The sequence below is a fragment of the Polaromonas sp. P1_H6 genome, from assembly GCF_056405195.1.
This window is the reverse complement of the sequence record NZ_JBFUCN010000004.1, coordinates 110,169-165,205: the sequence shown is the minus strand read 5'-3', so window position 1 is coordinate 165,205 and position 55,037 is coordinate 110,169. Positions and strand designations below refer to the sequence as shown.

Sequence of the window (55,037 nt, the reverse complement as noted above, 5' to 3'; positions counted from 1 at the left end):
CGTTCGCGCGCTGCCTGGCTGATGGCCATGGCCTTTGCGGCGTATTCGGGACAGTGGCTCGCGGTGGTCGGTTTCCTGCCGTCCATCTATGCGCAGGCCGGTGTGGCCGCCAACTGGGCGGGGCCGCTGACGGCGCTGGCCGCCGCCGTCAACATCATCGGCAACGTCGCCGCCGGGCGCTTGCTGGGCCGCGGCCTGCCGCCGCTGGCTTTGCTGGGCGCGGGCTTCCTGGCGATGGGGGGCGGCGCCTTGCTGGCTTTTTCGGGCGTGTCGCCCGCGCTGCAATACGCGGCCATCCTCGGTTTCTCCATGGTCGGCGGCTTGATTCCCGCGACCCTGTTCAGCCTGGCCGTCCGCCTGGCCCCCACTGCCGACACGGTATCCACCACGGTGGGCTGGATGCAGCAATGGTCGGCGCTGGGCCAGTTCGCGGGCCCTCCCTTGGTGGCCTGGGTGGCTGCGGTAGCAGGGGGCTGGCAATGGACGGGCTGGGTCACCGCAGCCAGTTCGGCGCTTGGCCTGCTGCTGGCGTTGCAACTGCACCGCTTGCCGGCTTTGCGCACGCCGGCGCAATAGGGGAAACCGTCATCAATATCTAGATGACAGCGCATAGGCTTATGACGTGTCGGCATTTCCCCGCTGTCTTTTCGCCTTCGCACGGATTACGCTTGAGGTCTGCGCACAATTCGTGACATTTCTTTGGAACAGTAAGCGCATGCTGTATGCAGGCATCAAACCTGCTTTGGCTATTCCCGTATCTCAAAAGGTGTTGTCATGGGTTTCAATCGGCGTCAGTTAATTCTCGGTGGTATGTCGGCAGGCGCTGTGGTGGCAAGTCCCGCGCTGTGGGCGCAAAGCAAGGCCGCGCGAAAAATCGTCATCGGGCAATCCGTGCCGCTCACCGGCGCCGCCGACCAGATCGGCCTGGCCTACCTGAACGGCGCCAAGATTTACTTCGACGCGATCAACGCCAAGAACGGCGCGGGCGGCTACAAGATTGAAGTCAAGGCCCTGGACGACGGCTATACCCCCGCCAAAGCCGCCGCCAATGCCAAGCAATTGATCGACGAAGGTGTGGACGCACTCTTCGGCTTCACGGGCACCGCCAGCAGCGACGCGGCCTTCGCCGCAGCCAAAGCCTCAGGCACGCTGTTCTTCGCGCCCTTTGCCGCGTCCGACGCGCTGCACGATCCCGCGCTCACCAATGTCTTCCATGTGCGTCCCGCGCTGGCCGACGAGGCTTACAAGATCGCGCGCCATTGCGCCACGCTGAACCAGGACCGCATCGCGGTGTTTGCCGAAGACGATGCCATGGGGCGCGGCGGCCTGGCCGCAGTCAACCAGGCGCTCATAGATCTGAAGCGGCCGGCCATCGTCGGTAGCGCCCTGTCGCCGGTCAACAGCGACAAGGTCGACGCGGCCGTGGCAACGCTGATGAAGGCGCAGCCCCAGGCCGTCATCCAGGTCAGCCTGTTCAATTCATCGGCGGCCTTTATCCGCAAGATGCGCCAGGCCGGCTACGGCGGGCAGTTCCTGAATTTTTCCGTCGTCGGCATCGATCCGCTGTTCAGCGCCCTCGGCAAGGAAATCGGTGGTGTGGTGATTTCGCAGGTCGTGCCTTCGCCGCGCAGCACCGGCACGCCCATCATCAAGGAATACCTTGATGTGCTGAACCAGACCGACCAGACCCCCAGCTATGAAAGCGTGGAAGGCTACATCGCCGCCCGCACCTTCGCCGAAGGCGTGCGCCGCAGCGCGGCAGGCAGCGGCAAGCCGGACCGGGCCGGCCTCCAAAAGGCCTTTGAGGCTATGACTGACTACGATGTCGGCGGCTTTCGCGTCAACCTGCGCCCGAAGAAATACGAGTCGGTGCGCGCGATCGACCTGGTCACCATCACACCCGACGGCAAGGTCGTCCGCTAAACGCAGCGGCTTTTGCGGACCGCACGCCCCGGCGCCTTGAGGGTGCAAAAATCAGGGTCAGGTTCCAATATCATGGTGCAAACTCCAGGCATTGCATTCCATGGCCCGTCTTCCGCGTCTGACCCTTCCCGGCTACCCCCACCACATCATCCAGCGGGGCAATAACCGCCAGGCCATCTTTTCCTCCGCCGCCGACCGCCAGATGCTGCTGGGGTTGCTCGACGAAAGCGCCCGAAAGTCCGGCGTTGCCCTGCACGCCTATGTACTGATGGACAACCATCTCCACCTGCTGGCCACGCCCAGCACGGCGGAGGGCCTGCCGCAGATGATGCAGGCCGCGGGGCGGCGTTATGTGCGCTACTTCAACGACAGCCAGGGGCGCTCCGGCACTCTGTGGGAAGGGCGTTACCGCGCCACCGTGATCGAGGCCGAGCGCTACCTGCTGGCCTGCATGGCCTATATGGACCTGAATCCGGTCCGCGCGGGCCTGGTGGCCGAAGCCAGAGACTATCCGTGGTCCAGCCACGGCCATTACGCGGGCCTGCGGGTCGACAGCCTGCTGACGCCGCATCCGCTGGTCTGGGCGCTGGGCAACACGCCTTTTGCCCGCGAGGCGGCTTACGCCGAACTGGTGCGCGCCGGCATCACGTTGGAGCAGCAGGACGTGCTGACCCGCGCGGCCCTCAGCGGCTGGGCATTGGGCGGGGCTGATTTTCTGGCGGAGCTGCAAAAGCGCACGGAGCGCCGGGTGACCAAAAACCAGGCAGGGCGCCCGCCTGCGACGCCAAAGGATGTGCCGGCCTCCTGAGCAAACCTCCTCAGGGGGTTCCGCAGCGGAATTTTATATGTCCCCAATTAAATTCCGATTAATTTAATCGATCTTTAATTGGTATCTGACCCCGTTTAAAGTGCTTGGCATTGTTGTTGCACTGCACTATGCTCCCATTCCCTGCGAAAAATTATGAACCTTGCGGATGGAAGCGTTGCCGGCCTTTTTTCGAGGCCACCCCTGCATCGCCGCCATTCTCAACCGACGAGGAATTGCCATGACCACGGCTGCTGAAATCAAGCATTTTGAAGAAAACGGTTTGTACTCCGGAGCCAACGAGCACGATGCCTGCGGCGTCGGTTTCGTGGCGCACATCAAGGGGCACAAAAGCCATGCCATCGTCCAGCAAGGCCTGAAAATCCTCGAAAACCTCGACCACCGGGGCGCAGTGGGTGCTGACAAGCTCATGGGCGACGGCGCCGGCATATTGATCCAACTGCCCGACGCGCTCTACCGCGAAGAAATGGCGACGCAGGGCGTGCAATTGCCGCCGCCCGGCGAATACGGCGTCGGCATGGTCTTCCTGCCGAAAGAGCACGCTTCCCGACTGGCCTGCGAACAGGCGCTGGAGCGCGCGGTCAAGGCCGAAGGCCAGGTGCTGCTGGGCTGGCGCGACGTGCCGGTCAACCGCGACATGCCCATGTCGCCCACCGTGCGCGAAAAAGAACCCATCCTGCGGCAGATCTTCATCGGCCGCGGCAATGACGTGATCGTCCAGGACGCACTGGAGCGCAAGCTCTACGTCATCCGCAAGACCGCCAGCGCCGCCATCCAGAACCTGCGCCTGACACACAGCAAAGAGTATTACGTTCCCAGCATGTCCAGCCGCACGGTGGTCTACAAAGGCCTGCTGCTGGCCGACCAAGTGGGCACCTACTATCGCGACCTGACCGACACGCGCTGCGTTTCCGCGCTCGGCCTGGTGCACCAGCGCTTTTCCACCAACACCTTCCCCGAGTGGCCGCTGGCCCACCCTTACCGTTACGTCGCGCACAACGGCGAGATCAACACCGTCAAGGGCAACTACAACTGGATGAAGGCGCGCGAAGGCGTGATGTCTTCACCGGTGCTGGGCGCCGACCTGCAAAAGCTCTACCCGATCAGCTTTGCCAGCCAGTCCGACACCGCCACCTTCGACAACTGCCTGGAATTGCTGACCATGGCCGGCTACCCCATCAGCCAGGCCGTGATGATGATGATTCCCGAGCCCTGGGAACAGCACACCACCATGGACGAGCGCCGCAAGGCCTTCTACGAATACCACGCCGCCATGCTCGAGCCCTGGGACGGCCCGGCCTCCATCGTCTTCACCGACGGTCGCCAGATCGGCGCCACGCTGGACCGCAACGGCCTGCGCCCCTCGCGCTACTGCGTGACCGACGACGACCTGGTCATCATGGCCTCGGAATCGGGCGTGCTGCCGATTCCCGAACACAAGATCGTGCGCAAATGGCGTTTGCAACCCGGCAAGATGTTCCTGATCGACCTGGAACAGGGCCGCATGATCGACGACGAGGAAATCAAGGCCACGCTGGCGCACAGCAAGCCCTACAAGCAGTGGATCGAAAACCTGCGTATCAAGCTGGACGACGTGGCCGGCAAGGCCGCAAAGGCCGCTCCGGTGACCGTGCCCGCCGTTTCCGACATTCCTCTGCTCGACCGCCAGCAGGCCTTCGGCTACACGCAGGAAGACATCAAGTTCCTGATGTCCCCCATGGCCGCCAATGGCGAGGAAGCCACCGGCTCCATGGGCAACGACAGCCCGTTGGCCGTGCTCTCGAACAAGAACAAGCCGCTGTACAACTACTTCAAGCAGCTGTTCGCGCAGGTGACCAACCCGCCCATCGACCCGATCCGCGAAGCCATCGTGATGTCGCTGGTGTCCTTCATCGGCCCCAAGCCCAACCTGCTGGACATCAACCAGGTCAACCCGCCGATGCGGCTCGAAGTGAGCCAGCCGGTGCTCAACGTCGCCGACATGCAGAAGTTGCGCGACATCGAGGCGCATACCCAAGGCAAGTTCAAGAGCTACACCCTGGACATCACCTACCCGCTGGCCTGGGGCCACGAAGGCGTCGAGGCCAAGCTGGCTTCACTGTGCGCCGAGGCGGTCGACGCGATCAAGGACGGCAAGAACATCCTGATCGTCAGCGACCGCGGCATCAGCGCCACGCAGGTCGCCATCCCGGCGCTGCTGGCCTTGTCGGCCATCCACCAGCACCTGGTCAAGGAAGGCCTGCGCACCACGGCCGGACTGGTGGTCGAAACCGGTTCGGCCCGCGAAGTGCACCACTTCGCGGTGTTGGCCGGTTACGGCGCCGAAGCCGTGCACCCTTACCTCGCCATGGAAACCCTGGGCGAGCTGTCCAAGGGCCTGCCGGGTGATCTCAGCACCGAGAAAGCCGTCTACAACTACACCAAGGCCATCGGCAAGGGCCTGTCCAAGATCATGTCCAAGATGGGCGTGTCTACTTATATGAGCTACTGCGGCGCGCAACTGTTTGAGGCCATCGGCCTGAACCGCGACGCCGTGGCCAAGTTCTTCACCGGCACCGCCAGCCAGGTCGAAGGCATGGGCGTGTTCGAGATCGCCGAGGAAGCGCTGCGCATGCACCGCGCGGCCTTCAGCGACGACCCGGTGCTGGCCAACATGCTGGACGCCGGCGGCGAATACGCCTGGCGCGTGCGCGGCGAAGACCACATGTGGACGCCCGACGCGATCGCCAAGCTGCAGCATTCCACGCGCTCCAACAACTGGAACACCTACAAGGAATACGCCCAGCTGATCAACGACCAGAATCGCCGCCACATGACCTTGCGCGGCCTGTTCGAGTTCAAGATCGACCCCTCCAAGGCCATCCCGATCGATGAGGTCGAGCCGGCGAAGGACATCGTCAAGCGCTTCGCCACCGGTGCCATGTCGCTGGGCTCCATCAGCACCGAGGCCCATGCCACGCTGGCCGTGGCCATGAACCGCATCGGCGGCAAGAGCAACACGGGCGAGGGCGGAGAAGACCCGAACCGTTACCGCCAGGAGCTCAAGGGCATCCCGATCAAGAAGGGTGAAACGCTCAAAAGCGTGATCGGCCCGAAACAGGTCGAGGTCGACCTGCCGCTGCAGGACGGCGACTCGCTGCGCTCGCGCATCAAGCAGGTCGCGTCGGGACGCTTCGGCGTCACGGCCGAATACCTGGTGTCGGCCGACCAGATCCAGATCAAGATGGCCCAGGGCGCCAAGCCCGGTGAGGGCGGCCAGTTGCCCGGCGGCAAGGTCAGCGAATATATCGGCGCCTTGCGCTACTCGGTTCCCGGCGTGGGCCTGATTTCGCCGCCGCCGCACCACGACATTTATTCGATCGAGGACCTGGCCCAGCTGATCCACGACCTGAAGAACGTCAACCCGCGCGCCAGCATCAGCGTCAAGCTGGTCAGCGAAGTCGGTGTCGGCACCATCGCGGCGGGTGTGGCCAAGGCCAAGTCCGACCACGTGGTGATCGCCGGCCATGACGGCGGCACGGGCGCCTCGCCCTGGTCGTCCATCAAGCATGCCGGCTCGCCCTGGGAAATCGGCCTGGCCGAAACCCAGCAGACCCTGGTGCTCAACCGCCTGCGCGGACGTATCCGCGTGCAGGCCGACGGACAGATGAAAACCGGCCGCGACGTCATCATTGGCGCGCTGCTGGGCGCCGACGAATTCGGCTTCGCCACCGCGCCGCTGGTGGTCGAAGGCTGCATCATGATGCGCAAGTGCCACCTCAACACCTGCCCCGTCGGCGTGGCGACGCAGGACCCGGTGCTGCGCCAGAAGTTCAGCGGCAAGCCCGAGCACGTCGTCAACTACTTCTTCTTCGTCGCCGAAGAGGCGCGCCAGCTCATGGCACAGCTCGGCGTGCGCAAGTTCGACGACCTGATCGGCCGCGCCGACCTGCTCGATACGCAAAAAGGCATCGAGCACTGGAAGGCCAGCGGCCTGGATTTCAGCCGCCTGTTCTACCAGCCCAACGTGCCGGCCGATGTGCCGCGCCTGCATGTCATGGAGCAGGACCATGCGCTCGGCAAGGCGCTGGATGTGCGCCTGATCGAAAAATCGAAAGCCGCGATTGAAAAGGGCGAAAAAGTCCAGTTCATCGAAGTGGCGCGCAACGTCAACCGCACCGTCGGCGCCATGCTGTCGGGCGAACTGACGCGCCACCATCCGCAGGGCCTGCCCGACGACACCCTGCGCATCCAGCTCGAAGGCACGGGCGGCCAGTCCTTCGGCGCCTTCCTGGCCAAGGGCATCACCATGTACCTGATAGGCGACGCTAACGATTACACCGGCAAGGGCCTGTCCGGCGGCCGCATCGTGGTGCGCCCCAGCATCGACTTCCGCGGCGACGCGGTGAAGAACACCATCGTCGGCAACACCGTGCTTTACGGCGCGACCACCGGCGAGGCCTTCTTCAGCGGCGTGGCCGGCGAGCGTTTTGCCGTGCGGCTCTCGGGCGCCACGGCGGTGGTTGAAGGCACCGGCGACCACGGCTGCGAATACATGACGGGTGGCACCGTCGCGGTGCTGGGCAAAACCGGCCGCAACTTCGCCGCCGGCATGAGCGGCGGCGTGGCCTATGTGTACGACGAGGACGGCCTGTTCGCCACGCGCTGCAACACCTCCATGGTCTCCATGGACCGCATCGTCACCACGGCCGAGCAGCACACCCATGACAAGGCCGACTGGCACGCGGGCGAAAGCGATGAGGAGCTGCTCAAGCGCCTGCTGCAGGACCACAACCGCTGGACCGGCAGCAAGCGCGCGCGCGAACTGCTGGACAACTGGAGCGAGTCGCGCCTGAAGTTCGTCAAGGTCTTCCCGAACGAGTACAAGCGGGCCCTGATCGAGCGCAAGGAGCGCCGCCTGGAAGCCGCGACGGAGACCACCCGGGCCCAGGTCGCCACCAACCAGGAGGCGGTGGCCGCCAAGTAGGCCGCCGGCCTCCACGCTTGCATTGAACCGAAACTGCCCGCGCCCATGATGCATGGGCCGGCAGCCGGAAAAGCTTAAAGAAGAATTGCACAGGACCTCATCATGGGAAAAATCACCGGCTTCATGGAATACGAGCGCGTCGAGGAGGGCTACAAGCCCGTGCCGGAGCGCCTGAAGAACTACCGCGAATTCGTCATCGGGCTGGACGACGCGCAGGCCAACAAGCAGGCCGCGCGCTGCATGGACTGCGGCACGCCTTTTTGCAACAACGGCTGCCCGGTCAACAACATCATTCCCGACTTCAATGACATGGTGTTCCGCGCCGACTGGAAAAATGCCATCGACACGCTGCACAGCACCAACAACTTCCCTGAATTCACCGGCCGCATCTGCCCGGCGCCCTGCGAGGCCGCCTGCACGCTGAACGTGAACGACGACGCCGTCGGCATCAAGTCCATCGAGCATGCCATCATCGACCGCGCCTGGTCCGAAGGCTGGGTCAAGCCGGTGATGCCCAAACACAAGACCGGCAAGAAAGTCGCCGTCGTCGGCTCCGGCCCCGCCGGCATGGCCGCGGCCCAGCAGCTGGCGCGCGCCGGCCACGAGGTGACCCTGTTCGAAAAGAACGACCGCATCGGCGGCCTGCTGCGCTACGGCATCCCCGACTTCAAGATGGAAAAAGTCCACATCGACCGCCGCGTTGAGCAGATGAAGGCCGAAGGCGTGAACTTCCGCACCGGTGTGATGGTTGGCAGCCCCAAAGACCCGTTGGGCAAGGACTCCAAAGTCACCAACTGGGCCAAGGAAAGCATCAGCCCCGAGCAGCTGCAAAAGGACTTTGACGCCGTGATCCTGACCGGCGGCGCCGAGCAATCGCGCGACCTTCCCGTGCCTGGCCGCGACCTGGACGGCGTGCACTTCGCCATGGAGTTCCTGCCCCAGCAGAACAAGGTCAACGCCGGCGACAAGGTCAAGGGCCAGCTGTCTGCCTCCGGCAAGCACGTCATCGTGATCGGCGGCGGCGACACCGGCTCCGACTGCGTGGGCACCAGCAACCGCCACGGCGCCGTCAGCGTCACCCAGTTTGAGTTGATGCCCCAGCCGCCCGAAGAAGAAAACCGCCCCATGACCTGGCCTTACTGGCCGATCAAACTGCGCACCTCCTCGTCGCACGAAGAGGGCTGCGAGCGCGAATTCGCGATCTCCACCAAGGAACTGATGGGCGAAAAGGGCAAAGTTACCGGCCTGAAGACCGTTCGCGTCGAGTGGAAAGACGGCAAGATGGTCGAAGTGCCCGGCTCCGAGCAGACCCTGAAAGCCGACCTGGTGCTGCTGGCCATGGGCTTTGTCTCGCCGGTGGCTTCCGTGCTGGAGGCCTTCGGCATTGAAAAAGACAACCGCGGCAACGCCAAGGCGAGCACCGACTTCACCGGCGGTTATGCCACCAATGTGCCCAAGGTGTTCGCCGCCGGCGATATCCGCCGTGGCCAGAGCCTGGTGGTGTGGGCGATTCGCGAAGGCCGCCAGGCTGCGCGCGCTGTTGATGAGTTCCTGATGGGTTATAGCGACTTGCCTCGCTAAACGCCCTGTTGAACGCAATATCCGGCGGTTAAGGGAATCCAGGCGTTTGCCTGGATGCGCGATGGCCTGCACCGCAAGGTGAGCAGGGCGGAGACCCCACGGTATTACCGGCGGGTATTACTTCCCGGGATGGGTCGGGCCAAACCCCGTATCATTAGGGCATTCCCTTAGCATCCGCCGGCGCCTTCGTCGGCTTTCCTTTTGCCCCATGGCCGACATCTCCGCTTCATCACTGGTTGAATTCAAGGATGTGACCTTCTCCTACCCGGGTTCGGCTGGCGATCGTGTCATCCTCGATAAAGTCACCCTGTCCGTGCCGCGGGGCAAGGTCACCGCGCTGATGGGGGCATCGGGCGGCGGCAAGACCACCGTGCTGCGGCTCATAGGCGGCCAGCAAAAGGCCACCGGCGGCGCCGTGCTGTTTGACGGCAAGGACGTCGGCCAGCTGGTACAGGAAGAACTCTACCTCGCCCGCCGGCGCATGGGCATGCTGTTCCAGTTCGGCGCGCTGTTCACCGATTTGAGCGTGTTCGACAACGTGGCCTTCCCGCTGCGCGAGCACACCGCGCTGGGCGAGCGCCTGATCCGCGACATCGTGCTGATGAAGCTCAACGCCGTGGGCCTGCGCGGCGCGCGCGACCTGATGCCCAGCGAAATCTCCGGCGGCATGGCCAGGCGCGTGGCGCTGGCGCGCGCCATCGTGCTGGACCCCGAACTCATCATGTATGACGAGCCTTTCTCGGGGCTGGACCCGATCTCGCTGGGCACCGCCGCACAGCTCATACGCCAACTCAACGACACCCTGGGCATCACCAGCATCATCGTCTCGCACGACCTGGAAGAAACCTTCCGTATCGCCGACAAGGTCATCATCCTGGCCAACGGCGGCATCGCGGCGCAGGGAACGCCCGACGAGGTCAGGCATTCCACGGACCCGCTGGTGCACCAGTTCGTCAATGCCGAGAGCGAGGGCCCCGTGAAATTCCATTACCCGGGGCCGGGCGTGGAGGCCGACTTCGGCAACGCGGAAGCAGTCAAAAAGGAGCGCGCATGAGCCGCTACAGTCCCGTCGGCCTGGTGTCCGGCCTCGGTTTTGCGGTGCGCAGGCAACTGGTCGACCTGGGTTATGCCGCTCGGCTGATGTCGCGGCTGGTGGCCCTGACCGGGCCGGCGCTGGCCCGCTTTGGTCTGGTGCGCGACCAGATCTTCTTTTTGGGCAACTATTCACTGGCCATCATCGCGGTGTCCGGCCTGTTTGTCGGTTTTGTACTGGGCCTGCAGGGCTACTACACGCTGCAGCGCTACGGTTCGGCCGAGGCGCTGGGCCTGCTGGTGGCGCTCAGCCTGGTGCGCGAACTCGGGCCGGTGGTCACCGCGCTACTGTTCGCCGGCCGCGCCGGCACGGCCCTGACCGCTGAAATCGGCCTGATGAAGGCCGGCGAGCAACTGTCGGCCATGGAAATGATGGCGGTCGACCCGATACGCCGCATCCTGGCGCCGCGCTTCTGGGGCGGCGTCATCGCCATGCCGTTGCTGGCGGCAGTGTTCAGCGCCGTGGGCATCATTGGCGGCTGGCTGGTCGGCGTGGTCATGATCGGTATAGACGCCGGCTCCTTCTGGAGCCAGATGCAGTCCGGCGTGGACGTCTGGCGCGACGTGGGCAACGGCATCATCAAGAGTTTTGTGTTCGGCGTGACCGTCACCTTTGTCGCCCTGCACCAGGGATTTGGGGCCCAGCCCACGCCAGAAGGCGTTTCGCGCGCCACCACGCGCACTGTGGTGGTGGCTTCGCTGGCCGTGCTGGGGCTGGATTTCCTGCTCACCGCGTCGATGTTCAGCCTCTGATCCGGCCTTTCAACCACCCTAAAACATTTTTAATCCGCCCATGAGAAAATCCACCGTTCCAGTGTTCGCCTTGAATGGTCGGTGCAGGGCTGCCCTTCGGGGCCACTGAAAGAAGAACCATGCAACGCTCCAAAAATGATCTCTGGGTTGGCCTGTTTGTCCTGATTGGGGGCGCCGCCATCCTGTTCCTGGCGCTCAAATCCGCCAACCTTCTCTCACTGAATTTCGACACTTCTTACAAGATCACGGCGAAATTCGACAATATTGGCGGCCTGAAGCCGCGCGCCGCGGTTAAAAGTGCGGGCGTGGTGGTCGGACGGGTTGAAAATATCACTTTCGACGACAAGTCCTACCAGGCGAGTGTCAGCCTGGCGATGGAGAGCCGTTATGTGTTTCCCAAGGACAGCTCACTCAAGATTTTGACCAGCGGCCTGCTCGGCGAGCAGTACATCGGCGTGGAGGCCGGCGGGGACGAGAAAAATTTCGCGGCGGGAGACGTGATCAAAAACACGCAATCTGCCGTAGTACTTGAGAATCTGATCAGCCAGTTTTTATACAGTAAAGCGGCGGATAGCAGTTCCGGATCAGGGTCTGCGCCGCCACCAGCGACGACAGAAAAAAAATGACATTCAACAACACAATGAAAAAATCAACAGGGTGGGCCGGCGCTGTTCTCGCAGTAGCGCTGCTTCAGGGATGCGCAACCGGCCCCGGCGCCAATCCGTCCGATCCGCTGGAGCCCTTCAACCGGGCCATGTTCGGCTTCAACGAAGGCCTGGACCGCACCGTCCTCAAGCCCGTGGCCACCGCCTACCGCGACGTCACGCCCCAGCCCGTGCGCACTGGTGTCACCAGCTTCTTCGGCAACATTTCCGATGTCTGGTCCATGGTCAACAACCTGCTGCAGGGCAAGGGCGAAGCGGCCGCCGACAGCCTGTTCCGCGTCACCACCAACACCCTCTGGGGCCTGGGCGGCATATTTGACGTGGCCAGTGAAATGAAGATTCCGAAACACTCGGAAGATTTCGGCCAGACCCTGGGCGTCTGGGGCGTGGGATCGGGTCCTTACCTGGTACTGCCCGTGCTGGGCTCCTCCTCGGTTCGCGATACCGCCGGCCTGCTGGTGGACTCCCAGATGGACGCGGTCACCCAGGCCAGCAATGTCCGTGTCCGCAATACCCTGACGACGCTGCGCGTGGTCAACGTCCGCGCCAACCTGCTGGGCGCCAGTGACGTGCTGGACCAGGCAGCGCTGGACAAATACAGTTTTACCCGCGATATCTACCAGCAGCGCCGCAACAGCCTGATCGGCAATGGGACGGTGGAAAAGGAAGAACGCTTTGACCTGCCTGAAGGCGCGCAGGCCACGCCCGCGCCTGCGCCGGCGCCGGCAGCCAAGTAAGCAGGTGAAACAAGCTTGAACAGGGCCAAAACCAGGCCTTGAGAAGGCCTGGTAGCGCCAATATTTACAAGACTGCCGAATAACTTCATCCCCAGTCCGAACACAATCCCGCAAAATACCTTCGAAACACCGGCTTTCAGCGTGTCATGCATCAACCCGATGCCATGAAGCTGATACCGGGTTTCGACACCGAAGGAACACCATGAAACGCAGAACTCTTGGCCATTTGTTAACCGCCACCCTTAGCCTGGCCCTGCTGGGCGCCGCGCCCTTTGTCCGCGCCCAACAGGTCGAGGCCCCTGACGCCTTGATCAAACGGGTGTCGGCTGAAGTGCTGGACAACATCAAGACCGATAAAGCCGTGAAAGCCGGCGACCTGACCAAAGTGCTGTCCCTGGTTGACAGCAAGATCATGCCCAACGTGAACTTCACGCGCATGACGGCGGCGGCTGTGGGCCGCAACTGGCGCCAGGCCACGCCCGAGCAGCAAAAGAAGCTGCAGGACGAGTTCAAGATCCTGTTGATCCGCACCTATTCCGGCGCCTTGGCACAGGTCAGCGACCAGAGCGTCAGCGTCAAGCCGCTGCGCGCGGAGGCTGCCGACACCGAAGTGGTGGTGCGCACCGAAGTGCTGGGCCGTGGTGACCCCGTCCAGCTCGACTACCGCATGGAAAAAACCCCCACGGGCTGGAAGATCTATGACCTGAACGTGCTCGGCGTGTGGCTGGTGGAAACCTACCGCACCCAGTTCGCCCAGGAAATCAGCACCAAGGGCGTGGACGGCCTGATCGCCTCGCTGGTGCAGCGCAACCAGTCCAACAGCGGCGCAAGCGCCAAGAAGTCCTGAGCGGACGCGCTGCCGGTGCTGACGCTTCCCCCCATCCTCACGCATGCCGAGGCCGCAGGTTTTGCCCGCGGCCTGAAGCAGGCTGTGCTATCCCAGCCGGCCGGGGTGGTGGCGGACGCCGGCGCACTCAAGGAATTTGATTCCTCCGCGCTGGCCGTGCTGCTGGAGTGCCGGCGCGAAGCGCTGGCCGCCGGCAAGGACTTTTCGGTAGCGGGCCTGCCGCCCCGCCTGCGCCAGTTGGCGGGCCTTTATGGCGTTGCCGAACTGATTCCGGCCGCCCAGGCCTGACGCTTCACTCGCAACCAGCCGCCATTGGCCCTCAAGGCGATCCCGCCAAGGGCATTGCACGGCGCGCCCGGTTGAAAAACAGCATCCGCCCTTAAAATGGCGGGCTCATGCCAGCGATCTCATTCCAGTCCGTCTCCAAAACCTACTCCTCCGCGCGAAATCAGACGGGTCCCGTCGTCAAGGCGCTTGACGACGTCAGTTTCGATATCCGGCAGGGCGAATTTTTTGGCTTGCTGGGCCCCAACGGCGCCGGAAAAACCTCCCTCATCAGCATATTGGCCGGCCTGTCGCGCGCCAGCGGCGGCAGCGTCAAAGTACACGGCCGCGACGTGCTGACCGACTATGCCAACGCCAGGCGCAAGCTCGGCGTGGTGCCGCAAGAACTGGTGTTCGACCCCTTCTTCTCGGTGCGCGAGGCGCTACGCATCCAGTCCGGCTATTTCGGCATCAAGCACAACGACGACTGGATCGACGAGCTGCTGGTCAGCCTGGGCCTGGCCGACAAGGCCAATGCCAATATGCGCCAGCTCTCGGGCGGCATGAAGCGCCGGGTGCTGGTGGCGCAGGCGCTGGTGCACAAACCGCAGGTCATCGTGCTCGATGAGCCCACCGCCGGCGTCGACGTCGAACTGCGCCAGACTCTGTGGCAGTTCATCGCCAAACTCAACAAGCAGGGCAGCACCGTGCTGCTGACCACGCATTACCTCGAAGAGGCCGAGGCCTTGTGCAGCCGTATCGCCATGCTCAAGCAGGGGCGGGTGGTGGCGCTGGCGCAGACCTCCGAACTGCTCAAGGCGGCGTCTTCCAATGTGCTGCGCTTCAAGATCGACAGCGAACTGCCCACGCATCTCGCTGTGCAGGCTCGCATCACCGGCCGTATCGTGCAATTCCCGGCGCACAACGCGAACGAAATTGAACAATACCTCGCGGCCATCCGCGAGGCGGGACTGGTGGCCGAAGACGTTGAAATCCGCAAAGCCGACCTCGAAGACGTGTTCCTCGACGTCATGAACAAGAAGCCCGCTGGCGATGGTGCTGCCGTGGCGGTAGACCTCGCGAAAGTAGCAACATGACCGGCTGGCAAACCCTGCTCTACAAGGAAACCCTGCGCTTCTGGAAGGTCGGTTTCCAGACGGTGGGCGCGCCGGTGCTGACCGCCGTGCTCTACATGCTGATCTTCGGCCACGTGCTGCAAGACCAGGTCAAGGTTTACAACCAGGTCAGCTACACCGCCTTCCTGGTGCCCGGCCTGGTGATGATGAGCGTGCTGCAGAACGCCTTCGCCAACAGCTCTTCCTCGCTGATCCAGAGCAAGATCATGGGCAGCCTGGTGTTTGTGCTGCTCACGCCGCTGTCGCACTGGCACTGGTTTTTCGCCTATGTGGGCTCCTCGGTCGCGCGCGGCCTGCTGGTGGGCATGGGCGTGTTCGCCGTCACCGTGTTTTTCGGCCAGCCGGCTTTTGTAGCGCCGCTGTGGATCGTGCTGTTCGCGGTGCTGGGCGCCGCCATGCTGGGCGCGCTGGGCGTGATCGCCGGCCTGTGGTCCGAGAAGTTCGACCAGATGGCGGCCTTCCAGAACTTCGTCATCATGCCGATGACCTTCCTGAGCGGTGTGTTTTACTCGATCCACTCGCTGCCGCCTTTCTGGCAGAAGGTCAGCCACCTGAACCCCTTCTTCTACATGATCGACGGTTTCCGCTACGGCTTTTTCGGCGTCAGCGACGTCTCGCCGTGGCTGAGCCTGGGCATCGTGGCGACGGCCCTGCTGGCTGTCAGCGCCATCGCCGTCAACCTGCTGCGGACCGGCTACAAAATACGGCACTGACTGAGCACAAAACATGACCAGCGAAGAACTCCAATCCATCATCGCCGCGGGCCTGCCCTGCGAGCACCTCGAGCTGTCGGGCGACGGCCGCCACTGGTATGCCACCGTGGTCTCCAGCGCCTTTGAAGGCCAGCGCCTGATCCAGCGCCACCAGAAGGTCTACGCCACACTGGGCGGCCGCATGCAGACCGACGAAGTGCATGCGCTGTCGATGAAAACCTACACGCCGGCCGAATGGGCCAATAACAACAGCAACGCGAACTGAACAAACATGGACAAACTACTCATCAAGGGCGGCAAGCCGCTGGCAGGCACGGTCGAAATTTCAGGCGCCAAGAATGCCGCGCTGCCCGAGCTCTGCGCCGCGCTGCTGACGGCCGACGACGTCACGCTGCGCAACGTGCCGCGCCTGCAGGACGTGGCCACCATGCTCAAGCTGGTCCGCAACATGGGTGTCGAGGCCGAACGCGGCGACGACGGCACGGTGCGCATCAACGCCGGCAAGCTCAGTTCGCCCGAGGCGCCCTACGAACTGGTCAAGACCATGCGCGCCTCCGTGCTGGCCCTGGGCCCGCTGCTGGCGCGCTTCGGCGAAGCCACGGTCTCGCTCCCGGGCGGCTGCGCCATCGGCTCGCGCCCGGTGGACCAGCACATCAAGGGTTTGCAGGCCATGGGCGCCGAGATCGCCGTGGAGCACGGCTACATGCTGGCCAAGCTGCCGGCCGGCCCGAATGGCGAAAGAGGGCGCCTGAAGGGCACCAGCATCACCACCGACATGGTGACCGTCACCGGGACCGAAAACTTCCTGATGGCCGCCAGCCTGGCCGAGGGTGAGACCATCCTGGAAAACGCGGCCCAGGAGCCGGAAATCGGCGACCTGGCCGAAATGCTCATCAAGATGGGCGCGAAGATCGAGGGCCACGGCACGCGCCGCATCCGCATCCAGGGCGTGGAGCGCCTGTACGGCTGCACCCACCAGGTAGTAGCCGACCGCATCGAGACCGGCACTTTTCTGTGCGCCGTGGCAGCCGCCGGCGGCGACGTCGTGCTCAAGCACGGCCGCGCCGACCACCTCGACGCCGTGATCGACAAGCTGCGCGAAGCCGGTGCCATCGTGACGGCGGGCGAGGGTTTTATCCGCATCCAGGCCAGCGGCCGCATGAAGGCGCAATCCTTCCGCACCACCGAGTACCCCGGCTTCCCCACCGACATGCAGGCCCAGTTCATGGCGCTTAATGCCATCGCGCTGGGCAGCAGCACGGTGACCGAGACGATCTTCGAGAACCGCTTCATGCACGTCAACGAGATGGTGCGCCTGGGCGCCAAAATCCAGATCGAAGGCAAGGTCGCGGTGATGGAGGGCGTCGAAAAGCTGTCCGGCGCCACCGTCATGGCCACCGACCTGCGCGCCTCCGCCAGCCTGGTGATCGCCGGCCTGGTGGCCGAAGGCGAAACCCTGGTGGACCGCATCTACCACCTGGACCGCGGCTACGACCAGATGGAAGCGAAATTGCGCGGCATCGGCGCAGACATAGAACGGGTCAAAGCATGATCACCTTAGCGCTCTCCAAGGGCCGCATCTTCGACGACATCCTGCCGTTGCTCAAAAGCGCCGGCATCGAGGTGCTGGACGATCCCGAAAAATCCCGCAAGCTGATCCTGGACACCAACCAGCCCGGCGTGCGCGTGGTGCTGGTGCGCGCCACCGACGTGCCCACCTATGTGCAGTACGGCGGCGCCGACATCGGCGTGGTCGGCAAGGACACCCTGCTCGAGTCCGGCAGCCAGGGCCTGTACCAGCCGCTTGATTTGCAGATCGCCAAATGCCGCATCAGCGTGGCCGTGCGCGAGGGGTTTGACTACGCCGCCGCCGTGCGCCAGGGTTCGCGCCTGAAAGTTGCCACCAAATACGTGGCGATCGCGCGCGACTTCTTCGCCACCAAGGGCGTGCACGTCGACCTGATCAAGCTCTACGGCAGCATGGAACTCGCGCCGCTCACGGGCCTGGCCGACGCCATCGTCGATCTGGTCTCCACCGGCAGCACGCTCAAGGCCAACCACCTGGTAGAAGTGGAGCGCATCATGGACATCAGCTCGCACCTGGTGGTGAACCAGACCGCGCTCAAGCTCAAGCAGGCGCCGATACGCCAGCTCATAGACGCCCTTTCGGCCGCCACGGCCTCCTCGCGAAAATCCTGACCCATGAAGCCGACCGCCGCACCCGCCCGCCTGTCCACTGTTTCCGCCAACTTTGAGGCCGAATTCGAGGCGCGCCTGCATTGGTCCGCCGACACCGACGCCGCCATCGAGCAGCGCGTGGCCGACATCCTGGCCGACGTGCAGCAGCGTGGCGATGCGGCGGTGCTGGAATACACCGCGCGCTTTGACGGCCTGGAGGCGGCCGTCATGGGCCAGCTGGAACTCACGCAGGCCGAGCTGAAGGCCGCATTCGATGCGATTCCCGCCGCCCAGCGCGATGCGCTCGAAGCCGCCGCGCGCCGTGTGCGCAGCTACCACGAGGCCCAAAAGAAGGCCAGTGGCGAAAGCTGGAGCTACCGCGACGAAGACGGCACCCTGCTGGGCCAGAAGGTCACGCCGCTGGACCGCGTCGGCATCTATGTGCCCGGCGGCAAGGCGGCTTACCCTTCGTCGGTGCTGATGAACGCCATCCCCGCCCACGTGGCCGGCGTCGGCGAGATCATCATGGTCGTGCCCACGCCCAAAGGCGAGAAAAACGCGCTGGTGCTGGCCGCCGCCTACGTGGCCGGCGTGACTCGCGCTTTCACCATTGGCGGCGCCCAGGCCGTGGCCGCGCTGGCCTACGGCACGCAGACCGTGCCCAAGGTCGACAAGATCACCGGCCCCGGCAATGCCTACGTCGCCAGCGCCAAGAAGCGCGTCTTCGGCACGGTGGGCATAGACATGATCGCCGGCCCCTCGGAAATCCTGGTGCTGGCCGACGGCAGCACGCCGGCCGATTGGGTCGCCATGGACTTGTTCAGCCAGGCCGAACATGACGAGCTCGCCCAAAGCATCCTGCTGTGCCCCGACGCCGCCTATATCGACGCCGTGCAGGCCGCCATAGATCGCCTGCTGCCCGAAATGCCGCGCGCCGAGATCATCGCCAAGTCCCTGAGCGGGCGCGGCGCGCTGATCCACACGCGCAGCATGGAAGAGGCCTGCGCGATCAGCAACCGCATCGCACCCGAACACCTGGAAGTCTCCAGCCGCGACCCGCACAAGTGGGAGCCGCTGCTCAAGCACGCCGGCGCCATCTTCCTGGGCGCCTACACCAGCGAATCGCTGGGCGACTATTGCGCAGGCCCCAACCACGTGCTGCCCACCAGCGGCACGGCGCGTTTCAGCTCGCCGCTGGGCGTGTACGACTTCCAGAAGCGTTCCAGTCTGATCGAGGTCAGCGAAGCCGGCGCCCAGGTGCTAGGCAAGATCGCCGCCGAATTGGCCTACGGCGAAGGCCTGCAGGCGCATGCGCGGGCGGCCGAGATGCGGCTGAAATAAGGCTTTAAATTACACGAAATTCGTGCAACACGAAATTCGTGTAAACTTCAGGCCATGAAGAACGTCACCATCACCGTCGACGATGCCGCCCTGGAGTGGGCACGCATCGAGGCGGCGCGGCGCAATACCAGCGTTTCGCGCCTGGTGGGCGAGATGCTGGCCGAGAAGATGCAGCGGACCGACGCCTACCAGCGCGCCATGCACGACTGGCAAAACAAGGACCGGCTGTGGGTGTCCGACGGCCAGCCCTATCCCAGACGTGTCGACCTGGATGAGGCCGGCGCATGAGCGAGGCTTCGAACAACGTTTTTGTCGACGCCAGCATCCTGGTCTACAGCGAAGACGGCGCCGACCCGGCCCGGCAACAAGCCGCGCTGGCCTGGCTGACCGTGCTGTGGCGACGCGGGCTGGGCCGCACCAGTACGCAGGTGCTCAACGAGTTTTACCTGCTGGCCACGCGCAAGATCCAGCCACCCATGCCCGCGGGCGATGCGCGCGCTGAAGTGCGCCGCTATGCGCTCTGGCAGCCCTGGTTAACCGACCACGCCACCGTTGAATCTGCCTGGGCGGTGGAGAGCCGCTACGGCCTGGATTACCGGGACAGCCTGGTCGTCGCGGCGGCCCAGCATCTGGGTTGCCGCTACCTGCTCAGCGAAAACCTGGCCCATGAGCAGCACTACGGCGGTGTCCAGGTGATCAATCCTTTTAAAACCGGCGTTGAACTGTTGGAGCCCCTTGCATGACCCTGCCTGCCCCTCTGTTGGATAACAAGCTCAAAAAACTGATACGCCAGGACGTGCAGTCCATGCACGCCTACGCCATCCAGGACTCTGCCGGCATGGTCAAGCTTGACGCCATGGAAAATCCGCATCGCTTGCCCATGGCGCTGCAGGCCAGGCTGGGCCAGCGCCTGGGCGCGTTGGCGCTGAACCGCTATCCCGACGGCCGGGTCAACGACCTTCGCAAGGCACTGGCCGACTACGCGTGTATGCCCGAGGGCTTCGACATCATGCTGGGCAACGGCTCGGACGAACTGATCTCGCTGCTGGCTATGGCCTGCGACGTGGAAGGCGGCTCCATACTGGCGCCCCTGCCGGGCTTTGTGATGTACGCCATGAGCGCCCAGCTGCAGGGCCTGAAATTCATCGGCGTGCCGCTGACGGCCGACTTTGAGCTGGACGAAGCCGCCATGCTGGCCGCCATCCAGGAGCACCAGCCCTCCATCATCTACCTGGCCTATCCGAACAACCCCACGGCCAACCTGTGGGACGACGCGGTGATCGAGAAGATCGTCGAAGCCGCGCCGGGGCTGGTCGTGATGGACGAGGCCTACCAGCCGTTCTCGAGCAAAAGCTACATCGACCGCATTGCCAGGCACGGCCACGTGCTGCTGATGCGCACCCTGAGCAAGTTCGGGCTGGCCGGCGTGCGCATCGGTTACATGATGGGCCCCAAGGCCCTGATTGCCGAGGTCGACAAGGTGCGCCCGCCCTACAACATCAGCGTGCTGAATTACGAATGCGCGCTGTTCGCGCTGGAGCACCAGGCCGAATTCGCCGCCCAAGCCGAGGCGCTGGTGGCCCAGCGTGCCGTGCTGATGGACGCGCTGGCCGGCATGGCTGCCAAGGGCGTCAAAGCCTGGAAAAGCGACGCCAACATGATCCTGGTGCGGGTGCCCGATGCGGCCAGGGCCTTCGAAGGCATGAAATCGCACAAGGTGCTGGTTAAAAACGTTTCTAAAATGCATCCATTGCTGGCCAATTGTTTGCGCCTGACGGTCGGCACCGCGGACGAGAACGCGCAAATGCTGGCGGCGCTTGAAAAATCCCTATGACTACCCCCACACCTGTTTCCACCGTTCCCCTGGCACCCAGGACGGCCGAAGTTTCGCGCAACACGGCGGAGACCCAGATCACCGTCAAGCTCAACCTGGACGGCACCGGCAAGGCCAGCCTGTCCACGGGCATAGGCTTTTTCGACCACATGCTGGACCAGATCGCCCGCCACGGGCTGATCGACCTGGACATCCAGGCCAAGGGCGACCTGCACATCGACGGCCACCACACGGTGGAAGACGTGGGCATCACGCTGGGCCAGGCCGTGGCCAAGGCCGTGGGCGACAAGAAAGGCCTGCGCCGTTACGGCCACGCCTATGTGCCGCTCGATGAGGCGCTGTCGCGGGTGGTGGTCGATTTTTCGGGCCGCCCGGGCCTGGAGATGCACGTGCCCTTCAAGAGCGGCATGATCGGCACCTTCGACAGCCAGCTGGCCTACGAGTTCTTCCAGGGTTTTGTGAACCATGCCTTCGTGACCTTGCACATCGACAACCTCAAGGGTGAAAACGCCCACCACCAGGCCGAGACCGTGTTCAAGGCCTTTGCCCGCGCGCTGCGCATGGCGCTGGAGATAGACCCGCGCGCGGCCGGTGTGATCCCTTCGACCAAGGGCTCGCTTTAAGCTTCTTCCCAAAGCCGCCGCGCCGAAACCCACCTTTGTTTTTGGCATCGCCCCCTGACAATGGGCGCCGGCAGCCCTTAAATTCACAGCCAACCCTTCTTGAACCCCTGATGGCAAAACCCAAAACAGTGGCCGTGGTCGACTACGGCATGGGCAACCTGCACTCTGTCTCGCAGGCCGTGCGCCATGTGGCGGCGGGCAGCGGCTTTGAGGTGCTGGTCACCTCCAAAGCCGAAGACGTCATGAACGCCGAGCGCATTGTGCTGCCCGGCCAGGGCGCCATTGCCGACTGCATGCGTGAGCTCGCCGATTCCGGCATGCTGGAGTCGGTGCTGCACGCGGCGGCCCACAAACCGCTGTTCGGCGTCTGTGTGGGCATGCAAATGCTGCTGAGCCACAGCGACGAAGGCCAGCCCGGCGACGGCGGTGCCGGCACCCCCGGCCTGGGGCTGATTCCCGGCCAGGTCGTCAAGTTCGAACTGGCGGGCAGGGCACAGCCTGACGGGAGCCGCTACAAGGTACCCCAGATGGGCTGGAACCAGGTTTACCAAAATGGTGCGGGCACGGCACCCCACCCGGTCTGGGCCGGCGTGCCCGACGGCGCCTACTTTTACTTCGTGCACAGCTTTTATGCCCGCCCGTCGGATGCGCGCCACATCGCCGGCGAGGCCGATTACGGCGCGCGCTTCGCGGCGGCGATTGCACGCGATAATATTTTTGCCACCCAGTTCCACCCCGAGAAAAGCGCCGACCACGGGCTGGCCCTGTACCGCAATTTCCTGCACTGGAACCCGTAGCCACTCACAGCCGCCTTGGGTCAGACCCGGTATCGGGGCTTCCCGCTTTTTGTTACCCTGAGCACCCGTTTTCTTTTTTTACCGTCTTTTTTACCGCCACATGCTACTCATCCCCGCGATTGACCTGAAAGACGGTCACTGCGTCCGCCTCAAACAGGGCGACATGGATCAATCCACCATCTTCAGCGAAGACCCGGCCGCCATGGCGCGCAGCTGGGTCGACAAGGGCGCGCGGCGCCTGCACCTGGTGGACCTGAACGGCGCCTTCGCGGGCAAGCCCAAGAACGAGGCGGCCATCAAGCAGATCCTGGCCGAGGTGGGCAGCGAAATCGACGTGCAGCTGGGTGGCGGCATCCGCGACCTGGACACCATCGAGCGCTACCTCGACGCCGGCCTGCGCTACGTCATCATCGGCACGGCCGCCGTCAAGAACCCAGGTTTCCTGCAGGATGCTTGCACCGCCTTCGGCGGCCACATCATCGTCGGCCTGGACGCCAAGGACGGCAAGGTCGCTACCGACGGCTGGAGCAAGATGACCGGCCATGAAGTCATAGACCTGGGCAAAAAATTCCAGGACTACGGCGTCGAATCCATCATCTACACCGACATCGGCCGCGACGGCATGCTGACCGGCATCAACATCGATGCCACCGTCAAGCTGGCCCAGGCGCTGACGATTCCGGTGATCGCCTCCGGCGGCCTTTCGAACATGGCCGACATCGAGAAGCTTTGCGAAGTCGAGGACGAGGGTGTGGAAGGCGTGATCTGCGGGCGCTCGATTTATAGCGGTGATCTTGATTTCGAAAAAGCGCAGGCTAGGGCAGATGAATTGAATGGCTAGGAGTGTCTACAGACATCCCCAAGCACCGCCAGACGCACTGAACCCAAATGCTCGCTAAAAGAATCATCCCTTGCCTCGACGTCACCGGCGGTCGCGTCGTGAAGGGCGTCAATTTCACCCAGTTGCGTGACGCGGGCGATCCGGTGGAAATCGCCGCGCGCTACAACGAGCAGGGCGCCGACGAGTTGACCTTTCTCGACATCACGGCCACCAGCGACGGGCGCGACCTGATTTTGCCCATCATCGAGGCCGTGGCCTCGCAGGTCTTCATTCCCCTGACGGTGGGCGGCGGTGTGCGCACCGTCGAAGACGTGCGCCGCCTGCTCAATTCCGGGGCCGACAAGACCAGCTTCAACTCGGCCGCCATCGCCAATCCGCAGGTGATCGCCGACGCGTCGGCCAAGTACGGCTCGCAATGCATCGTGGTGGCGATTGATGCCAAGCGCCGCAATGCGGAAGACGAAAAACGCCTGACCCCCGCCGGCGAACCCGTGGGCCCGGGCTGGGACGTCTACAGCCATGGCGGGCGCAAAAACACCGGCCTGGACGCCGTGGCTTGGGCCACCGACATGGCACGGCGCGGCGCCGGTGAGATTTTGCTGACCAGCATGGACCGCGACGGCACCAAGTCGGGCTTCGACCTGGCCCTGACCCGCGCGGTGAGCGATGCCGTCAGCGTGCCGGTGATCGCCTCGGGCGGCGTCGGCAACCTGGAACACTTGGCCGACGGCGTGCAGACGGGCGGCGCCGATGCAGTGCTGGCCGCCAGCATTTTTCATTACGGCGAATACACGGTGCAGCAGGCGAAGCAGCATATGGCTGAACGGGGTATCCCCGTGAGGATGACGTAACCCCCGTCGAATAGGCGCAACCCCCGTCGGACGCTCACTGCGTGTAGCGCCTTCCCCCCTGCCGGGGCGATATCTGCGGTCCGGCAAAGCCGGTCCCGCGATATCCTTGCTTTAGTGTCTCCTTCCAAATCCGTGACAATTGCCTCATGACCCAAAATTGGCTTGACGACATCAGCTGGGACGACAAGGGTTTGATCCCGGTCATTGCACAGGAAGCCTCCAGCGGCGATGTGCTCATGTTCGCCTGGATGAACCGCGAGGCCTTGCAAAAAACCGCCGAGCTGGGCCAGGCGGTGTATTTCAGCCGCTCGCGCGGGCGTCTCTGGCACAAGGGCGAGGAATCCGGCAACCAGCAAACGGTGCATGAAATCCGCCTGGACTGCGACAACGACGTGATCCTGCTCAAGGTGACTCAGCTGGGTCACACGCCGGGCATCGCCTGCCACACGGGCCGTCACAGCTGCTTTTTCAGTGTGTATAAAGACGGCCGGTGGGTAGTGACCGAGCCGGTCCTGAAAGACCCGACAAGCATGTATAAACAGACTCCCGGCAAACATGACCACGAATGACTCCCTCCAGCGCCTGGCGCTCATCATCGAAAGCCGCAAAGCGGCCAACGGCGGAGACCCGGACAAAAGTTATGTGGCGCGCCTGTTGCACAAGGGCCCCGACGCCTTTTTGAAGAAAATCGGCGAGGAGGCCACCGAAACCGTGATGGCCGCCAAGGACATTGACTGTGCGCTGGCCCAGGGCGGTGCGTCGGACGAGCTCAAGGGCAAGCTGGTCGGTGAAGTCGCCGACCTGTGGTTTCACAGCCTGATCGCGCTGGCGCACTACGGCCTGAGCCCGGCCGACGTGATCGCCGAACTGGAGCGCCGCGAAGGCACCAGCGGCATCGAGGAAAAAGCGCTGCGCAAGGCCCAGCATCGCGACGCGGCTGAAAAACCGTGAGCGCGCGCCGGCCGCCGATTTCACTTTTGACTTCACCGTGACAGGAAGCTGACCCATGGAAACCGATCTGGCCGAATTCGAAGGCAAGAACCCCAACGACCGCGTTGTCATGCACGTGCTGTACGGCCTGCACACGCTGGCCTGGTTCAGCGGCGGCGTGTTTGCGGTGATCGCCCTGATCGTCAACTACATACGCCGCGCCGAAGAGTCCGACCCGCTCTACATCGACCACCACAATTACATGATCCGCACCTTCTGGTGGACGCTGGGCTGGCTGGTGCTGCTGTCGCCGCTGTGGCTGCTGTTTGTGTTCCCGGGTTTTATCGCCTACGTAGTCGTGTGGTTCTGGTACCTGTACCGCTGCGTGCGCGGCTGGATGCGCTTCAACAGCCATCGCCCCACTTAAGTCCTTCCAAGCTGACCAAGCCATGAACCATTCCGATAATTGCATTTTCTGCAAGATCGCCGCAGGCGCCATCCCCAGCCGCAAGGTCTATGAGGACGACGAATTGTTCGCTTTTCACGACATCAACCCCTGGGCGCCGGTGCATTTCCTGGTCATCCCCAAAGCGCATATCCCGTCCATGGCGCAGGTGGGTCCCGAACACGCCGCGCTGCTGGGCCGCATGATGGTGCTGGCGCCCAAGCTGGCGATTGAGCAGGGCTGCAATCCCTACCCGGAAGGCGGCTACCGTATCGTGACAAATACCGGTGCCGAAGGCGGGCAGGAAGTGCATCATTTGCACTTTCACGTCATAGGTGGCCCCCGCCCTTGGCTGAAAGGTTAGATCGAGGAGCAAAGGGAACCCCGGCGCCAGCAAGCGCACTAACCCGGTAGGGCAATGTGTGTAATCAGCGTCCTGACAGGCCGGGCCTTTAGAATCAAGCCAGTTCCGTGCAAACCGGCAATTTCGCATTTACCTGCACTTACACATCTCAATTCCAGACTAGGAGTAAATCATGGGTGGACTTTCCATTTGGCACTGGTTGATCGTGCTGTTGATCGTGGTGATGGTTTTTGGCACCAAAAAGTTGAAGAACATGGGCAGCGACCTCGGTGGTGCGGTCAAGGGTTTCAAGGACGGCATGAAGGACGGCAGCCAGCCTCCCGCCGACGTTCCTGTGCCGCCTGCAAGTGTCACGACGAACGCCCAGGCCTCGGACAAAACGACCATCGACGTCGAAGCTCGCCAGAAATCGTAATTCAGGCCTGACATTCAGTGATTGACCTCGGCATTTCCAAAATGGCGCTGATAGGCGCCGTGGCGCTGATCGTCATCGGCCCGGAAAAGCTGCCGCGCGTGGCGCGCACCGTGGGCATGTTGCTGGGCAAGGCCCAGCGTTATGTGGCCGACGTCAAAAACGAGGTCAACCGCTCCATGGAGCTGGACGAACTCAAGAAGATGAAGGAAAGCGTCGAGGGCGCCGCCCGCGACGTCGAGAATTCCATCCAGACCAATGCCAGCGACTTCGAGAAGTCCTGGGCCGAGGCCACGGGCGAGCCGTCCTCAGGCGCCTTGCCGGGCATGGAAATTTTCCCTGAGTACAAGCACCCGAAAAAGAAGTGGCGGCTCAAGCAGGGCGCGACACCCCAGTGGTACAAGGCCCGTTCCGGCGTGCGCACCCGCGCGCAGTCGGGGGCAGCCCGCGTGGCACGTTTCCGTCCGCAGCCGGGCCGCCTGTCTTGAGCCTTCCTGCTGACCTTCTGTTTTTTGCGCATCCCACGGCGCCACCCACCCAGCGCAAACTTCCTTCATGAGCGATCCCAACACCGACAAGCCCGACGAACTCGCGGGCACTGAGCAGCCCTTTGTGCAGCACCTGATGGAGCTGCGCGACCGGATGATCAAGGCGGTGGTTGCCATCGGCATCGCCGCCGCCGTGCTGGCGTTTTTCCCCGGTGCCAGTGCCCTCTATGACCTGATGGCCGCGCCGCTGGTGGCAACCCTGCCCCAGGGCTCCAAGCTGATCGCCATCAGCGTGATCACGCCCTTCGTGGTGCCGATCAAGATTCTGTTCATGGCAGCCTTCATGATCGCGCTGCCGGTGGTGCTTTATCAGGTATGGGCTTTCGTCGCGCCCGGCCTGTATTCGCACGAGAAAAAACTGGTCATGCCGCTGGTGATCTCCAGCACGCTGCTGTTTTTTATCGGTGTGGCGTTTTGTTATTTCGTCGTGTTCGGGCAGGTGTTTCATTTCATCCAGAGTTTTGCGCCCAAGTCCATCATCGCCACGCCTGACATCGAGGAATACCTGAGCTTCGTGCTGGGCATGTTCCTGGCCTTCGGGCTGGCCTTTGAGGTGCCGATCGCGGTGATCCTGCTCGTGCGCATGGGCGTGCTCACCGTGGCTCAACTGCGCGAATACCGTGGGTACTTCTGGGTGGCGGCCGCCATCGGCACCGCATTGGTCACGCCGCCGGACGCGGGCTCGATGATCATGCTGCTGGGTGTTGTCGGAGGCCTCTATGAAGTGGGCATCCTCGCGGCCCTGCTCTTCGTCAAGCACACCAAGCCGCCCGAAACCGACGGCGACGCCGAAGCGGCCAAATCCTGAAACGGCCGCCGGCAGCCTAACGCTGCTGCTGTGCCCTGGGCCGCTGGCGCTTGCCGGGCGTGACGGCGATTTCGGTCTGCTTGTCCTTGCGCAGCACCGTCAGCGGGGCGGGGGTGCCGGGCTTGAGGGCAGCCACGGCGGTCAGCAACTGGCTCACATTGCGCACACCCTTGCCATCCACCGCGGTGATCACGTCGCCCGGCTGTATGCCGGCCTGCGCGGCGGGGCCGTTTTGCAGCACGCCGGTGATGATGACGCCGCCGTCCCTGGCCGCCGCGGGCTTGAGGCCGAAGGTCTCGGCCAGCTCGGGGTTCAGGTCCTGCGGCTCCACGCCTATCCAGCCGCGCGTGACCTGGCCGTCCTTCACGATGCCTTCAAGCACCTGTTTGGCGGTGGACACCGGAATGGCGAAGCCTATGCCCATGGAGCCGCCCGAGCGCGAGTAGATCGCGGTGTTGATGCCCATCAGGTTGCCGTTCACGTCGACCAGCGCGCCGCCCGAGTTGCCGGGGTTGATGGCCGCGTCGGTCTGGATGAAGTTCTCAAAGGTGTTGATGCCCAGCTGGTTGCGCCCCAGCGCGCTCACGATGCCGCCGGTGACGGTCTGGCCCACGCCGAAGGGGTTGCCAATGGCCATCACCGGGTCGCCCACCTGCAATGCGTCGGAGTTGCCCAGCACGATGACGGGCAGCTTGTCCAGGTCGATCTTGAGGATGGCCAGGTCGGTGTCGGGGTCGGTGCCTATGACCTGGGCCTTGGCCTTGCGCGTGTCGTTGAGGATGACCTCGATGTCGTCGGCGCCCTCGACCACATGGTTGTTGGTCAGGATGTAGCCGCTGGCGCTGATGATCACGCCGCTGCCCAGCCCGCCTTGCGGCTCGTTGGGGCTCTGGTCGCCGAAGAAAAACTTGAACCACGGGTCTTCGGCGTGCGGGTTCCTGGCGGCGGCCTTGCTGGTGTTGATGCTGACGACGGCTGCGGAAGCGGTTTTGGCGGCCGAGGCAAAACCGCCGGCGGCGCCCGGGCTGCGCGGTGCGCTACCGGCGGGAGCCTCGATCACGGAGACACCGGGCGTGTTGCCGCGATCCAGCCACTGTGGCTTGAGCGTGGCCACCACAAAATAGGCGGCCAGCAGGACGGTCACCGTTTGGGAAAAAAGAAGCCAGGTACGTTTCATGAAGCGATGGGGCGGGTGCGGCGCGGGGTGCGGGGAACAAACAGGTGTGAAGCCAGGGGCCTGGCCGGGGAGCGGCCGGGTGATGAAGTTTATCGCTTCGGGTCCCCGGCCGCTTGTAAGCAAGCATGCCGCTTTGCTCCGGTACCATGTTTCCGGGCGGCTGCCAGGCCGCGCCGCGGGACTGGCCGGAACAGCCGTCCCGGAATCAACAACCATAACGGAGGCGACATTCATGCATCAATGTTCAAGGCGGACCTGGCTTGCGCGCGGCGCGGCCGTAATGGCGGCGGGTTCGGCGGGGCTGGCGTTGCCGGTCCTGGCCGCGCCCACCGCGACGAAATTTCCGGCCAGCCTGGTGGTGCAGGGCACGGCGCTGCAGCTCAACGGCGCCGGCACACGCTTCAAGGCCATTTTCCAGGTCTACGACATGGCCATGTACACGAGCCGCAAGGTGGCGTCGGCCGATGAGGCGATGAAGCTGGGCACGCCCATCCGCCTGGCATTCGTGGCGCTGCGGGAAGTCTCCGGCACCGACCTCGGCCGGCTCTTCCTGCGCGGCATGGCCGACAACTCCAGCCGCGATGCGGTCAGCCGCCATTCGGTGTCGAGCAACCGGCTGATCGACATCTTCTCGGGCCGCAGCAAGCTGATGCCCGGCGATTCCTTTGCGATGGAGTTCGTTCCGGGCAAAGGCACCAGCTTTTTCATCGTCGAGCAGCCGCAGGGTGCGCCGGTCGGCGACGCGGAGTTCTTCCGCATGGTGCTGGGCATCTGGCTGGGCTCCGTGCCGGCCGACTTCATGCTGAAGGACGCCCTGCTGGGCCTCGAAAAAAACTGAGCGCCCTGAGACAATCGGGCCATGAACACCACACGACAGGACTTGCTGCAGGCCTTTGACGCGCTTTTGCAGCCCGCGCGCTTCAAGGACTACGGCCCCAACGGCCTGCAGGTCGAGGGCAAGCCTGAAGTCCACACGATCGTCTCCGGCGTCACCGCCAGCCTGGCGCTGATAGAGGCGGCGGTGGCCGCGCGGGCCGATGCCATTTTTGTGCACCACGGCCTGTTCTGGCGCGGCCAGGATGGCCGCGTCACGGGATGGATGAAGCAGCGCCTGGCATTGCTGTTGGCCCATGACATCAATCTCTATGCCTACCACCTGCCGCTGGATGCGCATCCCGAACTGGGCAACAACGCGCAACTGGGCCTGCAACTGGGGTTGGCCGCCAGCGGGCGCTTCGGCGAGCAGGACCTGGGCTTTATGGGGGAGCGCGCCGACGGCGGCCGTTTTGCCGACACCGCTGCGCTGGCGGCGCATGTGCAGCAAGTGCTGAAGCGGCCGGTCGTCCAGGCCGGGCCGGCGCAGAAAGCCATCCACCGCATCGCCTGGTGCACCGGCGGCGCACAGGGTTATTTCGAGGCGGCGATCGCCGCGGGCGCCGACGCCTTCATCACGGGTGAGATTTCCGAGCCGCAAGCGCATTACGCGCGCGAGATGGGCGTGGCCTTCATCGCCTGCGGCCACCACGCCTCCGAGCGCTACGGCGCGCCGGCGGTGGCGGGACAGGTCGCGGCGCAGCTGGGCCTGGCCCACCAGTTCATCGATATCGACAACCCGGCCTGAGCTCCGTCCGCAGCGGCCGGGTCAGGCCGGTTTGTGGCGCGGCCGGCCGGCCCGGGGCGGCTTGATGCCGGCGGTTTTCGGGCTTTTCGGGGTTTTCGTGGTTTGGGGCCGTGAAGCCGCCTTCGGCACGGCGTCGCGCAGGGCGCGCCAGCTGGAGCCCAGTTCGGCATGTTCCACCGGCACGGCGGTGCGGCTTTCCGGGTCCAGCAGCGCCGCGCGGGAGCGCATCGCGCGAGCGGCCTCAGCAACCGACTGCGCTTCGTGCAGCAGCTGGTCCACGTCCTTGCCCGCGGCCGACAGGTGGACGATGCCGACGGCGATGTCCGGCGAGATCCGGATGTGCCGGCCGTCCAGCGAGGCCACGTCCAGGGGGCGGCGCAGGCTGGTGGCCACACGCAGGCCCAGCGTGCGTATCCAGCGCGGCGAGTGCATGGTCTCCAGCAGCACCACGAAGCAGCGGTCGTAGTAGCGCCCCGCCGGGTTCACGGTGCCGGTGTGGCGTTGCATGCGGCGCGCCAGCTGGATGTAAATGTCGTTGAGGCCTGCCTGGCCTATTTGCGGCAGCAAGCGCTCGGGCTCGAACAGCAGCACGGCCATCAGGGCGCCGTCGCGCCGGGTGCGCTGGCGACGATGCTGCGCGCGAATGATTTTCTGCACCATGGCCACGCCATCGTAGAGCTGCGTGATGGGGTCGCGCCGCGACACCTCGCCCTGCATCATCTGCCGGATCTGGTGGTTGCGCAGCCAGAGCATCGCGGCGGTGATGAGTACGCTGAGCAGCGCCGCCAGCGCCACGCCGGCCTGCAGCAGCAGCGGCGGCCGCGTGGTATTCAGCGCCATCCCATAAAGGCCGATCTGCGCGGGCAGGGTGAGCAGGCAGCCAAGGGCCAGGCCCCAGGCCATACGGTCGCCCAGTTGCGTGGCGCGCACCGACAGCCAGAGCACCACCGACAGGTTGGCGATCGCCAGCGCGCCGGAGACCGGCAGGCGCCATTCAGGCGCGAGCAGCAGGCACAGCGGCCCGCCCGCCAGGCACACCAGGGTCATCGCCAGCAGGCTGACTTTCATCAGGTGGTCGCGCTGGTGGGCCGACAGCCACTGGCTGGCGCCGTAGCTGCCCATGGCCGCGCACAGCGGCCCGGCCAGGACCTGCGCCATGGCCAGCGGGTCTTGCGTGTCAGGCCAGATGGCGGCGGGCAGCCCGCTGAGCAGCAGCACCACCACCCAGCACAAGGCCAGGTAGGCCAGCGTCTGTGAGGCGGCGCGCGTGCGGCTGTAAAAGGTATCGGCCAAGGCCAGCAGGACCACCAGGCCGAGCGCGCCGGCGGCCGCGCTCCACAGCACCATGTCGGCGTCGGGCATCAGCAGGTGGACGGCCGCATTCATGGCCGGCTCAGCACTGCGGGCAAGGGCCCGCCGGCCGCTGCGCTATGGTTTGCGCCAAAATACCCCAAGAATGCATCTGCCCGAACCCCTCGTGTTTTTTTGCCAGCCGCGGCGTCGTGCCGCCCGCGGGCATACCCATTTTTTCGCGATTATGGTCCGTCCTGCCGCGGAATGCACCCTGCCGCTGGAATTCGCCGTATTACGGCGGGGGATGCGTTGTGGCTAAGCCCTTGCTCATCACCATGGGTGACCCGGCCGGCATAGGCCCGGAAATCATCGCAAAAGCTTTTCGCGAGGCGCCCGCCGACCTGGCCGGCTGTGCCGTGGTGGGCGACGTGGCCACGCTGCGCCGCGCCGCCGCGCTGACCGCATCCCCGCTGGCGCTCCCGGTGGCGCAACTGGGCAGTCTGTCCGGGCTGCCCGGCGTGCCGCCGCGCTGCATCCCTGTGCTGCAACAGTGCGCGCTGCCGGGCCTTGTTCCTTATGGACAGGTCAGCGCCACGGCCGGCCAGGCCGCGGCCGACTGCATCGTCTGGGCGGCGCGCCGCGTACTGGCCGGCGAGGCCGCGGCACTGGTGACCGCGCCCATCCACAAGGAGGCCCTGGCCGCCGCCGGTGGCTGGGCGGCGGGTTTTCCGGGCCACACCGAAATGCTGCAGGCCGAGGCGGCCGCGTTTCTGGGCAAAGCCGTGGGTGAGGTGCCGGTGCGCATGATGCTGGCCAATGACGAGTTGCGCACCGTGCTGGTCAGCATCCACATGTCGCTCAGGCACGCCATTGAGGCCGTGACTTTTGACAATGTGCTGCAAACCCTGCGCATCACGCACGGCGCCGTGGCAGCCAGCCTGGGGCGCGCGCCGCGCATCGCGGTAGCGGGGCTCAACCCCCATGCCGGCGAAGGCGGGCTGTTCGGCCATGAGGAGCAGGCCATCATCGCCCCGGCCATCGCCGCCGCCCGCGCGGAAGGTCTCGATGTGAGCGGCCCCTTCGCGCCCGACACGGTGTTCATGCGCGCGCGCCAGGCCGCCGGCAAGCCCGGCGAGTTTGACGTGGTGGTCGCGATGTACCACGACCAGGGGCTGATCCCGGTCAAGTACTTGGGGGTGGAGCAGGGGGTCAACGTCACGCTGGGACTGCCGCTGGTGCGGACCAGTCCCGACCACGGGACGGCTTTCGACATCGCGGGCAGCGGTCGTGCCGACGCTTCCAGCCTGCTGGCCGCCGTGCGCATGGCGCGCCGGCTTGCGGCTTGCTGACGCCTATCGGCCTGCGTTACGGCCTATTTTTTGAGGCTGTCGCGGATCTCGCGCAGTAGCACGATGTCTTCGGGGGTTGCCGCGGGCGCCGGCGCGGCTTCGTGGCTGCGCTTGAGGCGGTTGATCTGCTTGACCATCAGGAAAATGATGAAGGCCAGGATGACGAAGTTGACCGCGACGGTGATGAAGTTGCCATAGGCGAAGACCGGCACGCCGGCTTTCTTCAGCGCGTCCAGCGTGGTGGCCGTGCCCGGCGGCACCGTCCCCAGCACCACGAACAGGTTGGAAAAATCCAGCTTACCGAAGAGGGCGCCGACGAGCGGGAGTATCAGGTCGCTGACGACCGAGTCCACGATCTTGCCGAAGGCCGCGCCAATGATCACGCCGACGGCCAGGTCGACCACGTTGCCCTTGACGGCAAATTCCTTGAATTCCTGCATCATTCCCATGAAGTCTCTCCTCTTGTTGGAAAAAACATTATCAAGGCTGGGCCTGCCGGCGCGGCCCGCGCGCGGGCCCGGCTTGAAACAAAGTATGTGCAATCTGGATGGTGCTTAAAAAACAGGCAGACAGCACGCCGCGGCGTAGCTTCGGGCCACCGGGATACGGCCGCTTGCCTTGAAAACCGGCATCGCGCTCCGCTACAATTGCGGGTTGACCCCACTATGCCTATTTCAAGCCAGTTCTTGAAGGACTCTCATGACCCAAGCAAGCGAAGCAAGCGTGAATGGTGTGCCGCACGGCGCTCCCGTAGACAAAGATAAAAGAAACTGGCTGGTGACCACCTGTGCGGTGGGCGGCGCAGGCGCCCTCGCCACCGCTGTTCCCTTTGTCAGCACGTTCCAGCCCTCCGAAAAAGCCAAAGCCGCCGGCGCCGCCGTCGAAGTCGATATTTCCGATGTCAAGCCCGGTGAAAAAATCACGGTGGAATGGCGCGGCAAGCCGGTCTGGATCATCAAACGCACGCCCGCACAGCTCGCCGAACTGCCCAAGGTCGATGCCCTGCTGGCCGATCCCAAGTCCGAGCGCAAGCCCGACGAACTGACCCCCGCCTACGCCCGCAACGAAAACCGCTCCATCAAGCCCGAAACGCTGGTCGTCGTCGGCATCTGCTCGCACCTGGGTTGCTCCCCTTCCGACAAGTTCCAGCCCGGCGCGCAGCCTTCGTTGCCCGACAACTGGGCCGGCGGCTTCCTGTGCCCCTGCCACGGCTCAACCTTCGACATGGCCGGCCGCGTCTACAAGAACAAGCCCGCGCCCGACAACCTCGAGGTCCCTCCGCACATGTACCTGTCAGACACCCGGTTGCTGATTGGTGAAGACAAAAAGGCCTGAAGGCGCTTTGTTCCCCGAGCTCCTTCACAAGACCCTGTAGCCAGCGCCAGATAGCCGCCGACACCCAGACGCAGCTATCCGGCGCTTGCCAAAGAACCCCACCGAACCAGGATCAGTTATGGCTGAATTCAAAGAAATTTCCCCCGATGCCCCGCTCGCCGCCAAGGCGATGAACTGGGTCGACAACCGGTTTCCCGCCAGCAAGCTCTACAAAGAGCACATGAGCGAGTACTACGCACCGAAGAACTTCAACTTCTGGTACATCTTCGGCTCGCTGGCCATGCTGGTGCTGGTCATCCAGATCGTGACCGGCATCTTCCTGACGATGAACTACAAGCCCGACGCCGCCCTGGCTTTCGGCTCGGTCGAATACATCATGCGCGACGTCCCCTGGGGCTGGCTGATCCGCTACATGCACTCGACGGGCGCTTCGGCCTTCTTCGTGGTGGTGTACCTGCACATGTTCCGCGGCCTGCTCTACGGCAGCTACCGCAAGCCGCGCGAGCTGGTCTGGATTTTCGGCTGCGCGATTTTCCTGTGCCTGATGGCCGAAGCCTTCATGGGCTACCTGTTGCCATGGGGCCAGATGAGCTACTGGGGCGCCCAGGTGATCGTCAACCTGTTTGCCGCGATTCCCTTCATCGGTCCTGACCTCGCGCTGCTGATCCGCGGCGACTACGTGGTGGGCGACGCCACGCTGAATCGCTTCTTCGCGTTCCACGTGATCGCCGTGCCGCTCGTGCTGCTGGGCCTGGTGGCCGCGCACATCATCGCGCTGCACGAAGTCGGCTCCAACAACCCCGACGGCGTCGAGATCAAAGGCCCCAACGCACCGAAAGACGCGCAAGGCCATCCGCTGGACGGCATCCCCTTCCACCCGTACTACACGGTGCACGACATCTTCGGCGTGAGCGTCTTCCTGATGATCTTCTCGGCGATCATCTTCTTCGCTCCCGAATTCGGCGGCTACTTCCTCGAGTACAACAACTTCATCCCGGCCGATCCGCTGAAGACGCCGGCGCACATCGCCCCGGTCTGGTACTTCACGCCTTATTACTCGATGCTGCGTGCCATCACCAGCGAGATGATCTATGCATTGATCGCCTGCGTGATCGGCGCCGCGGCTTTCAGCATCTGGAAATTCCGCATGCCGGTGTTGCTGAAGGCGGTCATCGCCGGTGCGGCCGTCGTGGGCGCCGCGCTGCTGCTGTCCATCGATGCGAAATTCTGGGGTGTGGTCGTGATGGGCGGCGCCGTGGTAATCCTGTTCTTCCTGCCCTGGCTCGATCACAGCCCTGTCAAGTCGATCCGCTACCGCCCCGACTGGCACAAATACCTCTACGGCATTTTTGTCGTCAACTTCCTGGTGTTGGGCTACCTCGGCGTCCAGCCGCCATCGCCCATCGGTGAGCGCGTCTCCCAGGTCGGCACGCTGTTTTACTTCGGCTTCTTCATCCTGATGCCGTGGTGGAGCCGTGTAGGCACCCCCAAGACACCGCCGGACCGTCCTGTTTTCCACGGTCACTGAGAGTTGGAGATAAAAACGATGAAAAAGATTATTTTTGCGCTGGTTACCGCCTTTGGCCTTGTGGCCGGGGCACAGGCTTCGGAAGGCGGCATCGCCTGGGACAAGGCGCCCGACCGGACCAACGACCTGGGGTCCCTGCAAAACGGCGCCAGGCTGTTCGTCAATTACTGCCTGAATTGCCATTCCGCTGCCTTCATGCGTTTCAACCGCCTGAAAGACATCGGCCTGACCGACAAGGAAATCAAGGACAACCTGCTGTTCACCACTGAAAAAGTGGGCGACACCATGAAGGCCGCGATCGACCCGAAACAGGCCAAGGAATGGTTCGGCGGCAATCCCCCAGACCTCACCGTGATCGCACGCTCGCGCGCCGGCGCCGGCGGTACCGGCGCCGACTACCTCTACACTTACCTGCGCACCTACTATCGCGACGAAACCAAGGCCACGGGCTGGAACAACCTGGCTTTCCCCAGCGTTGCCATGCCGCATGTGCTGTGGGAATTGCAGGGCGTGCGGACGCCGGTGTTTGAAGACAAGGAAGAGCACGGCCACAAGGTCGCGATTTTCAAAGGTTGGAACCAGGTCACGCCCGGCACCATGACGCCGCTGCAGTACGACCAGGCCATGGGCGACCTCGTGGGCTACCTGCAGTGGATGGGTGAGCCGGCCCAGAACACCCGTATCCGTGTTGGTGTCTGGGTGCTGATTTTCCTTCTCGGCTTGACCTTTGTCGCCTGGCGCCTGAATGCGGCGTTCTGGAAAGACGTCAAGTAATTTTTCGCCGGGACCTTGTTCCCGGCACCTTCTGGAGTGGATGCTTTTTATATGTATCCACTCCTTTGCATTTAGGAGTTCCGCACCATGATGGTCCTTTATTCAGGCACAACCTGCCCCTTCTCGCACCGCTGCCGCTTTGTGTTGTTTGAAAAAGGCATGGACTTCGAAATCCGTGATGTCGACCTGTACAACAAGCCCGAAGACATCAACGTGATGAATCCCTACGGCCAGGTGCCCATCCTGGTCGAGCGCGATTTGATCCTGTATGAGTCGAACATCATCAACGAGTACATCGACGAGCGCTTCCCGCATCCGCAACTGATGCCCGGCGACCCGGTCGACCGCGCACGCGTCCGCCTCTTCTTGCTGAACTTCGAGAAAGAGCTGTTCGTCCATGTCAGCACGCTGGAATCGCGCGCGTCCAAGGGCAACGAAAAAGCGCTGGAAAAGGCCCGCTCGCACATCCGCGACCGCCTGACGCAGCTGGCACCCATCTTCTTGAAGAACAAATTCATGCTGGGTGACAATTTCTCCATGCTGGACGTGGCCATTGCCCCTTTGCTGTGGCGCCTGGATTACTACGACATCGACCTGTCGAAGAATGCCGCGCCGCTGCTCAAGTATGCTGAACGCATCTTTTCGCGCCCGGCCTACATCGAGGCGCTGACGCCATCCGAAAAAGTGATGCGTAAATAATCTACGGATTCGATTTCCGGACAAGCAGTTTGGCTGAATTCATGAACGCCTTGGACGCCACGTCGACGCGCCCCTACCTCATAAGGGCGCTCTACGACTGGTGCACCGACAACGGCTTCACGCCTTATGTGGCCGTGTCGGTGGATGACACCGTTCAGGTGCCGCGCGAGTACGTGAAGAACAATGAAATCGTGCTCAATATCAGCTTTGATGCGACTTCGTCGCTCAAGCTGGGTAATGATTTCATTGAGTTCAAGGCACGTTTTGCCGGCAGCGCCCGGGAAATCATGGTGCCCATCAGCCATGTGATCGCCATCTATGCCCGTGAAAACGGGCAGGGCATGGCTTTTCCCATGGTGGCGCCCGCTGCCGCCGGCCAGGTTTCCAGTGCCGAGGCGGCGAGCGACGCCGGGCTGACGGCCCCTGCGGCTGCGCCGGCTTCCGCGCCGGCACAGCACAGTCCGGCGGACGGACCCGAGGGAAAGATCATGCAACTGGTCCCGGACAGCGCACCCGATGCGGAAGACGGTGGCCCCGACAACCCCGAGCCCCCCAAGCCGCCGCGCGCGCGGCCTTCGTTGAAACGGGTCAAGTAAAATAGCCTCGCGCCGCTTTAGCTCAGTTGGTAGAGCAACCGCCTTGTAAGCGGTAGGTCGTCAGTTCGATTCCGACAAGCGGCACCATTTCCCACGATTCTTGCCTTCCCCATGCAACGTGGGTACCATACGCTACCAATTTTGTAGCGAGCCATCAGGCGGGGGCTTTATCTTTCATGTCGCCTTGCCGTTATTGAAGAAACTGGCTACTACTTTTTCCTTATTAGGATCTTGAGCCGGATTGAGGTAACCTTCCAACCTTTGCCTATAAGGCGGGTCTGGATCAAGGGGAGCAATTGGCGGATTTTTGCGGCGGCCGCGTTGCCGTTGACCAGCAGGCACCAGGTTTCGCCGTCGATGGGCCCGGCCTGGACCGCCGGCCGCAAGGCTTCCGGCAACAGCGGCTCAATCGCCTTGAGCCTGTCGCTGGACTCCTGGACGAGTTCAGTCAGCCGTGCCAGGGAGGGTGAATTCCCGGCGGCCTGATAAACGGAGAGCGCCTGCGGAAGGCGCCGGTCGGAGGTCATGGTGGACGGTGCTCGGCCTGGTGAGCGCAAGCTTTTAAAGAGGTAGACAAGTGCATTTGATTATCACGGATGCGTGGCTGGCGAAAAGTCGGGCCATCTATTTAAGCGGGACAAAACTGGTTCTGGCGGGCTTTGTCGCCGCGCTGGCGCTCATGCTTGTGGCTGCCGGCCTCTACCACTGGGTGTTTCTCAAGGGCGCCCGCGAAGGATGGCCGGTCGTAGGCTCGCTGGTCAAACTCATGGTCAAGGACGAATTCGACCAGCGCGACCGTTTCATGCGCGAAAACCTCGACGTGATGGCCAAGCGGGTCGGCGAGATGCAGGCCAAGATGATGCAGCTCGAGGCGCTCGGCGAGCGGGTGTCCGGCCTGGCCGGCGTCAATCCCAATGACATCAAAGTCGCGCCCGGCCGCGGCGGCGCACTGGTGGCCGGCCCCTCGCTGACCATGGAAGAGCTGCAAGCCACGCTGGCGGACCTGGACAAACTCACTGATCAGCGGGTCGATCTGATGACCGTGATGGAGTCGCGCCTCTTCGACCAAAAGATCAAGAAAATGATGGTGCCTACCCAGGAGCCCGTGGCAGGGGGCAACCTCGGCTCGCCTTTCGGCTGGCGCATAGACCCGATGAACGGACGCTCCGCGCTGCACACCGGGCTCGACTTCCCTTCCGAGCCGGGCACGGCCATCCTGGCCGCAGCGGGCGGCGTCGTGGTTACGCAGGAATACCACCCGGCCTATGGCAACATGGTCGAAGTCGACCACGGTAATGAGCTTGTCACGCGCTATGCCCATGCCTCGCGCGTGCTGGTCAAAAAGGGCGACCTGGTCAAGCGCGGCCAGAAGATCGCCGAAGTCGGCACCACCGGCCGGTCCACGGGTCCGCACCTGCACTTCGAGGTGCTGGTCCAGGGTGTTTTCCAGGATCCGCAGAAATTCCTGACCGCGGGACAGAAACTGCCCGGGCCCATGGTGGCGTCCGCTGCCGCGCGGCTTCCCGCTCCCGCGCCGGTACAGTCCGCGCAGCTGCCGCGCCCCCACTAGGCGGTATGCCCGCCATGCGCATGTGCATGGCTTTTCAGGCCCGATGGCGGTTTTATCTCGGATAGCCGTGCAGCTCCCCTGGCAGAGTTAAAATCAGAGGTTTGGGCCCAGTTGAACTCACTGATGGCGCCCACACCTAGGTTCCGTACTCAATAAGGGATTTCGGCCGCATTGCCAGCTCATGGGGAGCGGTCAAGGCGGCCTCGCATTTATGGCTTCCAACATCCTGACCAAAATTTTCGGCAGCCGCAATGACAGGCTGCTCAAAACCTACCGCAAAACCGTAGAACGCATCAATGCGCTGGAGACCCAGTACGAAAAGCTTGACGACGACCAGCTGCGCGCCAAAACCCAGGAGTTCAAAACCAGGGTAGCCGCTGGCGAGGAACTCGATGCCATTCTTCCCGAAGCTTTCGCGGTGGTGCGGGAAGGCAGCAAGCGCATCATGAAGATGCGCCACTTCGACGTGCAGATGCTGGGCGGCATGTCGCTGCACAACGGCAAAATTTCCGAAATGCGTACCGGCGAGGGCAAGACCCTGACCGCCACGCTGCCGGTCTACCTCAATGCCTTGACCGGCAAGGGCGTGCACGTGGTCACGGTCAACGACTACCTGGCCAGCCGCGACGCGCGCTGGATGGGCAAGCTCTACAACTTCCTGGGCCTGACGGTGGGCATCAACCTGCCCAATATGTCGCGCGAGGAAAAGCAGGCCGCCTACGGCTCCGACATCACCTACGGCACCAACAACGAGTACGGTTTCGACTACCTGCGCGACAACATGGTCTATGAAGTGGCGGACCGCGTTCAGCGCGGCCTGAACTACGCCATCGTCGACGAGGTCGACTCGATCCTGATCGATGAGGCGCGCACGCCGCTCATCATCAGCGGCCAGGCCGAAGACCACACCGAGATGTACCTGGCGATGAACAAGATCGTCCCCATGCTGACGCGCCAGGAGGGCGAGGCCGACCCGCGCACCGGCGAAGGCGTGACCAAGCCCGGCGACTTCACCATCGATGAAAAAAGCCACCAGGTGTTCCTGACCGAGCAGGGCCATGAGAGCGCCGAGCGCCTGTTGTTCAACCTGGGACTGATCCCCGAGGGCTCCACCCTGTACGATCCGGCCAACATCTCGCTGATGCACCACCTGTATGCGGCCTTGCGCGCCAACCTGCTGTACCACCGCGACCAGCATTACGTGGTGCAGGACGGCGAAGTCGTGATCGTTGACGAATTCACCGGCCGCCTGATGTCGGGCCGCCGCTGGAGCGATGGATTGCACCAGGCCGTCGAAGCCAAGGAAGGCGTGCAGATCCAGGCCGAGAACCAGACTCTGGCGTCCATCACCTTCCAGAACTACTTCCGCCTCTACACCAAGCTGTCCGGCATGACCGGCACCGCCGACACGGAAGCCTACGAATTCCAGGAAATTTACGGCCTCGAAACCACGGTGATCCCGCCCAACCGCGTGAGCCGCCGCGATGACCAGCTGGACCGCGTCTACAAGACCACGCGCGAAAAATACGAAGCCGCCATCAAGGACATCCGCGAATGCTATGAGCGCGGGCAGCCCGTGCTGGTCGGCACGACCTCGATCGAAAACTCCGAGATCATCGACCAGCTGCTGATCAAGGAAGACCTGCCGCACCAGGTGCTCAACGCCAAGCAGCATGCCCGCGAAGCCGACATCATCGCCCAGGCAGGCCGTCCGAAAATGATCACCATCGCCACCAACATGGCGGGCCGCGGCACCGACATCGTGCTGGGCGGCAACGTTGAAAAACTGATCGAAGCGGTTGAAGCGGACGAGGCGTTGGATGCCGCCGCGAAAGAGGCGGAAATCGCCCGCCTGCGCGCGGCGTGGAAGGAAGAACACGAACAGGTCACCGCGATGGGCGGCCTGCGCATCATCGCGACCGAACGCCATGAATCGCGCCGAATCGACAACCAGCTGCGCGGCCGTTCCGGCCGCCAGGGTGACCCCGGCTCCTCACGCTTCTACCTGAGCCTGGACGACCCGTTGATGCGCATCTTCGCGGGCGACCGCGTCAAGGCCATCATGGAGCGGCTCAAGATGCCCGACGGCGAGGCAATCGAAGCGGGCATCGTCACCCGCAGCATCGAGTCGGCCCAGCGCAAGGTCGAGGCTCGCAATTTCGACATCCGCAAGCAGCTGCTCGAATACGACGACGTCGCCAACGACCAGCGCAAGGTGATCTACCAGCAGCGCAACGACATCATGGACGCCGCCAGCCTGCAGGCGCAGATCGCCTCCCTGCGCGAAGGCTGCTTCACCGACCTGGCGCGGCAGTATGTGCCGGCTGAAAGCGTCGAAGAACAGTGGGACGTGCCCGGGCTTGAGAACGTGCTGCGCGAGGAGTGGCAGATCGAACTCCCGCTGCGCCAGGAGCTGGAAGCCGCCACGGCCATCACTGATGAAGAAGTGGTCGAAAAGGTCATCGCGGCCGCCAATGCCGCCTTCGCCGACAAGGTTGAGAAAATCGGTGAAGAAAACTTCACGCAGTTCGAACGCGTGGTCCTGCTGCAAAGCATTGACAGCCATTGGCGTGAGCACCTGAGTGCCCTCGACTACCTGCGACAGGGCATCCACCTGCGCGGCTACGCCCAGAAGCAGCCCAAGCAGGAATACAAGCGCGAGGCCTTCGAGCTTTTCGGCCAGTTGCTCGACAGCGTGAAGAACGAAGTCACCAAGGTCTTGATGACGGTCAAGATCCAGTCGGGCGAACAGCTCGAGCAGGCGGCCGAGGAAATGGAGAACCGCGCCGAAAACATCGCCAACGTCACCTACACTGCGCCCACCGAAACCGGCGGCGTGGAAACGACGGTAGACGAGGAATCGCAGCGCCGCGCGCCGGCCGTGCCGGTCGGCGACATGCCCCGTGTCGGCCGCAACGACCCGTGCCCTTGCGGTTCGGGTAAAAAATACAAGAACTGCCACGGCCAGCTGAACTGAGCGCCTGCCCGAACAGAACGTTTTCCAAGCCCCACACTGGTTTTCCGGAGTCAACACATGCCCGTCAATCTGGTCGCCACGCCCGCCGCGGACCTCCACCCTGTTCCCGGCGTGCGCTGGGGTATCACCGAAGCGGGCATACGCAAAGCCAATCGCAAAGACCTTTCGGTGCTGTTGCTCGACGAGGGGGCGTCGGTGGGGGCCGTTTTCACCCAGAACCGCTTTTGCGCGGCGCCCGTGCAGATCTGCCGCGAACACCTCGCGAAGAACGGCGGCATGACGGCGGGCATACGCGCCATGGTCATCAACACCGGCAATGCCAATGCCGGAACCGGCGACGACGGCCTGAGCCGAGCGCACGCCACCTGCATCGCGCTGGCCCGCCTGCTGGATCTCGCGCCCGAACAGGTTTTGCCGTTTTCCACCGGCGTGATCATGGAGCCCTTGCCTAACGACCGCATCGCGGCGGGCCTGCCGGCCGCGCTGGCTGATGCGAAGGAAAACAACTGGGGCAATGCGGCTGAAGCCATCATGACCACCGACACGGTGGCAAAGGCTTTTTCCAAACGCATCAAGCTTTCGGGCGCCGAAGTCACTATCACCGGCATTAGCAAGGGCGCCGGCATGATACGGCCGAATATGGCCACCATGCTGGGTTTCATGGCGACCGACGCCTGCGTGGCCCAGCCGCTCATGGCGCAGCTGGCCCGGGAACTGGCGGAGGGCTCGTTCAACCGCGTGACGGTGGACGGCGACACCTCGACCAATGATTCCTTTGTGGTCGTGGCCAGCAATAAAGCCGCCCATGCGCCCGTGACCTCGCTAGACAGCGCCGACGGCCAGGCCTTGCGCGCAGCCATGATGGACATCGCCCGGCAACTGGCGCAGGCCATCGTGCGCGACGGCGAAGGCGCCACCAAGTTCATGACCATCCAGGTCGAGGGCGGCAAGGACGGCGAGGAATGCCGCAAGGTGGCTTACGCCATCGCCCATTCGCCGCTGGTGAAAACCGCGTTCTTCGCCAGCGATCCCAACCTGGGCCGCATTCTCGCGGCGGTCGGTTATGCGGGCATTGGGGACCTGGACCAGACGAAAATCGATTTGTACCTGGACGAAGTGCTGGTGGCCAAGAACGGCGGCCGGCACACCGGCTACGTCGAGGCTGACGGCCAGCGCGTGATGAAGCAAAGCGAGATCACGGTACGCGTGGTACTGGGCCGTGGCACGGCGGCCGACACCGTCTGGACCTGTGATTTCTCCTACGACTACGTCAAGATCAACGCCGATTACCGAAGCTGAGCCCGCATGAACGAGCAGTTTGAGCGCCTGATCGCCCGCGCCGAGTCCCTGATGGCGCGGATCGAGTCCGTGCTGCCGCAGCCCCTGGCCGCGCCGGACTGGAGCGCCTCGATCGCCTATCGCTACCGCAAGCGCAGTTCCGGCCACGGCTCGCTCGAGCCGGTGCGGCACATCGGCAACATGAGCCTCGGTGACCTCAAGGAAATCGAGGACCAGAAGGAAAAGATCACGCGCAACACCGAGCAGTTCGTGCTGGGCAAGCCCGCCAACAACGTGCTGCTGACGGGCGCGCGCGGCACCGGCAAGTCCTCGCTGATCAAGGCCTGCCTGAACGAGTATTCGTCACGCGGCCTGCGCCTGATTGAAGTTGACAAGGCCGACCTGATCGACCTGCCGGACATCGTCGACGTGGTGTCCGGCCTGCCTGAAAAATTCATCGTCTTTTGCGACGACCTGAGTTTTGAGGAAGGTGAGCCGGGCTACAAGGCGCTCAAGTCCATCCTGGATGGTTCTGTCGCGGCGGCCACGCCCAACGTGCTGATCTACGCGACCAGTAACCGGCGCCACCTGCTGCCTGAGTACATGACGGAGAACCTCACCTACACCCGCAGCGAAGACGGTGAAGTGCACCCTGGTGAAGTTGTCGAAGAGAAGATTTCCTTGTCCGAGCGCTTCGGCCTTTGGGTCAGCTTTTACCCTTTCAGCCAGGACGAATACCTGACCATCGTCGCGCAATGGCTCTCGTCTTTCGGCGTGGGCACGGATGCGATTGCGGCGGCAAAACCGGCTTCCCTGGTCTGGGCGCTGGAGCGCGGCTCGCGCAGCGGCCGCGTGGCCTACCAGTTTGCCCGCGACTATGCCGGCCGGGACAGCGCCAGCCGGCCCGTGGCGGCGTCGGCCATTGCCGCCTACGAGCGGCCGGGTGCTTCCGTCGCCGCATCGCCCGACGCGAGCGACCAGGCCCCGGACCATTCAACATGAGCGTGCTGGTCGCCGACGGTGAGCGGCCGCGTGAGGGCGGAGCGGACCGCAAGGTGGTCGATGTCGCGGTGGGCGTCCTGATCCGCCCCGATGGCGACTTCCTGCTGACATCCCGTCCTCCCGGCAAGGTCTACGAAGGCTACTGGGAATTTCCGGGCGGCAAGCTGGAGCAAGGCGAAAGCGTTGAAGCTGCGCTGCGCCGCGAACTGCAGGAAGAAATCGGCGTGACCATAGGTGCGGTCCATCCCTGGAAGGTCGAGATGGTCGACTACCCGCATGCGCTGGTGCGCCTGAATTTCTGCAAGGTGTTCGAGTGGACCGGTGAGCTGCAGATGCACGAGGGCCAGTCTTATGCCTGGCAATCGCTGCCTGTCAGCGTGGAACCGGTCTTGCCGGGCACAGTGCCGGTGCTGGCCTGGTTTGCCGAAGAACGGGGCTTTGCCGGCGCGACCTGCTGATCTGCCTTGCTTCCGCGCGTTGCCTCAGCCGGCAAACACCCAGTTCTTGCTTGCGCCCAGCACCGCGTCGGGGTAAGGCGATTTGCCGCGTGAGCCGTTGTAGCGACCCAGGCCCAGGAAGAGGTCACCGCGCTCCCTGTCCAGGTAGTGGCGCAGGATCACACAGCCGAAGCGCAGGTTGGTCTGCATGTGGAACAGCTTGCCGGGGTCACCGTCCCCGATCACGCGCGTCCAGAAGGGCATGACCTGCATGTAGCCGCGCGCGCCGACGTTGCTGACCGCGAACTTGCGGAAGTTGCTTTCGACCTGGATCAGGCCCAGCACCAGCGTGGTGTCCAATCCGGCGCGCTTGCTTTCATACCAGACGGTTTGCAAAAACTCCTTGCGGATCTGCCACTCGGGTTTTTTCTTCTTGAGGCGGTCGCTCATGGCGCCCAGCCAGCGCAGGTAGGTCAGGCGGCTTTCCGTGTCCTTGAACTCGGGCACGGGAGGCGCCTGGTTGGCGATGGCCGAGCTCAGCGCGGTGCGCACCGAATCGATCAAGGGCTCTTCGATCTGCGCGCCGGCATGCGCCTGCCGCGCCAGCAGCAGCGGGCTGCAGGCAATTGGCAAGGCCAGTAGGCAGCTTCGGCGGGAGAGCCCCTGCGCCTTGGCCGGGGCGGCACCGGATGCGGACATGGTCAATGAGCGCACGGAAACCATGGAAACGTCAAAGCGCCAGCTTTCCCTTGAGGAAGTCGAAGGCGCCGGCAACGTCTATCTTGCTGGAGGCCGCGTCGCGGCGGTGCTGGTATTCGAGTTGCCCGTCTTTCAGGCCGCGGTCGCCGATGGTCACGCGGTGCGGCACGCCTATCAGTTCCCAGTCGGCGAACATGGCACCGGGCCGCTCGCCACGGTCGTCCAGGATCACGTCCACACCGGCCGCGAGCAGCTCGCCATAAAGTTTGTTGGCGGCCGCTTCGACTTCGGGGAAGCGGTCGGGGCTGATGGGGCACAGCACCACGGTAAAGGGGGCAATGGCGTCGGGCCAGATGATGCCGCGCTCGTCGTGGTTTTGCTCGATGGCCGCGGCCGGCAGACGCGTGATGCCGATGCCGTAGCAACCCATCTCCATGAATTGCGGTTTGCCGTTTTCACCCAGGAAGGTGGCGTTCATGGCCCGGCTGTATTTGGTGCCGAGGTAGAACACATGGCCGACCTCGATGCCGCGCTCTATCACCAGCGCCCCCTTGCCGTCCGGCGATGGGTCGCCCGCCACCACATTGCGAATGTCGGCCACCCGTTCGGGCTCTGGCAGGTCACGGCCCCAGTTGACGCCCGTCATGTGGAAATCGGCCTCATTGGCGCCGCACACCCAGTCGGCCATGGCGGCGACTTCGCGGTCGACCACCAGCTTGACGGGTTTCTTCAAATTCAGCGGGCCGAGGTAGCCTGGCTTGCAACCAAAGTGGTCTTCAATCTCGGGCAGGGTCGCGAAGCGGAAATCAGCCAGGCCCGGCACCTTGCCGACCTTGACTTCGTTCATGTCGTGGTCGCCGCGCAGTAGCAGCAGCCAGACCTGCGACTTCACGGTCTTGCCCGTGTCGTCCAATTCGTCGGTGGCCATCACCAGCGACTTCACTGTGGTGTTCAGCGGGATGCCCAACAGTTCGGCCACGCCGGCGCAGGTGGCCTTGCCGGGGGTGGGTGTTTTGGCCATGGCCTGCGACGCCGGCTTGCGCGCGCCCTGGGGCGGCAGTGCCTCGGCTTTTTCCATGTTGGCGGCGTAATCGCTGCCGGGGCAGTAGACGATGGCGTCTTCGCCAGTGGCGGCAATCACCTGGAATTCTTCGCTGAGGTCACCGCCTATGGCACCGCTGTCGGCGGCGACTGCGCGGTAGGTGAGGCCGAAGCGGTCGAAGATCTTGCGGTAGGCGGCCGCCATGACCTGGTAGCTGGCTTTGGCACCGGCCTGGTCGCGGTCGAAACTGTAGGCATCCTTCATGATGAACTCGCGCCCGCGCATCAAGCCGAAGCGGGGGCGGCGCTCGTCGCGGAACTTGGTCTGGATCTGGTACAGGTTCTTCGGCAGCTGCTTGTAGCTCTTGATGTCCTGGCGCATCACGTCGGTGACGACTTCTTCGCTGGTCGGCTGGACGATGAAGTCGCGGCCGTGGCGGTCCTTGATGCGCAGCAGCTCGGGGCCCATTTTTTCAAAGCGGCCGGTCTCCTGCCAGAGTTCGGCCGGCTGGATCACCGGCATGGTCATCTCCACGGCGCCGGCGCGGTTCATTTCCTCGCGCACGATGGCTTCGACCTTGCGGATCACGCGCAGGCCCATGGGCATGTAGTTGTAAACGCCGGCCCCCAGTTTCTTGATCATGCCGGCCCGCATCATGAGCTGGTGGCTGACGACTTCCGCGTCGGCAGGGGCTTCCTTGAGGGTGGAAATGAAGAACTGGGAGGCTTTCATGGGCGGTTTTCGGGGATTCCGGGTGGGAAAATTGGGGAAAAGGTGCTGCAGCCCGCCGTGCGCTTGGCGCTGGGGCCTTCGCTGTGCATAATGGACTCAGTTTAAAAAATTTGAGGTTTGATTATGCTTGACCGGGACGGCTTTAGGCCCAACGTCGGCATCATCTTGCTCAACCAGAGAAGTCAGGTATTTTGGGGCAAACGTATCCGTACCCACTCGTGGCAATTTCCGCAGGGTGGCATTGATCGGGGCGAAAATCCCGAGCAGGCCATGTACCGCGAGTTGCATGAAGAAGTGGGGCTGTTGCCGCAGCATGTGAATGTGCTGGCCCGAACCCGAGACTGGTTGCGCTATGAGGTGCCTGACCGGTTCATCCGCCGCGATGCGCGCGGACATTACAAAGGCCAGAAACAAATCTGGTTTCTCCTTCAGCTGGTCGGCCACGACTGGGACCTGAACCTGCGCGCCACCGACCATCCCGAGTTCGATGCCTGGCGCTGGAACGACTACTGGGTGCCGCTGGACGTGGTGGTCGAGTTCAAGCGCGGTGTTTATGAGATGGCGCTGACCGAGCTTTCAAGGTTTGTTCCGCGCGTGGACAACCGGGCCGAACCGCGCCCGGACCATCGCAATCGCTACCTGCGCGGTGGCCTGCACCAGCGCGACCACGCGGGCACGCCCGGTGAGGCCGGATTCCATGCCGCGGGCGAGTCTTTTCACGCCCAGATCAGGCCGGGTGCCTCTTTTGAATTGCCGCCCGGCGCCACCTTTGAACCCGATCCGCAAACCAGCCTGGGCGCGGATCCCACTATCCCAAAACCATGAAATTCACATCGGCCTTTCTGGCCTCGCTCTTCCTGGCGGTGCTTGGCGTCCCGGGCTTGGCACAAGCCCAGGCGTACGTGCTGGAAGATCCCGCCGACTGGAAGGAAATCGAGACACCGCCGCCACCGGCGTTTGACGTCAAGAAGCTGATCACGTTCGAGGTCTCGCCCAATTCCCAGCTGGTGTACGGCGTGGACCCGGCCGCCCTCAGCATTTCCCCAAAGGATGGGGTCGTGCGCTATGTCATGGTGGCGTCCAATGCCAGCGGCGCCCGCAATGTGATGTATGAAGGCATACGCTGCTCAACCGGCGAATTCAAAACCTATGCGCGCCAATCAGCGGACGGGAAATGGACGCACGTTAGCAATCCGGAGTGGCGTTCGCTGTTTGAAAACATGCCGTCCAAGCATGCCTTGCGCTTTGCCCGGGCCGGTGCCTGCGACAGCGCCGCGCCCGCGACCTCGGTCGATGTGCTGGTCAGGCGCTTGAAAAACCCGAACTACCGGATGGCCGATTAATATCGGCCGACTTGCCGATCACCCACGCAGAGCTAGCGGGTCAATACGAGGTTGGTGCGGTGGACCATTTCGGGCTCACCCGTGTAGCCCAGCAGTTTCTCGAATTCCGAGGATGCCTTGCGGCAGATCAGCCGGGCTTCGGCGCTGGAATAGTTGGCCAGGCCGCGCGCGATCTCCGTCCCCTCGGGACTTCGGATGGCGATGACGTCGCCACGCGAAAAATCGCCCTGAACAGCCGTCATGCCGATGGGCAGCAGGCTTTTTCCCTCGCCTTGCACCTTGACCACCGCACCCGCGTCCACCGTGACCGAGCCGCGCATCTGCAGGTGATCGGCCATCCATTGCTTGCGTGCCTGCATCTTCTGGGTCTGCGCCACGAGCAGTGTGCCTATGGGCTCGCCCTGCGTCAGCCGTATCAGCGCCTGCGGTTCGCGGCCCCAGGCGATCACGGTTGACGCGCCCGATCCCGCGGCGCGCTTGGCGGCCAGGATTTTGGTGATCATGCCGCCTTTGCCGATGCTGGATCCAGCGCCCCCTGCCATGGCTTCCAGCGCCGGGTCGCCGGCTTTGGCTTCGTGTACAAACTGCGCCGCCGGGTCCTTGCGCGGGTCGGCGGTGTACAAGCCTTTCTGGTCTGTGAGGATGACCAGCGCATCGGCCTCCACCAGGTTGGCGACCAGCGCACCCAGCGTGTCGTTGTCGCCGAACTTGATCTCGTCGTTGACCACCGTGTCGTTTTCGTTGATGACGGGGACGACGCCGAGCTGCAGCAGGGCCAGCAGGGTGGAGCGGGCGTTGATGTAGCGTTCGCGATCGGCCAGGTCGGCGTGTGTGAGCAGGACCTGGGCGCTGCCGATGCCGTTTTCACGCAGCTTGGTTTCGTAGACCTGGACCAGGCCCATCTGGCCTACCGCGGCGGCGGCTTGCAGCTCATGGATGGCCCTGGGGCGCGCGCTCCAGTTCAGGCGCTTCATGCCTTCGGCAATGGCGCCGCTGCTCACCATGATCACCTCGCGCCCGTCCTTGACGAGAGCCGCCAGCTGTTCGCACCACAGGCCGATGGCGGTTGCATCCAGCCCGCGGCCCTCGTTGGTGACCAGGCTGGAACCCACCTTGACCACAATGCGTCTGGCGTTGCGCAGGATGGAGGAGCCTGGTTTGTCTTGCATGTTCAGTACTTCTCAGGCTGCGTTCCCGTCAACACGGCATCGGCAGCGGTTGTTTGTGGAGTGGGGCAGATGCAGCCCTGCATCTTCCTGCGGCTGGGGTGCCGGAAACAAGAATGTCAGGACGGTTCCGGCGATTCAGGGGGCAGCGGGGCGAAGCGCGGGTCGATTTCTTCCACCGGCTGCTCGCTTTTTTGCACCTGCTTGACGTGCTGGTAGATCGTCTTGATCAGGTGCTCGCAGCCCTCGCGCGTCAGCGCTGAAATCTCGAACACCGGGCCCTTGAATTTGAAACGCTTGACGAAGTCCTTGACGATGGCCGCGCGCTTGTCGTTGTCCACCATATCGAGCTTGTTCAGAACCAGCCAGCGCGGTTTTTCATAGAGCGATTCATCGTATTTCTTGAGCTCTCCTACGATGGCCTTGGCCTGTGCCACCGGGTCCACACCTTCGTCGAAGGGAGCCAGGTCCACGATGTGCAGCAGCAGGCGGGTACGCTGCAGGTGTCGCAGGAAAAGATGGCCCAGGCCGGCGCCTTCGGAAGCGCCCTCGATCAGGCCGGGCAGGTCGGCCACTACAAAACTTTGTTCGGGGCCGACCCGCACCACGCCTAGGTTGGGGTGAAGCGTGGTGAAGGGGTAGTCGGCAATGCGAGGGCGGGCGTTGGAAACCGCCGATATAAAGGTGGATTTGCCGGCGTTGGGCATCCCCAGCAGTCCGACGTCGGCCAGCACCTTGAGCTCCAGCTTGAGGCTTTTGCGCTCACCGGGCCATCCCGGCGTTTTGCTGCGGGGCGCGCGATTGGTCGAGCTTTTGAAGCGCAGATTGCCGAAACCGCCGTCGCCACCCTTGGCGATCAGCACCTGCTCGCCAGGCACCAGCAGCTCAAAAAGGACTTCACCGGTTTCGGCATCGGTCAGGATGGTGCCCACAGGCATCTTGAGGATGACGTCGTCGCCCTTGGCGCCAAACATGTCCGAGCCCATGCCGTGCTGGCCGTTGCGGGCATCGTGGCGACGCGAAAAGCGGAAATCCACCAGCGTGTTCAGGTTGATGTCCGCGACCGCGTACACATGCCCGCCGCGCCCGCCGTCACCGCCGTTGGGGCCGCCGAACTCTTTGTACTTTTCATGGCTGAAGGAGACGCAGCCACTCCCGCCATCGCCTGCGGCAATGTCAATAAAGGCTTCGTCAACGAATTTCATGATGGAGTGCTGCGGTTAAACCAGGGGCGATGGGAGCCGAAGATCAAGTTTACAAACAAAAAAGCCCCGACAGGTCGGGGCTTCGTTTCAGTCGAAGTGACTTATCGAAGTGATCAGCTTACGCCGGCGTCACATTCACGGTGTGCTTGTTCAGCGCACCTTTGACGGAAAACGAGACCGAGCCGTCAACCAGCGCAAACAGCGTGTGGTCTTTGCCGATGCCGACATTGACGCCTGGGTGGAACTTGGTGCCGCGCTGGCGCACGATGATGCTGCCTGCGTTGATGACTTCGCCGCCAAATTTCTTGACGCCAAGCATTTTGGGCTGTGAATCACGGCCGTTTCGCGTAGAGCCGCCGCCTTTTTTCTGTGCCATTTTTCGTTACTCCTGGTACGTCCCTGCTTAACCGGCGATGACGCCGATTTGCAGTTCCGTGTAGTTTTGCCGGTGGCCCTGGCGCTTTTGGTAGTGCTTGCGACGGCGCATTTTGAAAATGCGAACCTTGTCGTGCCTACCTTGCGAAAGGACTGTGACTGTAACAGTAGCGCCGGACACCAAGGGCGTACCAACCGTGATTGTGCTGCCGGTGCCGACAGCCAATACCTGGTCAATAACGATCTCTTGGCCTACGTCCGCAGCAATCTGTTCTACTTTAATTTTTTCTCCAGTAGCAACCTTGTATTGTTTGCCACCGGTTTTTATGACCGCGTACATGTAAGACCTCGTAAATTGAGTTCTGCAGACGGATTTCCGCAGAGCCCAATATTCTAGCATGGCAGCCCGAAATTGACCAGACGGGCTGTTTCGGGGCTTTTGGGCGCCGGTTTCCGGAGCCGGCCGGGCCTGGGCGGGCGGGACGGCTTCCTATAATTGGGCCACATTTAACGTCTGGATTGCCTTTTGTCTGCCAACTCCTCTAGCACCGCCGCAGCCCTCGCCCTGATTGCCGACGACATGCGCGGGATGGACGCGGTGATCGAGCGCCGCCTGAAGTCCGAAGTGCCCCTGGTCAGCCAGGTCTCGGGCTACATCGTGGCGGCCGGCGGGAAACGGTTGCGCCCAGCCCTTTTATTGCTGATGTGCGGCGCCCTCGGGTACCGCGGTGACCAGCGTTACAACCTCGCGGCCGTCGTGGAGTTCATTCACACCGCGACCTTGCTGCATGACGACGTCGTGGACGAGTCCACCTTGCGCCGCGGCCGTGCCACCGCCAACGAGGCCTTCGGCAACCCCGCGAGCGTGCTGGTCGGCGACTTCCTGTATTCCCGGGCCTTCCAGATGATGGTGGAGGCAGGGGACATGCGCATCATGCAAACCCTGGCCGAAGCCACCAATGTGATTGCCGAAGGGGAGGTGCTGCAGCTCATGAATATGCACGACGCGGCACTGTCCGAAGAAGGCTATCTCAGGGTAATTCGCTCCAAGACGGCCAAGCTGTTTGAAGCAAGCGCTCGCTTGGCGGCCTTGCTGGCGCAGTCGCCGCCGGCCGTCGAGGAGAGCTGCGCGGACTACGGGCAGGCGCTGGGCACGGCATTCCAGGTGATCGACGACGTGCTCGATTACGACGGGGACGTCTCGGAAATGGGGAAAAACCTTGGGGATGACCTGCGGGAAGGCAAGGCAACCCTTCCTTTGATCATCGCGATGCAGCGCGGCAGCGAGGCCGAGCGATCCACCATCCGGCAGGCCATTGAAACCGGCGGGACCGACCAGATGACGCGGATCATCGAGATCGTGCACCAGACAGGCGCATTGCGGGCAACCCGCGATGCCGCCGCCGTGGAGGCTCAGCGCGCGCTGAATGCCTTGCGGATCTTGCCGCAAAACATTTACAGTAATGCCTTGACGCAACTGGCTTCCCAATTGCTGGAGAGGCGTTCCTGACGGGTTGTGTGACGGCGGGGTGTAGCTTAGCCTGGTAGAGCGCTACGTTCGGGACGTAGAGGCCGGAGGTTCGAATCCTCTCACCCCGACCAGGCCCGGTTTTTTTCTTAAGTGTGCGTTTCTTCGCATACTTCCAACGCTACCCGGGGGGTGGGGGCGTTTTCGATTTACACCCGGGAATCTATAGGCGATGATACCTATTTGAGCTAAACCCCAGAACCATGGCCGCTGTCGACACCGCAATCAACCAACCGCCTTCCATGGCCCTGCCCGGCCTGGGACGGGCCTTGGTGGTGGCGGGGAAACTGGGTCAAAAGGCCGCCGAAGACATTTTCCGCAAGGCCCAAAGCGGGCGAACCAGCTTTATTGCCGAGCTGACCGGGTCCGGTGCGGTATCCGCGTTCGACCTGGCCCATACCATGTCCACGGCATTTGCCGCGCCCTTGCTGGACCTGGAGGCCATTGACGCCCAGCGTCTGCCCAAGGGCCTGCTTGACCCCAAGATCTGTACAACTTACCGTATTGTTGTCCTGAGCAAGCGGAACAACCGCCTGATCGTGGCGACGGCGGACCCCTCCGACCAGGAGGCGGCAGAAAAAATCAAGTTCTCCACCCAGATGGGCGTGGACTGGGTGATTGCCGAATACGACAAGCTTTCCAAGCTGGTGGAGGTTTCCAATACCTCCGCGTCCGAGGCAATGGAAAGCATCATCGGCGACGATTTCGAGTTTGACGAGTCCAGCGCCGACGCGACGGCCGAGGACAGCGAAGCGAGCGTCTCTGAGGTCGAGGACGCGCCGGTCGTCAAATTCCTCCAGAAAATGCTGCTCGATGCTTTCAGCATGCGGGCTTCCGATCTGCACTTTGAACCATTCGAGCACACCTACCGCGTGCGTTTCCGGGTTGACGGCGAATTACGCGAAATCGCCTCGCCGCCAGTGGCCATCAAGGAAAAACTGGCCGCCCGCATCAAGGTCATTTCCAAACTCGACATCTCCGAAAAGCGCGTGCCGCAAGACGGCAAAATGAAGCTCAAGATCGGCCCGGACCGGGTCATCGACTTCCGGGTCAGCACCTTGCCCACCATGTATGGCGAAAAAATCGTCATTCGTATCCTGGACCCGAGCAGCGCCAAGCTCGGCATTGACGCCCTCGGCTATGAGGCCGTTGAAAAAGAGCGTTTGATGGCCGCCATCCAGCGGCCGTACGGCATGGTGCTCGTGACCGGGCCTACCGGCTCGGGCAAGACCGTGTCCCTGTATACCTGCCTGAACATCCTTAACAAGCCGGGCGTCAACATCGCGACGGCCGAAGACCCTGCTGAAATCACCTTGCCGGGCGTGAACCAGGTCAGCATGAATGACAAGGCCGGCATGACTTTTTCGGTCGCGCTCAAAGCCTTCCTGCGGCAGGATCCAGACATCATCATGGTCGGTGAGATTCGTGACCTCGAAACCGCCGATATCGCGATCAAGGCCGCGCAGACCGGCCACATGGTCATGTCGACCCTGCACACCAACGATGCGCCGACCACACTGACGCGTATGCGCAACATGGGCATTGCGCCTTTCAACATCGCTTCCAGCGTGATCCTGATCACCGCCCAGCGGTTGGCCAGGCGGCTGTGCCCCAATTGCAAAGCCCCAGCGGATATCCCGCGCGAGACCCTGCTGGATGCGGGTTTCAAGGAAGAAGATGTGGACGGTTCCTGGACCCCTTACCGTCCGGTGGGTTGCTCCATGTGTACGAATGGTTACAAAGGCCGCGTCGGTGTTTATCAGGTTATGCCCATTTCAGAGGAGATTCAGCGTATCGTCCTTCGCGACGGCAGCGCCCTGGAAATCGCGGCCCAGG

The 55,037-nt window shown here is 63.4% G+C and carries 58 protein-coding genes and 2 tRNA genes (2 of these 60 cut by a window edge); 50 read left to right on the top strand and 10 right to left on the bottom strand.

Annotated elements, in window-relative coordinates; genetic code table 11:
* The 31 genes from AC1D1F_RS05620 to tatC all read left to right on the top strand — a co-directional run.
* On the top strand, positions 1-576 hold the final stretch of the coding sequence (locus tag AC1D1F_RS05620) for an MFS transporter (protein WP_477676326.1). Its footprint begins 648 nt before the window's first position; only the last 576 of its 1,224 coding nucleotides appear in the window; its start codon lies off the left edge, out of view; its stop codon occupies positions 574-576.
* Between the two features lie 198 nt (positions 577-774).
* A complete protein-coding gene (locus tag AC1D1F_RS05615) occupies positions 775-1,923 on the top strand; it encodes an ABC transporter substrate-binding protein (RefSeq protein WP_477697379.1) in 1,149 nt (382 codons plus the stop codon).
* 100 nt (positions 1,924-2,023) lie between these two features.
* Positions 2,024-2,731, top strand: coding sequence for a transposase (locus tag AC1D1F_RS05610; protein WP_477676328.1), 708 nt, complete (start codon positions 2,024-2,026; stop codon positions 2,729-2,731).
* A 238-nt stretch (positions 2,732-2,969) separates the two neighbouring features.
* The gene (locus tag AC1D1F_RS05605; protein ID WP_477676329.1) at positions 2,970-7,715 is read left to right on the top strand and encodes a glutamate synthase-related protein; all 4,746 of its coding nucleotides are present in this window, start codon (positions 2,970-2,972) and stop codon (positions 7,713-7,715) included.
* A gap of 102 nt (positions 7,716-7,817) precedes the next feature.
* Positions 7,818-9,296, top strand: coding sequence for a glutamate synthase subunit beta (locus AC1D1F_RS05600; protein WP_477696939.1), 1,479 nt, complete (start codon positions 7,818-7,820; stop codon positions 9,294-9,296).
* A gap of 208 nt (positions 9,297-9,504) precedes the next feature.
* Positions 9,505-10,350: an ABC transporter ATP-binding protein gene (locus AC1D1F_RS05595; RefSeq protein ID WP_477676331.1), complete on the top strand. Its 846-nt coding sequence runs from the start codon at positions 9,505-9,507 to the stop codon at positions 10,348-10,350.
* Positions 10,347-11,141 carry a lipid asymmetry maintenance ABC transporter permease subunit MlaE gene (gene mlaE / locus AC1D1F_RS05590; protein ID WP_477676332.1) on the top strand — a complete coding sequence of 265 codons (795 nt, stop codon included), beginning with the start codon at positions 10,347-10,349 and terminating at the stop codon, positions 11,139-11,141. The genes AC1D1F_RS05595 and mlaE overlap by 4 nt, the downstream gene beginning before the upstream one ends.
* A gap of 119 nt (positions 11,142-11,260) precedes the next feature.
* Positions 11,261-11,767 (top strand): outer membrane lipid asymmetry maintenance protein MlaD, encoded by a 507-nt coding sequence (mlaD, locus tag AC1D1F_RS05585; protein ID WP_436157486.1) that lies wholly within the window; start codon positions 11,261-11,263, stop codon positions 11,765-11,767.
* The gene (locus AC1D1F_RS05580) at positions 11,764-12,543 is read left to right on the top strand and encodes an MlaA family lipoprotein (protein WP_477676333.1); all 780 of its coding nucleotides are present in this window, start codon (positions 11,764-11,766) and stop codon (positions 12,541-12,543) included. Before mlaD ends, AC1D1F_RS05580 begins: the two co-directional genes overlap by 4 nt.
* A gap of 202 nt (positions 12,544-12,745) precedes the next feature.
* Positions 12,746-13,390 carry an MlaC/ttg2D family ABC transporter substrate-binding protein gene (locus AC1D1F_RS05575; RefSeq protein ID WP_477676334.1) on the top strand — a complete coding sequence of 215 codons (645 nt, stop codon included), beginning with the start codon at positions 12,746-12,748 and terminating at the stop codon, positions 13,388-13,390.
* 15 nt (positions 13,391-13,405) lie between these two features.
* A complete protein-coding gene (locus tag AC1D1F_RS05570; RefSeq protein WP_477652439.1) occupies positions 13,406-13,678 on the top strand; it encodes an STAS domain-containing protein in 273 nt (90 codons plus the stop codon).
* Between the two features lie 107 nt (positions 13,679-13,785).
* Positions 13,786-14,751, top strand: coding sequence for an ABC transporter ATP-binding protein (locus AC1D1F_RS05565; RefSeq protein WP_477696941.1), 966 nt, complete (start codon positions 13,786-13,788; stop codon positions 14,749-14,751).
* Complete coding sequence (locus AC1D1F_RS05560) at positions 14,748-15,503, top strand: ABC transporter permease (RefSeq protein WP_477677561.1); 756 nt, start codon at positions 14,748-14,750, stop codon at positions 15,501-15,503. Before AC1D1F_RS05565 ends, AC1D1F_RS05560 begins: the two co-directional genes overlap by 4 nt.
* Before the next feature lie 13 nt (positions 15,504-15,516).
* On the top strand, positions 15,517-15,768 hold the full coding sequence (locus tag AC1D1F_RS05555; protein WP_477677560.1) for a BolA family protein: 252 nt from the start codon (positions 15,517-15,519) through the stop codon (positions 15,766-15,768).
* 6 nt (positions 15,769-15,774) lie between these two features.
* A complete protein-coding gene (murA, locus tag AC1D1F_RS05550; protein WP_477677559.1) occupies positions 15,775-17,055 on the top strand; it encodes a UDP-N-acetylglucosamine 1-carboxyvinyltransferase in 1,281 nt (426 codons plus the stop codon).
* On the top strand, positions 17,052-17,702 hold the full coding sequence (gene hisG / locus AC1D1F_RS05545; RefSeq protein WP_477677558.1) for an ATP phosphoribosyltransferase: 651 nt from the start codon (positions 17,052-17,054) through the stop codon (positions 17,700-17,702). The genes murA and hisG overlap by 4 nt, the downstream gene beginning before the upstream one ends.
* A gap of 3 nt (positions 17,703-17,705) precedes the next feature.
* Positions 17,706-19,022, top strand: coding sequence for a histidinol dehydrogenase (hisD, locus tag AC1D1F_RS05540; protein ID WP_477677557.1), 1,317 nt, complete (start codon positions 17,706-17,708; stop codon positions 19,020-19,022).
* Positions 19,023-19,076: 54 nt separating this feature from the next.
* Positions 19,077-19,310, top strand: coding sequence for a CopG family transcriptional regulator (locus AC1D1F_RS05535; RefSeq protein WP_436157475.1), 234 nt, complete (start codon positions 19,077-19,079; stop codon positions 19,308-19,310).
* Positions 19,307-19,765, top strand: coding sequence for a PIN domain-containing protein (locus AC1D1F_RS05530; protein ID WP_477677556.1), 459 nt, complete (start codon positions 19,307-19,309; stop codon positions 19,763-19,765). The genes AC1D1F_RS05535 and AC1D1F_RS05530 overlap by 4 nt, the downstream gene beginning before the upstream one ends.
* Positions 19,762-20,856, top strand: coding sequence for a histidinol-phosphate transaminase (gene hisC / locus AC1D1F_RS05525; RefSeq protein ID WP_477677555.1), 1,095 nt, complete (start codon positions 19,762-19,764; stop codon positions 20,854-20,856). Before AC1D1F_RS05530 ends, hisC begins: the two co-directional genes overlap by 4 nt.
* Entirely contained in the window at positions 20,853-21,479 is a 627-nt protein-coding gene (gene hisB, locus AC1D1F_RS05520; RefSeq protein ID WP_477677554.1) for an imidazoleglycerol-phosphate dehydratase HisB, read from the top strand. The genes hisC and hisB overlap by 4 nt, the downstream gene beginning before the upstream one ends.
* A 110-nt stretch (positions 21,480-21,589) precedes the next feature.
* A complete protein-coding gene (gene hisH, locus AC1D1F_RS05515; protein ID WP_477677553.1) occupies positions 21,590-22,276 on the top strand; it encodes an imidazole glycerol phosphate synthase subunit HisH in 687 nt (228 codons plus the stop codon).
* A gap of 100 nt (positions 22,277-22,376) precedes the next feature.
* Positions 22,377-23,117, top strand: a complete 741-nt coding sequence (gene hisA, locus AC1D1F_RS05510; RefSeq protein WP_477677552.1) for a 1-(5-phosphoribosyl)-5-[(5-phosphoribosylamino)methylideneamino]imidazole-4-carboxamide isomerase — start codon at positions 22,377-22,379, stop codon at positions 23,115-23,117.
* A 47-nt stretch (positions 23,118-23,164) separates the two neighbouring features.
* Positions 23,165-23,968, top strand: coding sequence for an imidazole glycerol phosphate synthase subunit HisF (gene hisF / locus AC1D1F_RS05505; protein ID WP_477677551.1), 804 nt, complete (start codon positions 23,165-23,167; stop codon positions 23,966-23,968).
* A gap of 146 nt (positions 23,969-24,114) precedes the next feature.
* Positions 24,115-24,537 (top strand): phosphoribosyl-AMP cyclohydrolase, encoded by a 423-nt coding sequence (gene hisI / locus AC1D1F_RS05500; protein ID WP_477696944.1) that lies wholly within the window; start codon positions 24,115-24,117, stop codon positions 24,535-24,537.
* Positions 24,524-24,919, top strand: a complete 396-nt coding sequence (locus AC1D1F_RS05495) for a phosphoribosyl-ATP diphosphatase (protein WP_477652452.1) — start codon at positions 24,524-24,526, stop codon at positions 24,917-24,919. The genes hisI and AC1D1F_RS05495 overlap by 14 nt, the downstream gene beginning before the upstream one ends.
* Before the next feature lie 55 nt (positions 24,920-24,974).
* On the top strand, positions 24,975-25,325 hold the full coding sequence (locus AC1D1F_RS05490; protein WP_477696945.1) for a DUF4870 family protein: 351 nt from the start codon (positions 24,975-24,977) through the stop codon (positions 25,323-25,325).
* A 22-nt stretch (positions 25,326-25,347) separates the two neighbouring features.
* Entirely contained in the window at positions 25,348-25,707 is a 360-nt protein-coding gene (locus AC1D1F_RS05485; protein ID WP_477678049.1) for a histidine triad nucleotide-binding protein, read from the top strand.
* A 172-nt stretch (positions 25,708-25,879) separates the two neighbouring features.
* Positions 25,880-26,122 (top strand): Sec-independent protein translocase subunit TatA, encoded by a 243-nt coding sequence (tatA, locus tag AC1D1F_RS05480; protein ID WP_477678048.1) that lies wholly within the window; start codon positions 25,880-25,882, stop codon positions 26,120-26,122.
* Between the two features lie 17 nt (positions 26,123-26,139).
* The gene (gene tatB / locus AC1D1F_RS05475; RefSeq protein WP_477678047.1) at positions 26,140-26,607 is read left to right on the top strand and encodes a Sec-independent protein translocase protein TatB; all 468 of its coding nucleotides are present in this window, start codon (positions 26,140-26,142) and stop codon (positions 26,605-26,607) included.
* 67 nt (positions 26,608-26,674) lie between these two features.
* Positions 26,675-27,475, top strand: coding sequence for a twin-arginine translocase subunit TatC (gene tatC / locus AC1D1F_RS05470; RefSeq protein ID WP_477678046.1), 801 nt, complete (start codon positions 26,675-26,677; stop codon positions 27,473-27,475).
* Between the two features lie 16 nt (positions 27,476-27,491).
* Here tatC and AC1D1F_RS05465 read toward each other — a convergent pair whose 3' ends face one another.
* Positions 27,492-28,652, bottom strand: a complete 1,161-nt coding sequence (locus tag AC1D1F_RS05465; protein WP_477652458.1) for a S1C family serine protease — start codon at positions 28,650-28,652, stop codon at positions 27,492-27,494.
* Between the two features lie 232 nt (positions 28,653-28,884).
* Here AC1D1F_RS05465 and AC1D1F_RS05460 point away from each other — a divergent pair, with 232 nt between their 5' ends.
* Positions 28,885-29,490: a chalcone isomerase family protein gene (locus AC1D1F_RS05460; RefSeq protein WP_477678045.1), complete on the top strand. Its 606-nt coding sequence runs from the start codon at positions 28,885-28,887 to the stop codon at positions 29,488-29,490.
* Positions 29,491-29,511: 21 nt separating this feature from the next.
* Positions 29,512-30,273, top strand: a complete 762-nt coding sequence (locus tag AC1D1F_RS05455; RefSeq protein WP_477696947.1) for a Nif3-like dinuclear metal center hexameric protein — start codon at positions 29,512-29,514, stop codon at positions 30,271-30,273.
* 21 nt (positions 30,274-30,294) lie between these two features.
* Here AC1D1F_RS05455 and AC1D1F_RS05450 read toward each other — a convergent pair whose 3' ends face one another.
* The gene (locus tag AC1D1F_RS05450) at positions 30,295-31,659 is read right to left on the bottom strand and encodes a GGDEF domain-containing protein (RefSeq protein ID WP_477696948.1); all 1,365 of its coding nucleotides are present in this window, start codon (positions 31,657-31,659) and stop codon (positions 30,295-30,297) included.
* Between the two features lie 242 nt (positions 31,660-31,901).
* Here AC1D1F_RS05450 and pdxA point away from each other — a divergent pair, with 242 nt between their 5' ends.
* Positions 31,902-32,915 (top strand): 4-hydroxythreonine-4-phosphate dehydrogenase PdxA, encoded by a 1,014-nt coding sequence (pdxA, locus tag AC1D1F_RS05445; protein WP_477696950.1) that lies wholly within the window; start codon positions 31,902-31,904, stop codon positions 32,913-32,915.
* A 23-nt stretch (positions 32,916-32,938) separates the two neighbouring features.
* On the opposite strand, the gene mscL is transcribed toward pdxA, so the two are convergent.
* Positions 32,939-33,364, bottom strand: a complete 426-nt coding sequence (mscL, locus tag AC1D1F_RS05440; RefSeq protein WP_477696949.1) for a large conductance mechanosensitive channel protein MscL — start codon at positions 33,362-33,364, stop codon at positions 32,939-32,941.
* A 250-nt stretch (positions 33,365-33,614) separates the two neighbouring features.
* Here mscL and petA point away from each other — a divergent pair, with 250 nt between their 5' ends.
* The 6 genes from petA (at position 33,615) to AC1D1F_RS05410 (ending at position 37,934) form a co-directional block, all read left to right on the top strand.
* Positions 33,615-34,250, top strand: a complete 636-nt coding sequence (gene petA, locus AC1D1F_RS05435; RefSeq protein WP_477652463.1) for a ubiquinol-cytochrome c reductase iron-sulfur subunit — start codon at positions 33,615-33,617, stop codon at positions 34,248-34,250.
* Between the two features lie 118 nt (positions 34,251-34,368).
* Positions 34,369-35,778, top strand: a complete 1,410-nt coding sequence (locus AC1D1F_RS05430; protein ID WP_477700666.1) for a cytochrome b — start codon at positions 34,369-34,371, stop codon at positions 35,776-35,778.
* Between the two features lie 18 nt (positions 35,779-35,796).
* Entirely contained in the window at positions 35,797-36,552 is a 756-nt protein-coding gene (locus tag AC1D1F_RS05425) for a cytochrome c1 (RefSeq protein ID WP_477678840.1), read from the top strand.
* Positions 36,553-36,639: 87 nt separating this feature from the next.
* A complete protein-coding gene (locus tag AC1D1F_RS05420) occupies positions 36,640-37,251 on the top strand; it encodes a glutathione S-transferase N-terminal domain-containing protein (protein WP_007868077.1) in 612 nt (203 codons plus the stop codon).
* A gap of 41 nt (positions 37,252-37,292) precedes the next feature.
* Positions 37,293-37,847 (top strand): ClpXP protease specificity-enhancing factor, encoded by a 555-nt coding sequence (locus AC1D1F_RS05415; RefSeq protein ID WP_477678842.1) that lies wholly within the window; start codon positions 37,293-37,295, stop codon positions 37,845-37,847.
* A gap of 11 nt (positions 37,848-37,858) precedes the next feature.
* Positions 37,859-37,934 (top strand) — tRNA-Thr (locus AC1D1F_RS05410).
* A gap of 122 nt (positions 37,935-38,056) precedes the next feature.
* On the opposite strand, the gene AC1D1F_RS05405 is transcribed toward AC1D1F_RS05410, so the two are convergent.
* Positions 38,057-38,374, bottom strand: coding sequence for a hypothetical protein (locus AC1D1F_RS05405; protein ID WP_436157452.1), 318 nt, complete (start codon positions 38,372-38,374; stop codon positions 38,057-38,059).
* Positions 38,375-38,424: 50 nt separating this feature from the next.
* Here AC1D1F_RS05405 and AC1D1F_RS05400 point away from each other — a divergent pair, with 50 nt between their 5' ends.
* The 5 genes from AC1D1F_RS05400 to AC1D1F_RS05380 all read left to right on the top strand — a co-directional run bounded on the left by AC1D1F_RS05400 (position 38,425) and on the right by AC1D1F_RS05380 (position 45,132).
* A complete protein-coding gene (locus AC1D1F_RS05400; protein ID WP_477678843.1) occupies positions 38,425-39,417 on the top strand; it encodes a M23 family metallopeptidase in 993 nt (330 codons plus the stop codon).
* Positions 39,418-39,628: 211 nt separating this feature from the next.
* Positions 39,629-42,394 (top strand): preprotein translocase subunit SecA, encoded by a 2,766-nt coding sequence (secA, locus tag AC1D1F_RS05395; protein ID WP_477696359.1) that lies wholly within the window; start codon positions 39,629-39,631, stop codon positions 42,392-42,394.
* 57 nt (positions 42,395-42,451) lie between these two features.
* Positions 42,452-43,693 carry a bifunctional glutamate N-acetyltransferase/amino-acid acetyltransferase ArgJ gene (gene argJ / locus AC1D1F_RS05390; protein ID WP_477678844.1) on the top strand — a complete coding sequence of 414 codons (1,242 nt, stop codon included), beginning with the start codon at positions 42,452-42,454 and terminating at the stop codon, positions 43,691-43,693.
* A gap of 6 nt (positions 43,694-43,699) precedes the next feature.
* Positions 43,700-44,674, top strand: a complete 975-nt coding sequence (locus tag AC1D1F_RS05385; protein ID WP_477696358.1) for an ATP-binding protein — start codon at positions 43,700-43,702, stop codon at positions 44,672-44,674.
* Positions 44,671-45,132, top strand: a complete 462-nt coding sequence (locus AC1D1F_RS05380) for an NUDIX domain-containing protein (protein ID WP_477678451.1) — start codon at positions 44,671-44,673, stop codon at positions 45,130-45,132. Before AC1D1F_RS05385 ends, AC1D1F_RS05380 begins: the two co-directional genes overlap by 4 nt.
* Positions 45,133-45,156: 24 nt before the next feature.
* Here the strand turns inward: AC1D1F_RS05380 and AC1D1F_RS05375 are convergent, their stop codons facing one another.
* Together AC1D1F_RS05375 and AC1D1F_RS05370 are read right to left on the bottom strand one after the other, a co-directional pair.
* Entirely contained in the window at positions 45,157-45,810 is a 654-nt protein-coding gene (locus AC1D1F_RS05375; RefSeq protein ID WP_477652806.1) for a lytic transglycosylase domain-containing protein, read from the bottom strand.
* A 31-nt stretch (positions 45,811-45,841) separates the two neighbouring features.
* Positions 45,842-47,584 carry a proline--tRNA ligase gene (locus tag AC1D1F_RS05370; RefSeq protein ID WP_477678450.1) on the bottom strand — a complete coding sequence of 581 codons (1,743 nt, stop codon included), beginning with the start codon at positions 47,582-47,584 and terminating at the stop codon, positions 45,842-45,844.
* Between the two features lie 123 nt (positions 47,585-47,707).
* Between AC1D1F_RS05370 and AC1D1F_RS05365 the strand changes: the two genes are divergently transcribed.
* Both AC1D1F_RS05365 and AC1D1F_RS05360 read left to right on the top strand, forming a co-directional pair.
* The gene (locus AC1D1F_RS05365; RefSeq protein ID WP_477678449.1) at positions 47,708-48,409 is read left to right on the top strand and encodes an RNA pyrophosphohydrolase; all 702 of its coding nucleotides are present in this window, start codon (positions 47,708-47,710) and stop codon (positions 48,407-48,409) included.
* Positions 48,406-48,927 (top strand): CNP1-like family protein, encoded by a 522-nt coding sequence (locus AC1D1F_RS05360; RefSeq protein ID WP_477678448.1) that lies wholly within the window; start codon positions 48,406-48,408, stop codon positions 48,925-48,927. Before AC1D1F_RS05365 ends, AC1D1F_RS05360 begins: the two co-directional genes overlap by 4 nt.
* 32 nt (positions 48,928-48,959) lie before the next feature.
* On the opposite strand, the gene proB is transcribed toward AC1D1F_RS05360, so the two are convergent.
* From proB to rplU, 4 genes are all read right to left on the bottom strand, one after another.
* Positions 48,960-50,096: a glutamate 5-kinase gene (gene proB, locus AC1D1F_RS05355; protein WP_477678447.1), complete on the bottom strand. Its 1,137-nt coding sequence runs from the start codon at positions 50,094-50,096 to the stop codon at positions 48,960-48,962.
* A gap of 116 nt (positions 50,097-50,212) precedes the next feature.
* The gene (cgtA, locus tag AC1D1F_RS05350; protein ID WP_477652476.1) at positions 50,213-51,298 is read right to left on the bottom strand and encodes an Obg family GTPase CgtA; all 1,086 of its coding nucleotides are present in this window, start codon (positions 51,296-51,298) and stop codon (positions 50,213-50,215) included.
* 118 nt (positions 51,299-51,416) lie between these two features.
* A complete protein-coding gene (gene rpmA / locus AC1D1F_RS05345) occupies positions 51,417-51,674 on the bottom strand; it encodes a 50S ribosomal protein L27 (protein WP_122955354.1) in 258 nt (85 codons plus the stop codon).
* Between the two features lie 27 nt (positions 51,675-51,701).
* The gene (gene rplU / locus AC1D1F_RS05340) at positions 51,702-52,013 is read right to left on the bottom strand and encodes a 50S ribosomal protein L21 (RefSeq protein ID WP_477678766.1); all 312 of its coding nucleotides are present in this window, start codon (positions 52,011-52,013) and stop codon (positions 51,702-51,704) included.
* Positions 52,014-52,199: 186 nt separating this feature from the next.
* On the opposite strand from rplU, the gene AC1D1F_RS05335 reads away from it, so the two are divergent.
* The 3 genes from AC1D1F_RS05335 to pilB form a co-directional block, all read left to right on the top strand.
* Positions 52,200-53,183 carry a polyprenyl synthetase family protein gene (locus tag AC1D1F_RS05335; protein WP_477696357.1) on the top strand — a complete coding sequence of 328 codons (984 nt, stop codon included), beginning with the start codon at positions 52,200-52,202 and terminating at the stop codon, positions 53,181-53,183.
* 15 nt (positions 53,184-53,198) lie between these two features.
* Positions 53,199-53,275, top strand: a tRNA-Pro gene (locus tag AC1D1F_RS05330).
* Positions 53,276-53,404: 129 nt separating this feature from the next.
* Positions 53,405-55,037: the 5' portion of a type IV-A pilus assembly ATPase PilB gene (pilB, locus tag AC1D1F_RS05325; RefSeq protein WP_477681834.1), read on the top strand. Its footprint extends 101 nt past the window's final position; 1,633 of the gene's 1,734 nt are visible here — the first part of the coding sequence; it begins with the start codon at positions 53,405-53,407; its stop codon lies off the right edge, out of view.

What these genes read in the sequence shown, in the direction of transcription:
- hisC (WP_477677555.1), top strand. Translation starts at nt 19,762, where the DNA reads ATGACCCTGCCTGCCCCTCTGTTGGATAACAAGCTCAAAAAACTGATA.
- AC1D1F_RS05460 (WP_477678045.1), top strand. Translation starts at nt 28,885, where the DNA reads ATGCATCAATGTTCAAGGCGGACCTGGCTTGCGCGCGGCGCGGCCGTA.
- tatA (WP_477678048.1), top strand. Translation starts at nt 25,880, where the DNA reads ATGGGTGGACTTTCCATTTGGCACTGGTTGATCGTGCTGTTGATCGTG.
- AC1D1F_RS05610 (WP_477676328.1), top strand. Translation starts at nt 2,024, where the DNA reads ATGGCCCGTCTTCCGCGTCTGACCCTTCCCGGCTACCCCCACCACATC.
- AC1D1F_RS05420 (WP_007868077.1), top strand. Translation starts at nt 36,640, where the DNA reads ATGATGGTCCTTTATTCAGGCACAACCTGCCCCTTCTCGCACCGCTGC.
- AC1D1F_RS05535 (WP_436157475.1), top strand. Translation starts at nt 19,077, where the DNA reads ATGAAGAACGTCACCATCACCGTCGACGATGCCGCCCTGGAGTGGGCA.
- proB (WP_477678447.1), bottom strand. Translation starts at nt 50,096, where the DNA reads ATGCAAGACAAACCAGGCTCCTCCATCCTGCGCAACGCCAGACGCATT.
- AC1D1F_RS05575 (WP_477676334.1), top strand. Translation starts at nt 12,746, where the DNA reads ATGAAACGCAGAACTCTTGGCCATTTGTTAACCGCCACCCTTAGCCTG.
- AC1D1F_RS05485 (WP_477678049.1), top strand. Translation starts at nt 25,348, where the DNA reads ATGAACCATTCCGATAATTGCATTTTCTGCAAGATCGCCGCAGGCGCC.
- petA (WP_477652463.1), top strand. Translation starts at nt 33,615, where the DNA reads ATGACCCAAGCAAGCGAAGCAAGCGTGAATGGTGTGCCGCACGGCGCT.
- AC1D1F_RS05450 (WP_477696948.1), bottom strand. Translation starts at nt 31,659, where the DNA reads ATGAATGCGGCCGTCCACCTGCTGATGCCCGACGCCGACATGGTGCTG.
- hisH (WP_477677553.1), top strand. Translation starts at nt 21,590, where the DNA reads ATGGCAAAACCCAAAACAGTGGCCGTGGTCGACTACGGCATGGGCAAC.
- AC1D1F_RS05430 (WP_477700666.1), top strand. Translation starts at nt 34,369, where the DNA reads ATGGCTGAATTCAAAGAAATTTCCCCCGATGCCCCGCTCGCCGCCAAG.
- hisG (WP_477677558.1), top strand. Translation starts at nt 17,052, where the DNA reads ATGATCACCTTAGCGCTCTCCAAGGGCCGCATCTTCGACGACATCCTG.
- AC1D1F_RS05385 (WP_477696358.1), top strand. Translation starts at nt 43,700, where the DNA reads ATGAACGAGCAGTTTGAGCGCCTGATCGCCCGCGCCGAGTCCCTGATG.
- hisB (WP_477677554.1), top strand. Translation starts at nt 20,853, where the DNA reads ATGACTACCCCCACACCTGTTTCCACCGTTCCCCTGGCACCCAGGACG.
- mlaE (WP_477676332.1), top strand. Translation starts at nt 10,347, where the DNA reads ATGAGCCGCTACAGTCCCGTCGGCCTGGTGTCCGGCCTCGGTTTTGCG.
- AC1D1F_RS05365 (WP_477678449.1), top strand. Translation starts at nt 47,708, where the DNA reads ATGCTTGACCGGGACGGCTTTAGGCCCAACGTCGGCATCATCTTGCTC.
- AC1D1F_RS05490 (WP_477696945.1), top strand. Translation starts at nt 24,975, where the DNA reads ATGGAAACCGATCTGGCCGAATTCGAAGGCAAGAACCCCAACGACCGC.
- rplU (WP_477678766.1), bottom strand. Translation starts at nt 52,013, where the DNA reads ATGTACGCGGTCATAAAAACCGGTGGCAAACAATACAAGGTTGCTACT.
- mscL (WP_477696949.1), bottom strand. Translation starts at nt 33,364, where the DNA reads ATGGGAATGATGCAGGAATTCAAGGAATTTGCCGTCAAGGGCAACGTG.
- hisF (WP_477677551.1), top strand. Translation starts at nt 23,165, where the DNA reads ATGCTCGCTAAAAGAATCATCCCTTGCCTCGACGTCACCGGCGGTCGC.
- secA (WP_477696359.1), top strand. Translation starts at nt 39,629, where the DNA reads ATGGCTTCCAACATCCTGACCAAAATTTTCGGCAGCCGCAATGACAGG.
- hisD (WP_477677557.1), top strand. Translation starts at nt 17,706, where the DNA reads ATGAAGCCGACCGCCGCACCCGCCCGCCTGTCCACTGTTTCCGCCAAC.
- AC1D1F_RS05455 (WP_477696947.1), top strand. Translation starts at nt 29,512, where the DNA reads ATGAACACCACACGACAGGACTTGCTGCAGGCCTTTGACGCGCTTTTG.
- AC1D1F_RS05495 (WP_477652452.1), top strand. Translation starts at nt 24,524, where the DNA reads ATGACCACGAATGACTCCCTCCAGCGCCTGGCGCTCATCATCGAAAGC.
- AC1D1F_RS05600 (WP_477696939.1), top strand. Translation starts at nt 7,818, where the DNA reads ATGGGAAAAATCACCGGCTTCATGGAATACGAGCGCGTCGAGGAGGGC.
- AC1D1F_RS05605 (WP_477676329.1), top strand. Translation starts at nt 2,970, where the DNA reads ATGACCACGGCTGCTGAAATCAAGCATTTTGAAGAAAACGGTTTGTAC.
- AC1D1F_RS05375 (WP_477652806.1), bottom strand. Translation starts at nt 45,810, where the DNA reads ATGTCCGCATCCGGTGCCGCCCCGGCCAAGGCGCAGGGGCTCTCCCGC.
- hisI (WP_477696944.1), top strand. Translation starts at nt 24,115, where the DNA reads ATGACCCAAAATTGGCTTGACGACATCAGCTGGGACGACAAGGGTTTG.
- pdxA (WP_477696950.1), top strand. Translation starts at nt 31,902, where the DNA reads ATGGGTGACCCGGCCGGCATAGGCCCGGAAATCATCGCAAAAGCTTTT.
- AC1D1F_RS05595 (WP_477676331.1), top strand. Translation starts at nt 9,505, where the DNA reads ATGGCCGACATCTCCGCTTCATCACTGGTTGAATTCAAGGATGTGACC.
- rpmA (WP_122955354.1), bottom strand. Translation starts at nt 51,674, where the DNA reads ATGGCACAGAAAAAAGGCGGCGGCTCTACGCGAAACGGCCGTGATTCA.
- AC1D1F_RS05530 (WP_477677556.1), top strand. Translation starts at nt 19,307, where the DNA reads ATGAGCGAGGCTTCGAACAACGTTTTTGTCGACGCCAGCATCCTGGTC.
- cgtA (WP_477652476.1), bottom strand. Translation starts at nt 51,298, where the DNA reads ATGAAATTCGTTGACGAAGCCTTTATTGACATTGCCGCAGGCGATGGC.
- AC1D1F_RS05560 (WP_477677561.1), top strand. Translation starts at nt 14,748, where the DNA reads ATGACCGGCTGGCAAACCCTGCTCTACAAGGAAACCCTGCGCTTCTGG.
- murA (WP_477677559.1), top strand. Translation starts at nt 15,775, where the DNA reads ATGGACAAACTACTCATCAAGGGCGGCAAGCCGCTGGCAGGCACGGTC.
- tatC (WP_477678046.1), top strand. Translation starts at nt 26,675, where the DNA reads ATGAGCGATCCCAACACCGACAAGCCCGACGAACTCGCGGGCACTGAG.
- AC1D1F_RS05380 (WP_477678451.1), top strand. Translation starts at nt 44,671, where the DNA reads ATGAGCGTGCTGGTCGCCGACGGTGAGCGGCCGCGTGAGGGCGGAGCG.
- argJ (WP_477678844.1), top strand. Translation starts at nt 42,452, where the DNA reads ATGCCCGTCAATCTGGTCGCCACGCCCGCCGCGGACCTCCACCCTGTT.
- AC1D1F_RS05615 (WP_477697379.1), top strand. Translation starts at nt 775, where the DNA reads ATGGGTTTCAATCGGCGTCAGTTAATTCTCGGTGGTATGTCGGCAGGC.
- AC1D1F_RS05425 (WP_477678840.1), top strand. Translation starts at nt 35,797, where the DNA reads ATGAAAAAGATTATTTTTGCGCTGGTTACCGCCTTTGGCCTTGTGGCC.
- mlaD (WP_436157486.1), top strand. Translation starts at nt 11,261, where the DNA reads ATGCAACGCTCCAAAAATGATCTCTGGGTTGGCCTGTTTGTCCTGATT.
- AC1D1F_RS05370 (WP_477678450.1), bottom strand. Translation starts at nt 47,584, where the DNA reads ATGAAAGCCTCCCAGTTCTTCATTTCCACCCTCAAGGAAGCCCCTGCC.
- AC1D1F_RS05565 (WP_477696941.1), top strand. Translation starts at nt 13,786, where the DNA reads ATGCCAGCGATCTCATTCCAGTCCGTCTCCAAAACCTACTCCTCCGCG.
- AC1D1F_RS05415 (WP_477678842.1), top strand. Translation starts at nt 37,293, where the DNA reads ATGAACGCCTTGGACGCCACGTCGACGCGCCCCTACCTCATAAGGGCG.
- AC1D1F_RS05405 (WP_436157452.1), bottom strand. Translation starts at nt 38,374, where the DNA reads ATGACCTCCGACCGGCGCCTTCCGCAGGCGCTCTCCGTTTATCAGGCC.
- AC1D1F_RS05580 (WP_477676333.1), top strand. Translation starts at nt 11,764, where the DNA reads ATGACATTCAACAACACAATGAAAAAATCAACAGGGTGGGCCGGCGCT.
- AC1D1F_RS05465 (WP_477652458.1), bottom strand. Translation starts at nt 28,652, where the DNA reads ATGAAACGTACCTGGCTTCTTTTTTCCCAAACGGTGACCGTCCTGCTG.
- hisA (WP_477677552.1), top strand. Translation starts at nt 22,377, where the DNA reads ATGCTACTCATCCCCGCGATTGACCTGAAAGACGGTCACTGCGTCCGC.
- AC1D1F_RS05360 (WP_477678448.1), top strand. Translation starts at nt 48,406, where the DNA reads ATGAAATTCACATCGGCCTTTCTGGCCTCGCTCTTCCTGGCGGTGCTT.
- AC1D1F_RS05555 (WP_477677560.1), top strand. Translation starts at nt 15,517, where the DNA reads ATGACCAGCGAAGAACTCCAATCCATCATCGCCGCGGGCCTGCCCTGC.